Origin of the sequence: Paenibacillus sp. FSL R7-0297 (genome assembly GCF_038009025.1) — a bacterium.
In the GTDB taxonomy this organism is placed as follows: Bacteria; Bacillota; Bacilli; order Paenibacillales; family Paenibacillaceae; genus Paenibacillus_AQ.
Genome location: NZ_JBBPAQ010000001.1, coordinates 6,972,660 through 7,030,330, shown reverse-complemented (window position 1 = coordinate 7,030,330; position 57,671 = coordinate 6,972,660). Strand labels below are relative to the sequence as shown.

The following is a 57,671-nucleotide window of genomic DNA, read 5'->3' as shown; positions in this document are numbered from 1 at the left end:
AGATGCTTTTTGTAGCTGGGTCTCAATGGTATTGCTGTTGATCCCGATTTTTTTGACCGCATAGGCATTCACGTTAAGGCTTGGATAGGTTGCGTCCGGGAGCCGGAAGGAGACCACAGGCAAGTCAACCTTAAGTCCTGCATTCTCCTCAGTAATTAACAACGACATCTTTGTTGTTGTTATGTAGGAAGGAATTTCAGCCAGGTAGTAGACCTTCTTATTCTCACCGGACTGCACTTTGTAATCACGGCTGGCACTATCCAGCGTCAGCTCAAGTGTGGAGCCGCCGGAGGATTCGAGGTACACCCGGTGGCCGGGTGCAGAGAGTGCCTTAGCGCCAAGATTCGTTAAGCCCAGAGCGACTTTGGCATAGGTCTTGTTATTGAAGCGGTAGATTTGCAGACTGTCCGGCTTCAGGGTAATCGGAAGGTTGCTGATGGTGATTTTTTGGCTTATACCCTGCTGAACGTAAGGGGTATAAACGGCCGGAACAGTGAAGCCCCCAAGCTTCTTCTGGTAGTCAGAGCCGCTGAAGTCGAAGCCGAATAGTGAAATCTTGATTCCGCCAGGCTTGGCTGTCTTATTGATGTTCACATAGTAGGTTACAGATAATTGTTCCTTTGGAGCGACCTCCAGCTTAGTTTTATCCTCCGGAATAGGGCTGCCTTTAAGTGTTGCTCCTTCTGGAGTGGTAACCTTGGCGAAGATATTGAACAGCTTATAAGAGCTGCTGCTTGTATTGCTATAAGTCAGTGTATAAGTCAGGCTGTTTCCGCCATTCCCCCTGGCCAGCTGCACATCGGTCAGCTTTACGCTAACTCCAGCCTGAATGGCCACAGAGGACAGTTGAGACAAGGCGTGGGTATGATTTTGCTGCGGCTTATTTACAGTAACGCTGCTGGACGCCGCAGATGCAGATAAACTGAAGTGCTGACTTGCAATAATTGCTCCTAACACCAGAACGGCATAGGCACGGTAATTCTTCATTTCATTCCCTCCCAATATTCATAACCCGTCTATACTTGAAACAATCCTAGAGGATTATTCCTATCTTACGGGAAAGGTTTAACACAAGAATAAAAAAAGAGGGGAAGAACCTGGTATAAATATAAATAGGAGTTAAACTTTTTATAAACTCTTAACGGTATTTCATCTTTTGAGACGAAAAAAGACGAATGACAATTTCTCCATTCTATCAATTTCGGATTATTTCCGCCGCATTCAGTTTTTTTAACATTCACTTAACAGGTATAATCGCGGCGAGAGAAGAGTATGTCTTGAAACATTGCTTAGAATATATGGAGGCCCGTACCTATTTTCCCCGTACATGCACTTCTAGGCACCTACCCACATACATTAAAAGGACCATGAACCCGTAGTTCTCGCTTGCAGATCGGTTTATTGTACCTGTGCGGGAGGTGTCGCCAAGGTGCCTGGAATCATAAGCACGATTGCGCTGCTGATCAAAGAACTGACGCTGCTGGTATCCTACGTAAGGAACAACGCTTTTCTCCAGCCTCTATCGGAGCAGGATGAGAGCAAATACTTAGGGATGATGGCAGAGGGGGACGCCAAGGCACGGAATTTGTTAATTGAGCATAATCTGCGGTTGGTTGCCCATATAGTGAAGAAATTCGACAACACCGGCGAAGACATGGAGGACCTGATCTCCATCGGAACGATTGGACTCATTAAAGCTATCGAAAGCTACCGTCCCAACAAAGGGACAAAGCTGGCCACTTTTGCTGCCCGTTGTATTGAAAACGAAATCCTGATGCATCTCCGGTCGCTGAAAAAAACCCGCAAAGAAGTGTCCCTGCACGATCCGATTGGGACAGACAAGGAAGGCAATGAGATCACGCTGATTGATATCCTCGGCGGGTCTGAGGATGATGATGTCATTAAGGAAGTTGATCTGAAGATTGAGAAGAGCAAGATTTACCGTAACCTCGATATTCTCGATGAACGTGAGAAGGAAGTCGTGGTCGGGCGGTTTGGTTTAGATACTGGCGGGCAAGAACGGACGCAGCGGGAGATTGCGAAGGAGCTGGGGATTTCGCGGAGTTATGTTTCACGGATAGAGAAAAGGGCGCTCATGAAGCTGTATCATGAGTTTTATAAGGCGAAGCGTTGAAAGTTTAAAGATTAAACGAAGGTAATTCACACAGTAGAATGATCTCTAAACGACTTGTCTATGGATAAGTTGCTTTTGTTTAATCACAGACAATAATGCAAAGGGCAAGGAATACTAGACATCTTATTGTGCAGACGAATTTATACGAAGCGTTTCCTGAATATCCTTTTTTCATTAGCCAGCTCAGAAAATAATCAGATGGGGGCGTCCTTAAAAGGGCGCCCTTTTTAATATAGCATACGGACTGGATGGGCTAGTAATAAGAAGGACTTTTGCCCTCGATATCTTATGGATACTGGACACTTCCAGTCAAGCGGTTCGGGCTGCATAGAAATGATAAAAGACTCAGGTAATTGCTCTAACCGTTTGCCGTTCCACAATGGAGTGGGTACAGATTTGGCTCTTCGCAGGTTCCCCCGTTTCAATCATGCTGATCAGCTTCTCGGAAGCGATCATTCCAATGTCAGACAGCGGCTGGCGCACCGTAGTCAATGGCGGATTAACCATCCGGGCTAATCGGAGATCGTCGTATCCCATGATGGAGATATCCTCAGGCACATTCAGTCCATGTTTTGTAACGGTGGAAAGGGCACCGATTGCCATTTCGTCACTGGCAGCGAAGACAGCGGTAATCTCCGGCGTTTTCCGTAATATCGTTTCCATGGCTCTGCTGCCGCTCTCATATAGAAAATCACCATAAACGAGGTAACGGCTCTCAAAGGCAATGCCGTGTGCTTCCAGCGCTTTGCGGTATCCCTCGACTCTTGGAGTTCCGGCGATGGGATCGCCCTTGGTTCCGCTGATCATGGCGATCTTGCGGTGGCCTTTGGTGAGCAGATAATGGACAGCATCATAGGCTGCCTGGTAATCATCGACCTTCACATAAGGGACATTGGCAAAATCGGTTTGGGATGAGATTAGCACCACCGGGATTCTCATGCTTTCCAGCATGTCATAATACTCTTTCTTGAGCACTTCACTGGAGAAAATAATCCCGTCCACCTGTTTCTCGCGCAACAGCTGCAGATACTTCAGCGTACGTTTCCCGTCCTGATCAGTATTGCAGACCATTACACTATAATTGCGGTCATGGACGAATTCGTCGATTCCGTGGAGCAGATCGGAGGAGAAGGCACTCGACACATCAGGAAATAATACGCCGATGGTTTGGGTACGCTTGTTAATCAGTCCGCGGGCGATAGCGTTCGGCTGGTATTTAAGCTCTTTGATGGTCTGGTCGACCTTTTGCTTCGTTTTATCTGAATATCCGCCTAAGTTATGCAGAACCCGTGAGACGGTGGCAATGGACACATTCGCCTTTTGGGCAACATCTTTAATTGTGGGATTCATGTAATCTCCTACCTATCGCTTAGCAGTAAAGTAACATTCTCATTTGTTAGAAATTAAAACTTTAGGAAGTAAACGTTTACTGAAAATATAATTCCTAACAGATATTTTGTCAACCGGAACTAAAAATGGAGAAAGTAAGCATTGACAAGGAAAAATAAACAAGATAATTTTATGGTAAGCGTTTACGTAGTGAGAATTTAAGGTTATGAGCAATACAATACATAACTTAGATTTAAGTAAACGTACAAATTTGCACCAGGGATATTATCGGATGGGGAGGGGAATGTCCTACTAAAGGTATATTTTTGCCCACTTGAGTAAACGTTTACGTTGCGACAGCACCTTTTCCTGAAGCTATGTCTTTATGCAAGCCGCCATCCGTATTTCAGTCTTTATAGCATTGTGTATTCTCAAAAATGTGAGTATGAAGGAGAGGTCTTATGGTCAGGAAACAAGCAGTTCTTTATTTCAGTTTACTGTTATTGCTGGTTCAAACTTGTACAACAGGCTATGCCCGCAGCGGAACGGCTCAGGCGGAGCCAGCGGGTGCAGCGCATTCTAAAATACTAAAAATGGTGCCCTCAAAGGCACGATTCGCCCCGGGTGAAGCCGCAGAGCTGGTTTTGACCCTTGATCAATCTGCCGGTTGGAGTGGCAAGCTGCATCTGCAAATTTATCAGCTGAATACCCTGGTTGCCGAAGGCGACAAGGCGCTGACAGTTTTGCAGGAAGGAAGCAACAAGCTTGCCGTGGCCTGGACGCCCCCTGCTGAGGATTTCCGCGGCTATACGGCCAAAGCATGGATTGAGGGCGATGCGCCTACTGAGTATATGACCGCAGCGATCGATGTTTCGAGCGATTGGACGCGTTTCCCAAGATACGGATACGTAGCTGATTTTCCGCAGGAGACGGTGGAGGAAAGTGATTCCAAGCTCAAAGAATTGTCCCAGGACTACTACATTAATGCCTACCAGTTCTATGATTGGATGTGGCGGCATGATGTTTCGGTCTACTCCAAAACCGACGGGAATGGACAGCCGCTGAAGGATGCGGACGGCAATTTCATTGATGAAGACATAAATGCGGATACACACTACACAGATCTGCTGGGCCGTTCGCTGTATCCCCTGAGCGTTAAGCAGCAGGTAGAGGCTGCGCAGAAATACGGCTCTGCAGCCATGGCTTATCAAATGAATTATGCGGCGCGTGAGAACTATGAGGACTTCGGCGTTAGTCCCGAGTGGGGACTCTATAACAGTGCCCAGCTCGACAAGAGCAATCCACAAAAGGACCAGAACGGATATACCTTCGATGTGAACGGGAAGACGACATCCCTGTTCCTTCAAGACCCGGGCAGCAAGTTCTGGCAGGACTACATCACCAAGCAGTTTGACCGTTCCATTAATACCTTTGGGTTCAATGGCATCCACCTGGATCAATGGGGAGCCAATGACAACAATTTCTTATACGACTATAACGGTAACAAACGGTATTATTCCCTGGATTATGCCCAGCTGATTAATTCGGTCAAGGATTCTTTGCTCGCAAATAATCCAGGGAAGAGCAAGGTTACGTTCAATATGGTGGGAGGCAACGCTGAATACAGCGCTGTTCCAAGTCCGGGTACAAAAACCGATTTCGACTACAGTGAGATTTGGCAGGACCGCAACAATTACCGCGATATTCAAAAGGTCGTGGAAGCTACCCGGGAAAAAGACGGCGGCAAGGCAATGGTGATCGCCGGTTATATGAACTACAAAGAGGCTACAGGTCTGCCGACCAGAGGAACGGAAGCGCAGGATGTTCCGGTAACGCTGGATTACCAGTCCCGGATTGCCAAAGCATACGGCTGGGTGGGTAACTTTGGCCGCAAGGATACAGATGCGGTGACGTTTACGGTAAATGCGCCAGCAGACGGTATGTATACGCTTGCCCTGAATTATGGACAGGGCAATGGCTCCGGTTCTCCGGAAGGCAAGCTGATGGTTAACGGTGAAGTTGCCGCAGCGGCCATTTCCTTCGATGCCAATACGGGGTGGGGCAATCCGACTGCACAGGCCAGGGTGGCAGCAGCGCTGAAGAAGGGCGAGAATTCAGTTAAAGTTACGCTGAATACTAACGACCTTTGGCTTAATCTGGCGGGCCTGGAGGTCCAAGGCCAAGGAATCAATGAACGCTACGAGGCGGTAGATGCCAAGCTGGATACCGTAATCGTGGATCAGTACAGCCATGTGTATTATTTTGATACCGCAGGCGATTACGTGAAGTTCCATGTGAACGTTCCCGCTGAAGGAGATTATCCGCTCGGATTCAGCTATGCTTCAGATTGGCAGGCAGTGAACCGTCACCTGCTCGTTAATGATGCGCCTCAAGGTGAGGTCTCATTCGCAGGTATAGGTACTTGGGATAAATTTTTAGAGCAAAATAATCTGGCAAAGGTTCATCTGAACGCAGGCGACAATACCATAACTCTTAAGGCACCTACAGATGATCTTGGTATCAAGCTCAAGTATATGACTGTCGGCGCGCAGAAATATTATGCACTGTATGCAGATGTACCACAGACCAACAGCATTAAATATAGCGAGAGCAAGACGGACAACTTCGGACAAGCCGGACAGACCGTCACTTACAATGTATATGCAGACCACGCGCTGGATGCAATTACGGTGCTATATCATGGTGACAACGACCCTGTGATGTCGGTACTGGTGGACGGGGAACCGGCTCCGCAGGCGCAGAATATCACGTTCCCTAAAACAGCCGGCGGCTGGGACGGCTCCATGCAGCCCCGTGAATTGTCTGTGCCTGTCAAAGGAGGACTCCATAAGATTACGCTGAAGATGGAATCAAGCGGACAATATACCAATGTGGGGGGGATTATTGCCGGAGGGTACGAATACAGCACTGGCGGCGCTGAAACGACTGGAGGGGTTGCACCTATAACCGGCTATGCCTCTGATTTCAATAATGTCAATGACCGGGTAGCCTTCACTGTGAGCGCGGCTCAGTCAGGCCTCTACGATCTCGGCTGGATTTATCAAAATGATGCCCAGGGGGCAGTGACCGTCAGCCGCAGTGTGTATATTGACAATGGCGCGGGCACTCCTGTAAGCTTTGCACCAACCGCTGGCTCCGGGTGGGGAGTAGCGGCAGTGAACGGCATCCAACTGGCGGAAGGCGCAAACCGCATTGTCATCAAAATGCCGGAGGGGCAGGACAGCGGGATCAAGCTGGATAAGCTGACCGTTACATTGTCCGGTGATTCGAACGCTGTAACCCGCAGCTATGAAGCCGAAAGTACCGAAACGGAGCCTCCTTTTTCGCTCTACAAGGATACCGTGCTGAATTTTGGCGAAGCGGGAGAGCAGGTGAGTTATCGGGTGAACATCCCTCAATCGGGTGAACAGAGTCTGATCTTCACCTATTCCAATGCAGGCGGCCTAACTACCCGTTCGGTCTACATTGACGGCGTGCGGGCCAAGGATGAACAGGGCAAGGATCTGAAGATTGGATTGGATGGTACAGAGAGCAGTGAGAAGTACAGCGGGGACGGATATGTGATTATTCCACACATGGAGGCGGGAACCCATACCGTTACATTGAAGATGGAAGCGGAAGATATTGCCGGAAGCGTCCGGTTGCGCGGTGTAACGGCTGGCTATTTCAACGAGCCGTCCTTGCGCCTGATGGATGCCGGGCTGGCATCGATGGGTGCAACCCATATTGAGCTGGGAACGGCCGAGAAGCAATCAGAAGGCCCGAATATGCTGGCCCATGAATACTATCCGAACCGCAGCAAGAAAATGCTGGAATCCACCAAGGACTCCATGCAGGAATACTATAAATTTAATGCTGCCTATGAAAACCTGCTGTTCGGCAGCAAGGCCGATGCATCCGCTGTAGTGTCCGTCGAAGCGGCTGGCGGCAATTTGGCAACAAGCAAAGACGGAACGGAGAATACGCTCTGGACAACGGTCAGAAAAAATGACGCGAATCCAGGCTTTGAGCGGTATGATGTGCTGCATCTGATCAACCTGCTAAGCAATGACGACAACTGGAGAAATGCAGCCAATGAGCCATTGGTCCTCCATTCTTTGAAAGTGTCATACGACGTCGGCATCACCGAGAACGAAGCGCCGGATCTGAAAGTCTATGCCGCTAGTCCTGACATCGGGCATGGTCTGTCACAAGAGCTGAAGTATACCTGGAACGGTGAACAATTGCAGATTGAACTGCCGTCACTGCAGTATTGGACGATGATTTATATCGACAAGGCACCGAAGACAGCAGCGGTTCAGCCGATCTTCCGTGCTGAAGAGCCCAACCTTCCAAGCCCGGCACCGACTGCAACCGCAGCTCCGACCCCGGCAGCTACTGCAGCCCCCGGAAGGACGGAAAACTCTGCAGGAAAGCCGTCGGCAACGCCCACACCTGAATTGGCGGAACGTGGTGCGCTCGTGTTGCAGGCGAAGGACTTAAGCAGAGCGGTCGACGGGACAATCACAATCGCAATTGATGAGGAGAAATACAACCGGATTTTGATTCCTGTCTTTGTTGCGGAAGGAATGCAGGGAAAGAACCTGCAGCTTCAAGGAAGTGATTTCACACTGGATTTCATCCATGACAATATCCTTCAGCTACTGGATGAGAACAAAGGGAAAGTAGCCGCCGGGTCACAAATTCAAATTACCTTCAATAAGATCGCGCCGAAGGACGCTTATCTTCCGGGTGTGAAGCCTTGGGTTCCTGCAGGAGCGGCCTATGATTTTGAATTCGGAGTAACGGCGGCAAACGAAGGATTATCCAGACTTGGTTCCTTTAGAAGCCCGGTTCAGCTCACCTTAAAGGTTGGTGAACAAGGAGATTTGAGTGAATTGCTGGGAATCTACTCTTTCAATGAGCTATGGAAGAAATGGGAATACATCGGCAGCAAAACAGACAGCGCCAAAGGGGCAGTTACAGCGGCGCTTAGTCACTTCAGCCGTTATACCGTGTTCGCTTACGACAAAACGTATGCTGATGTGCCTGCGGATCATTGGGCATACAAAGCCATCCATACACTGACGGCGAAGCATGTGATCAATGGAATGACAGAGAACACCTTCAATCCATCGTTGAAGGTCACACGCGCACAGTTTGCAGCCTTGTTGGCCAAAGCGCTTCAATTGAAGGGAGACGGTCCTGCTCCATTTACGGATGTAGCTGCGGGCAGCTGGTACGCAGGTGATGTGGCCGCAGCTTATCAGGCGGGCCTGGTTACCGGAAGAGGCGAAAAGCTGTTTGCGCCCAATGAAGCGATAACCCGGCAGGAGATGGCGGTGATGCTGGCTAAAGCATTCGAGAAAGTCGGCGGCCCCGGCTGGACAGAGGAGGCAGCGCCAGCATTCGTGGACCGCAAAGAAATTTCAGCCTGGGCACAGGCAGCTGTTCAGATTGTAAAATCAGCCGGTCTCATGAAAGGATACAGCAATGGGACCTTTGCACCCGGAGATAATGCTACCCGGGCAGAAGCGGCACTATCTATAGTAGATTTAATCCAATAGAACCAGTTATGACTTGTATCTCTTCTGTTTCTGTTTCTTGATAGGATACTAACCGATTAATAAGGGTGATTCTGGTGAATACAGAAGTCATCCGTTGCAGTTCAAGGGTCACTGAGGTGGCCCTTTCTTAAATAATAGGAATTTATATGTTTTGGGTCCCCGCAAAGTAATTGACTAATCCTCGAAGCTAAAGCCCCACTTTGTGGGGTTAATTTAGGTTATGTCACAGAAAGGATGCATTATGAAAAACAGAAAAAACTCGCTGGGTGTAAGGCTTATTCAACTGTTTGCTGCTATAACGATACCGCTTCTTTCCGTGCTGTTTGCAGGGGGATACTATGCCAAGGAAAATGTATTAGCTCAGGTATCCAGATCCTATCAGAATTTGGTCAACTCCAATTTGAAAATGATGGAGAGCAGTCTTGAGGATATTACGATTAATCTGGTGGATATTGTCGATCATGACGTGAATTTTCTCCAATTCAATACTCCGGGGCTGACAGACTCCGATTATTATTTTGCCCGTATGGGAATTATGCAAAGAAATCAAGCCTATCAGGCCTATTATCATAGCGTGGACATGTTTTATCTGTACTCCGGCGTCAACGATACGTTGACATTATCCAATGTATTAGGAACGACGGAGGATTATATGGATGAGGTACGGGCTTGGATCACGAACAGGGTCCACAATGAAGATCATTTAGAACCGCTCCAGTACAAGTGGACAATCGTTAAGATTGCAGGGGATTACTATTTAAACCGGACAGTCGGCAATAATCTGGGCAATCCCTCCTATATCGGTGCGCTTATCCGGATTGACTCCATGCGCTCACCGCTGGGCAATCTAAATCTGCAATCCGGCGGTGATGTTCTTATCGTAGATAATGAAGGGAATATCTTAACCAGTCCTTCGGAAACGATGGGCAGCGACTTCAAGCTGCCGCGTGAGAAGTTGAACCGCAATTCTTCGTTTTCTTTTAAGCATGGGGGCGTGAAATTGTTCGTGGTGTCCAGCCAATCAGCCACCCTGGGAATCAATCTTTCCGTGGTCATCCCCGATTCAGAGCTGCTGCAGGGATTGAATATTTTCCAGATGATTATTAATGTGCTTCCCTTTTTTATTCTGATCACTCTGCTGGTCTACTTATATTATTTCCGCCGTATGGTCATCCGTCCGATTCTGGATTTGCTGGGCGGTATCCACCGCATCAGAAAAGGGTCCATGGAAACCCAGCTTCCTTCTTCTAACCTGCTAGAGTTTCAGGCACTGAATCAGGCGTTCAATACTATGGTTGTAGAAATACAAAATTTGAAAATTGATGTATACGAGGAACGGCTAAATGCGCAAAAAGCAGAGATGAAGCATTTGCAGATGCAAATTAATCCTCACTTCTTTCTGAATACGCTCAATATCATTTTTCAGCTTGCCGACCTCAAGCGTTACGAATTAGTGAAAAAGACCGTGCGTCACCTGGTGCAGTATTTCCGCTTTATGCTTCAGGTCAAGGATAACAGCATTACTTTGGGACAAGAGATAGCGCATCTCAGCAATTATCTTGAAATTCAAAAGATGCGCTACCAGCAGTCCTTTGATTTTCAGATTACCATAGCCGAAGATCTTAGGAGCGCCTTTATACCGTCCTTGATTGTACAGCCCTTTGTAGAGAATGCCATGCTTCATGGCATAAGTTTGAAAGCAGAGAAGTTCTATTTGGAAATTTCGGCCGTCCGCTCTGAAGAAGAGAACGGTACCATGATCATTGAAATCTCGGATAACGGAAAAGGCAGCAGTGCCGAGAAACTGCAGGGTTTAAATTCACCTGATTACACGCCCGGAACTGAGGAAGGGCACATTGGCATCTGGAATGTAAAGCAAAGATTGGCTATGCGTTATGAGGGGAATGCCGGGATTTATTTCAGCGGGAATGAGCCGTCCGGATTCCGTGTACGGCTGATTCTGCCCATTGAATATACAGAAGGAGAACGATAAGCTATGCGGTTATTAATTGTAGATGATGAACAGTTTGCCGTAGAGGGGCTTCTCTACTGCTGCGACTGGAAGGCGTTTGGGATTGAAGAGGTCTTGACGGAAAACAGGGCAGACAGAGCCAGGGATATTGTAAATGATAAAAAAATAGATTTGCTGATTTGCGATATTGAAATGCCTGATGAAGACGGGCTTTCGCTGGTGGGCTGGGTGAGGGAGCACTCTCCCTGGACGGAGTCGATATTTCTGACCTGTCATTCCGAATTTTCCTATGCAAAAAAAGCCGTTAACCTCGGGAGTTTTGATTATCTGCTGAAGCCGGTTGACACGGATGAACTGCTGTCTGCGGTATCGGGCATGATTGCAGCCGTCCGCGAGAAGGAAGAATATGAGTCTTACAATAAAATGTACCATAAGTATTTAAATCTGTGGCAGCAAGAAAAGCCGATGCGGGTGGAACGTTTCTGGCAGGACTTATTGTCCCGCAGCATCCTGACTTTTGGGGATTTTTTTGAACGGGAGCTGGCCGGTGCGGGTGTGGGGCTGCATCCTGGCGATCTGGTGCTTCCCATTCTGATCAGCATTGAGGAGTGGAGTAAACCCTTAAGTCCGCGTGATCAGGAAATCATGGAATATGCCGTGAAGAAAGCGGCGGCGGAATTTTTTACAGAAGCGTACCAAGGGGAGGCAGTGACAGACAAAAACGGGGTTCTGTTCATTTTGCTGTACGCCAAAGGGACGGAGGGCGGACGGGCGGCTGAGAACCTTAGTATTCAGAAGCTCATTGCCACGGGTATACGTTTTATCAAGGCATGCCAGGAGTTGTTCTACAGCATAGCAACCTGCTATGTCGGATCATTCAAACCTCTTCAGGAGCTGCCGGTAATGTGCGAAAGTTTAAAGAGCATGGAACGTGACAATATCTCCCGGACCCAATCCGTGCTCTTATACTTGCCGCAAGACCATATGCTGCGCTCCCCTAATCCGGATGACATCCGGCTCGATGATCTAATCTCTTATATGCTAAACGGAGAGTGTGAGTCCGCTGTCCGTTTTATTCATAACCTGACAGAGCAATTGGAAGCCAATCCTTGCTTTCAGGGAAGAAATCTGGATGCCTTGCATCAGGATACCTTGCAGATTATATACCACTTCCTGCAGGTAAGAGGAATCAACGCAGGAAGCATTGCCCTGTTTACAGACTGGACAAACGCCCGTATACGGGGGCTGCTTCAATACAGGCATTGGGCAGAAGGGATCGTCTCAGCGGTCATGGAAGCGGAATTCGAGCGGCAGGAAAAGGGCGGGGTGATTGAGCGGTCCATCCGGTACATCCAGCAAAATGTAGAGGAAGAGATCTCCAGAGCGAGTGTCGCTGATTATGTGGGTTTGAACCCGGCCTATCTTTCCAGGCTGTTTAAAAAAGAGACGGGCCAAAACCTTATTGATTTCCTTATTTCGGTGAAGATGAACCGCACCCGCGAGCTTCTGGACACAACGGATATGTCGGTCAGCGCGATAGCGCAACAGGTAGGGTACAGTAATTTTTCGCATTTCACCAAAATGTTCCGTAAGCAGTTCGACGTGAATCCCCAGGAATACCGGAAGGTCACAAAACGATTAGACTGAGGTTATAAAAACGGCAGAGCAGCTGCAGGCAACTCCTTATAATGAAGCCATAACCCAATAAGAAGGTGTGGAACTATGGCTTCGGTAAAAGTAGCAATAACTCAACCCGGCATCTCGCGGCCGAATACAAAATGGAGAACCTTATGGAAGTACAGGGCATTAGTTGTTCTGGCATTGCCGGGAATCCTGCTGATGTTAATCAATAACTATCTGCCTATGTTTGGTATTTTTTTGGCCTTCAAGGACCTTAATTATACAGACGGAATATGGGGAAGCAAATGGAACGGACTGGACAACTTTAAGTTTTTGTTTGCTTCAAACGACGCTTGGCTGATCATAAGGAATACACTGTTGTACAACATCAGCTTTTTGCTTATCAATACGATATTGGCAGTGCTGCTGGCACTTCTCCTCAACGAGGTCAAGAATAAATTTGCCTCCAAATTCTTTCAGAGCACAGTGATCCTGCCTAACTTTATTTCTATGGTCATTGTCGGCTACATCGTTTATGGATTTTTAAATCCGGAACTGGGGTTTATCAATAAATTTATTCTGGAGCCCTTCGGTATTGATCCTAGAAACTGGTATGCGGAAGCGCAGCATTGGCCTTATATTCTGACCATTGTCAACACCTGGAAGGGTGTGGGCTACTCGGCCGTCGTTTATCTGGCAGCCATTGTCGGGATAGACTCTGAATATTATGAAGCAGCCGTCATTGATGGGGCCAGCCGCTGGAAGCAAATGACGAAAATTACGATTCCGCTGATTGCTCCGATTATTATCATTATGACCTTGCTGGCGATTGGCCGGATTTTCAATGCCGACTTCGGTCTGTTCTATCAGGCAACCATGGCATCCGGAATGATCAAGGATACTACTGATGTTATTGATACCTATGTATACAGGGCGTTAATGGTTACCGGCGATACGGGACTCGCCTCCTCGGCAGGGCTGCTGCAATCAGTTGTCGGCTTTACACTTGTCATTACCGTCAACCTGATTGTCCGTAAATTCAGCAAAGAAAATGCTTTGTTCTAAAAGGAGAAAACCATGGAGAAAAAACGAACCAATCCCTTTATCATTATTTTCCTGTCTTTGTTTAGCCTGGCCTGCCTGATCCCGTTCTGGCTTGTGTTCATGATATCGGTCGCCGATGAAGACTGGGTAACTGCTAATGGTTACAGCTTCTGGCCCGGAAAATTCAGTCTTATCGCTTATCGGTATTTGTTTGAGGATGCCGAGAAAATATTGCGGGCCTATGGTGTTTCTGCCTCGGTAACGATGATTGGTGTGGTCGTCAGCTTGTTCGTGACTTCCGCAATGGCCTATGCCTTGTCGCGCAAAGAGTTTCCGCTAAGAGGTGCGCTGAGCATTTTCATCTTGATCACGATGTTGTTCTCGGGAGGCTTGCTGCCCTGGTATCTTGTCTACACCCGGTTCCTGCATGTTCAGGATACGTTGATGGCCCTTATCATTCCGGGTCTGATCGGCGGCTTCAACGTTATCATCATGCGGACATTCTTCACGAACAGTATACCGCCTTCACTGATTGATTCTTCCCAAATAGATGGGGCGGGAGAATTCCGTACCTACTTTAGCATTATTTTGCCCCTGTCCCTTCCTGTCATGGCTACGATCGGACTGTTCACCACGGTTTCCTACTGGAACGACTGGTTTACAAGCCTCGTCTTCATCCAGAATGAGAAGCTGTTCTCGCTGCAATACCTATTGACCAAAACCTTAATGAACGCTTCGTTCCTGCAGACGATCGCCAATAAGGCTTATAGTTCAACCGCACAGGTCACAACGCCGCTGGAATCCATTCGGATGGCGATGGCGATGATTGCAATCGGACCGCTGGTGCTGGTATTCCCTTTCCTGCAGAAGTATTTTGTAAAAGGTCTAACCGTAGGTGCTGTGAAAGGCTGATCCCGGCGTAACGCCGGATTAGTATACAAGTAAAGAATTTAAGGTAACAAACAGAAGTATTCCAGGGAGGTCTACTATTTATGAAGTGGTCAAAAAAGAGTTCTGCAGTGCTGGCATCGTTGATGTTGACTTCAGTCGTAGCGGCTGGTTGCGGCGGCGGGAACAATGCAGCGAATTCACCGGCGGGTTCAGCTCAGCCGGACGGGGCTGCCAGCTCGGCGCTGAAGCCTTATGAAGTCGTAATGGTGTTCCCCGATGCGCCGCAAAAAGACAATGAATTGGTTCAGAATACGATGAATGATTATCTGAAGAAGACTTATCCGGACCTTAACATGACTGTTAAGCTGAATCCCATTGACTGGGGGGCCTGGAGCGATAAAACGAACCTGATGATGGCTTCCGGCGACAAAATGGATTTGCTGTTTACGGCGGATTGGCTGGGCTTCCAGCAGCAGGTTACCAAAGGCGGGCTGCTGCCGCTAGATGATCTGCTCGCCAAGTACGGTCCTGATATCGAAGCGGTAGAGAAGGATTATCACGAGCCGGCTAAACGCGACGGCAAGCTGTATGGTATCCATACCCACCAAGAACTGGGCGGCACTCAGGGCGTTTATTTGAACAAAGAACTTGTGGATAAATATAAGTTTGATCTGACTGCACTGAAGTCGGGTAAAGTCGAGGAACTGGAGCCTATGCTCCAAACCATCAAGGAGAACGAACCGGGTATTACGCCTTTAGTGGCACCTAGCTTTCCGCTCGAGGCTTACTATTCATCTACGAATCTGGACTCTATTGTAAGCATCGCTGCCATCAATACCGTAGGAACGGCTGCTGATGATTATACAGTAATCAATTCATTCACTACTCCGCGGTATATGGAGCTGGCCAAGCTGACCAACAAGTGGTACAAGGCAGGATATATCAACAAGGATGCACTGACACCCGGTTTAGATGCCTGGAAGAAAATGCAGGCCGGCAAAGGGTTCGCCTTTGTGGGGGATATGGATATTCTGGCGGATATGGAAATCGGCAAAGCAGCTATTTCGCCGAATGGTTCGATTAAAGCGGGCCGTGAAATGCTGCAGATTCCGCTTAATATTGACCGTTTGCAGACCGGAAAGATGACAGCAACCATGTATGCGATTTCAAAAAGCTCGGAAGATCCAGAACGTGCCATGATGCTGCTTAACCTCTTTTATAAAGACAAGGAATTGCTGACCCTCTTTAATTTCGGAATTGAAGGCAAACATTATGTGCTTAAAGATGGTCAAATTGCCCTGCCGGAAGGCCAAACTACGGATAGCGTCGGCTATTATCATGATAATATGTGGCAACTCGGCAATCAAATGCTTAACTACACCCGGGTGGGAGAAGATCCGAATAAATACCAGAATTATGAGAAATTCAATGAACAGATCTCTTCGAACCCTTCCCGGATCTTTGGATTTGTATTTGATCCGGAGCCTGTAAAGAATGAATTGATCTCCATCGACAATGCCAATAAAACGTTTGTTGACGGGCTGAAGTCCGGTCAATTGGATCCGGAAGAGGTTGTTCCTAAGATGCTGGAGAAACAAAAAGCAGCGGGAGCCGACAAAGTAATCGCTGAAGCGCAAAAACAGCTTGATGCCTGGCTTAAAGCAAACGGCAAGAAATAAGCGGAGCTTCATCACTGATCTCATTGGTTAAGCTAATCTGTCAGATAAAGGGGCATAAACCTTCGGTTATGTCCCCTTTACATTGTAAAAGATCATACATCCGAAGTGGAGTGGAGCATTCACATGGAAAATTCAATGCTGGCCTATATAGATATGTATCCCGATCAAGCCCAGTACAAATCCGGCCAAACGGGCAACCTTATAGTCGAACTGGAGACCCGAGAGGATAAGATGCTGGAGCTCGTTGCCAAGTTCTACAAGTTAGAACAGCAGGTTGCCGAAGAAACAGTTAGAATCAGTACGGAACAAGGATTGAGACAAACGGTGCGCATTCCCTTGTTCACAGAAGATACAGAGTGGGCCGGTTACGGGGTCCAGGCTACCGTTTTTTGCGATAAAGTTGCCGTGTCAACTGCCTATACTTCGTACGATATTGCCGATCATTGGAGCCGGGCGCCCCGGTATGGCTTTTTAAGCGATTTTCGGACGGATGAATCCGGAGATTTCCGTGACGTTGAAAGTATGAACAAATTCCACCTGAATGTCATACAGTTCTATGATTGGATGTATCGCCATGATGATCTTGTTCCCCGTCAGGACGAATTTGTCGATCCGATGGGCCGGACCATGTCCTATAAAGTGATCCGTGAAAAAGTGGCAGCCTTGCACGATAAAGGGATGGCAGCCATGGCTTATGGGGCAGTGTACACGGGTCTTAAGGATTTTTTACAGGCACATCCGGAATGGGGACTTTATGACCGCAAGGGTGAGCCGTTTCAATTAATCGACTTGTTCTATATTATGGACATCACACCCGACTCCCCTTGGACCGATCATATTGTTGAACAGTTCCGTCAGGCCGTAAGGGCCGGATTCGATGGGATTCATATGGATCAATACGGCTTTCCCAAGAAAGCAATGCGCCGGATCGAAGGCAAAGAAGAAGTGGTCGATCTGGCGGAATGTTATCCGCCGCTGATTGACCGGACCCAGGCGGCAGTGAAGGAAATCAAGGCAGAGGCAGGGGTTATCTTCAATAATGTGGGCAACTACCCTATAAGCAAGACTGCTTCTTCGGATCAGGAGGCGCTTTATATTGAAGTGTGGCCGCCTGTCGTCCGGTTGCGTGAGCTGAAGGGACTTATTGATAATGCGCGTTCACTTAGCCCGGACAAGCCGGTTATCCTGTCCGCGTATCTCCCCTCCTTCTACCCGGAAGCCGGGCATGACAAGGAATGGGCCGAGAACGGGGCGCTGCTGACCATGGCCTCCATATTTGCCAGCGGCGGGTATCACCTCTTATTAGGTGAGGACCATGGAATGCTGACCATGCCGTACTATCCCGATTATGCGGTGATGCGGCCTGAATTTGCCGTTGAAGTCAGACGTTACTACGATTTCATTGTGCGGTTTGGTACGCTGATACACGACACGCAGCTGGAAGATGTATCTTATACCTATACAGCAGGAGTTAATACCGAGATTACCTTCGAAGGCAAGGTGCCTTTTGCGCCGAACGGAGATATTAATTCCGTGTGGACCATCATCAAGCGGATGCCGGGCTATCAGATCCTGCAACTCATTAACCTTGCCGGGCTTGAGGATGATTATTGGGAGCATGGCAAGAAACAGCGGCCTGAGCCCCAAACCGGAGTGGTGTGCAATTTGCTGATTGAACAGCCGCTGGAGTGCATTTACACGGCAAGCCCGGATGATCTTAACCAGGAAGTCTGTTTCCTGGATTACGAAATTGTTCCCCATGGGCAAGGACTGGCGGCCAGATTTACTCTCCCTTCCTTAAAAATTTGGTCCATGATCGTAGTAAAATACTGCTTATAGGAGTGAATGATTTGAATAGTACGAAATGGTGGCAGACAGCGGTTATTTACCAGATTTATCCTAGGAGTTTTCAAGACAGCGACGGGGACGGGATTGGCGATCTCCGGGGAATTATCAACCGGCTTGACTATTTGGAGCAGCTTGGAATCACGGCAATCTGGCTTAGTCCTGTATACAATTCACCCAATGACGACAATGGCTATGACATCAGTGACTATCAGGATATTATGGCCGAATTCGGCACGATGGCGGACATGGAGGAATTAATCGAAAGTGCCAAGCTCCGTAACATCCGGATCATCATGGATCTGGTTGTCAACCATACCTCAGATGAACATCCATGGTTCATTGAAGCCCGCAAGGGAAAAGACAATCCGTACCGGGACTATTATATCTGGCGTGACCCTGTAAACGGCGGGGTTCCCAACTCTCTGCGTTCAACATTCAGCGGATCGGCCTGGGAGCTTGACGAAGCGAGCGGCCAGTACTTTCTGCACTTGTTCAGCCGCAGACAGCCGGATCTGAACTGGGAGAACGAGAAGGTCCGTCAAGAGGTATGGGATATGATGAATTTCTGGCTCGATAAAGGCATCGGCGGTTTCCGCATGGACGTGATTGATCTGGTCGGCAAAATACCGGATCAGGAGATCACAGGAAATGGCCCGAAGCTTCATGAATATCTGCAGGATATGAACCGGGAGACGTTCGGTAAGCATGATGTTCTGACCGTAGGAGAGACTTGGGGAGCGACTCCCGAAGTGGCCAAGCTCTATTCCAATCCCGACCGGGGTGAGCTGTCAATGGTATTCCAGTTTGAACATATCGGTCTGGATCAGCAGGACGGGGGAGAAAAGTGGGATTTGAAGCCCCTGAATGTAAGCGAATTGAAGCAGGTGCTGGCGAAATGGCAGACCGAGCTGGGGAACGAAGGCTGGAATAGTCTCTTCTGGAACAATCACGATTTGCCGAGAATTGTATCCCGTTGGGGGGATGACAAGCAATACCGTGTGGAGAGTGCCAAAATGTTCGCCATTCTTCTGCATTTGATGAAGGGCACGCCTTACATTTATCAAGGCGAAGAACTCGGGATGACCAATTATCCGATTCAGGATATCAGCGAAGCACAGGATATTGAGAGCATCAATATGTATCATGAACGGCTTGCAGAAGGGTATGCCAGGGAGGATATTATTCATTCCATCAATACCAAGGGAAGGGATAATGCCCGGACCCCGATTCAGTGGAATGCCAACGCTAACGGAGGATTTACAACCGGTGAGCCGTGGCTGCATGTAAATCCAAATTATACGGAAATTAATATGGAAGCCAATCTGGAAGATCCCGATTCGGTGTTCTACTGCTACCGTAAGCTGATTGAGCTGCGGAAGAACAACCCGATTGTTGTATGGGGCGATTTTGAACTGGTGACAGGCGTGCGTGATCAGGTGTTCATGTACTTCCGCCGCTATGAGGGACAGACCTGGCTGGTTACAGCCAATTTCAGCGGGGAAGAGGTTCCGCTGGAATTGCCGGAGATAGGGCCAGCCGGTGAGTTTATCATTGGCAACTATTCCAGAAATGACGTGGACTTTAAGGAGATACAATTACAGCCGTACGAAGCATTTGCCGTTAAAGTAATCTAGGTCTTACCCCCAGCCGGGGCAACATCGGGTACACCTGATGCTGCCCCGGTTTTTGAGTGCGCCCGGCATGGGCGATAACTTGGCGGTGAAAGTCCGCTACAGGCTTGGCAGTAGGAACTGTTAGCTGAAGGCAAGGGTGTCCACCGCGAGGTGGAATCTGAAGGAAGCCGGAGGCAAACCCTCGGTCTGACGAACAGGAATCACATAGAAGGCATGCTGGGACGGACGAGCTTGCTCAACAAAGCGAAGTCCAATACTGCCCAAATCCCAGGATGTAAATGTGGCAGATGGATGAGGGGAAAGTTATCGCTCTTACCCGGGGAGATCTCACAGACGCCCAGTAGGAAAAAAATCCAAAAGACGGAGTAAAGCTTGCTGTGAGAAGTCAGCAGAGGCCATAGTAACGGAAAGTTTTTTTTTCGGGAAGGGCCGAACAATCGTAAGTCTCGAGTACATACCGGAAGGAGAGTCGGCGCGATGAAAGCAGAATACCGAAAGGGCTGCCTGCAAAGGGATAGCGTGGAACGCGAACAGTATACGGGAGCGCGGAGCGTCGGCATTCGGGAACGTAGAGAAAGAGGCGGTGCAACGGACTTGCTGGAGCAGATTCTGGACAGAGACAATCTGAACAGAGCTTACAAGCAAGTCAAACGCAACCATGGAGCGCCAGGAATCGACGGAATGACCGTAGAAGATGCACTGCCATGGTTGCAGGAACATAGAGATGAGCTGTTGCAAAGCATCCGGGAAGCAAGGTACAAGCCAAGCCCGGTACGTCGCAAGGAAATCCCCAAACCCGATGGAAGCGGAGTGCGGAAGCTGGGAATCCCCACAGTCGTGGACCGAGTAATCCAGCAAGCTATAGCACAGCAGCTGCACCCCTTGTTTGAGCCGCTCTTTTCGGAGGGAAGCTACGGCTACCGCCCAGGGCGGAGTGCGCAGCAAGCCATCCGAAAAGTGAAAGATGATGCGGGACAAGGCTACGGCTATGCGGTAGAAATCGACCTCTCCAAATACTTCGATACGCTGAACCATGAGCTGCTGATGGATCTTTTGCGCAAGCAAATCCAGGACAAGCGTGTAACCGATCTAATTAAGAAATATCTGAAAAGCGGGGTTATGGAGAACGGGGTACACTGCAAAACGGAGGAAGGCTCTCCACAGGGAGGCCCTTTATCTCCACTGCTCGCGAACATCTATCTGAACGAATTCGACCAGGAGATGAGAAACCGGGGAGTGAACGTCATCCGATATGCGGATGACATCGTGGTGCTCGCCAAAAGTAAACGGGCAGCGACGCGTCTTCTGGGGTCCTGCAGAAAGTACCTGGAGGACAAATTGAAACTCCAAATCCATACGCAGAAAAGCAAGGTAGTCAGCGTAGTGGCCCGGAAGCACTTCAAATTCCTTGGATTTGCCTTGGGAAAGAACAGAAGTGGCGTGTATATTCGCGTCCACGGGCAATCCCTCGCAAAAGCAAAGAAGAGGCTAAAGGAACTCACGAGTCGCAGTCAGGGCAGGAATGTTCGAGAAGTCATGGAGAAGGTGAAAATCTACATTCGCGGATGGATCGGTTACTACTATGTAGCCGACATGAAACGGATATTGCAAAGCTGGAGCGAATGGCTGCGAAGACGACTTCGAATGTACATCTGGAAACAATGGAAGAAGCCGAGAACAAAGGTACAAAACCTGCGCAAGCTGGGGATACCGGAGTGGCAGGCTTACCAATGGGGAAACTCTCGTCTGGGGTACTGGCGTATCGCTGGAAGCCCGGTGCTGTCTCGTTCCATAACAAACGAAAAGCTCGCACAGGCAGGATGTTATGACTTTCCTGCGCAGTACGAGCGACTACGTCAATTGCACTTATGCGGTTGAACCGCCGTATACCGAACGGTACGTACGGTGGTGTGAGAGGTCGGCTACTCACAAATGAGTAGCCTCCTACTCGATTAGGTGTGGCTGCTCTCCAATACTTGTACTGCCGGCTTACAGCTTCCGGTTAGAGCTTGAATGATCAAGCTTCCCCTGTTCCCGCACCTCTCTGTAATACTCGGAAGGTGTAACTCCAACGTACTTTTTGAACACTTTGCTGAAATAAAAGGGATCATCTAATCCGGTCAAATAGCCGATTTCGCCGAACGGCAGGTGCGTGGCTTCAATCAGCTCCTTCGCATGGTTGATCCGCACCCGGTTGACATAGCGCATGATACTCTCGCCGGTCAGCTTGGTGAAGATACGGTTCATGTAATCGTAGTTGCAGTCAAATTCCTGCGCGATCCCGCTCCCTGTAATTTTGTCCGTGTAGTGCTCGTGAATGTACTCCAGCAGGGTATGGACTTTGATCAGGGGTTTGGTACTGCTGCCTTCATGCTCTTGAAGTGCTGCAATGAAATGCTCCCGGGATACTTCAATGAGCCATTCCATAAATTTCAGGGCGGTTAGCCCGCGGTTGAAGTATTTTCTTCTATATAACTGAAGCATTTCATTCATTGCCTGAAAGGAGAGAGACAGAACTTTTTTGGACAAAACGTAATGCTTGGGAAAGTGGCAGCTTGAGCTGCCCCCTTCGGCTTGCTGTGTCTCTTCCTCCAGAATGAAGCGCCTGGCCATCGTGAGCATATCTTCCACCTGAACGAAGTTTATATCCGGATGTTCAAAATGAATATAGTAGTAATCGCAGACATGCTTTTTCGTTCCTGCATGCTCCAGATTAGGCTCCAGAATAAGGATATCTCCCTTTTTTAGTATATAGTGCGTTCCATTCTCCGTAAGGTGGAGTTCTCCGCTTTTGATGAAATACAGAACATACTCGTTGGTAGTTCTTGTAAAATGTACCCAGGGCTGCTTATAAGAAACGAATCCCATAAGTTTAATTCTCGGCAGCATCTCGATGTTAACAGCAAACAAATTATTCGCCTCCTTAAGGCTATTGAAAAGTAGCTTTTGTACAAAAAGGGTATGTTTCCGCCATGTTCGTTTATTCTAGCACAAACTATACTTTAGCTGTAATACAAACGATGTGGATAAGGGGCAGGGTGATGCGGTTGGCTAAACTGAAAGTCGGTGTAATTGGTCTTGGTGGAATATCAGACATGCATATTTCGGGACTTTTGGCGAATGAAGAAGCGGTCTTATGGTCGGTTTGTGATTGCAAGGAAGAGGTGCTGGCGAGAAGGGGAGAACAATATAATATCCCGGAAGCACGAAGATACTTAAATTACACAGAAATGCTGGCAGACCCTGAGCTTGAGGCTGTAAGTATCGGGACGCCGAATTATAACCATTTCGAAATTGCCTGTGAGGCAATCAAGCATCAGAAGCCGTTTGCCCTGGAAAAGCCGGTGACACTTGGTGCCCAGGAAGCCGCCGCATTGCGGGATCTGGTAACGGAGGCTCACCTACCGCATATGATCTGTTTCAGTTACCGGTACAAATCGGCAGTAAGATTTGCCAAATGGTTAATCAATCAGGGCAAATTAGGGGAAGTCAAGCATGTTTACGGCCAGTATTTGCAGGGCTGGGGGCTGGACGGGCAGCTTCCGCTGGTCTGGAGATTCCGCAAGGAGCTGTCCGGCTCAGGCGTTCTTGGAGATTTAGGTTCGCATTTGCTCGATCTGCAGCGTTTTCTTGTAGGCAATGTAGAACGGGTGATAGCCGATGCCGACACGATTATCAGGAAGCGCACGCTGCTTGAAGGCGATGGAGAAGGCAAGGGTGAGGTAGATGTGGATGATTTCTGTCATGTGCTGGCCCGGCTTGAGGGGGGCGCATCATCCACGATGGCCATTTCGAGATTCGCCTTCGGCCGGGGCAACTTTCAGCAGCTGGAAATCTTCGGGGACCGCGGGGCGGTTCTGTATAACCTGGAAGAAGAGGATGTCCTATATGTTAAGTTGTCCGAAGATGGCGACGAGGTCTTCAGAAAAGTGGATATTCCCGAAGAATTTCAAGTGGATCAAATGGCCGCTTTTGTGAATCTGGTAAACGGCCAGGGTGACGGATGCGACGCTACTATGGAAGACGGTTACATCAACCAGCATGCCATTGATTCCATTCTAGTCTCACTGACAGAACAACGCTGGATTTCAATATAACAGGGAGGGCATATCATGCCTACAATCAAAATCACAGTCTGGAACGAGTACCGTCACGAAAGACTCAATGAGGAAGTACAGGCGATATATCCCGAGGGTATTCATGCGGCGCTTGCCAGCTACTTGAACACGCAGGAAGATATGGAAGCAAGAACGGCGGTTCTGGATGAACCGGAACACGGATTGACCGCTGAAGTGCTGGAGCAGACGGATGTGCTGCTCTGGTGGGGGCATCTGGCCCATGACGAAGTTAGTGATGAAGTTGTCAAAAAGGTCCGGCAACGGGTGCTGGACGGCATGGGATTGATCGTGCTTCACTCCGGACATAATTCGAAGATATTCCATGCTTTAATGGGGACTAATACCGGCGCCTTGAAATGGCGTGACGACGGCGAGAAGGAGCGGATCTGGGTGATAGAGCCGGGTCATCCGATTGCCCAGGGCCTCGGACAGTATATTGAAATTCCGAAGGAAGAAATGTACGGGGAACGCTTTGAGATTCCGGCGCCGGATGAGCTTATATTCATTTCCTGGTTCGAAGGCGGAGAAGTGTTCCGCAGCGGCTGCTGCTATAAGCGCGGACAAGGCAATATCTTTTACTTTAGACCCGGGCATGAGACTTTCCCGGTCTATCATCAGCCTGAGGTGCTTCAGGTTATCAGTAACAGTGTTCGGTGGGCGGCAAAAAGCGGGCACATCCAAGTCTCTTACGGGCGTGTAGCGCCGCTGGAACTTATTCGCTGATAAAAATCGGCGTAATTCAGAGAAGTTGGCGATGATGAAAAGTCGTTCATGGGAATTATTCGATGAACGGCTTTTTGCTGTTCAATCCAAATGCAGCGGGAATGTGAGAGCAGCGGATATCCTATCCTGCTGTGTTCTCCGCGTCACAGAGGGAAAGGCGAGGGCTGGGCGGAGCGAAACCGCCGTTGCTGGTCAATTGGTTAAACGCCATTCCCGATCTGTACGAATCGGGAACGATCGTAATTGGTTTATTTTTTTTGACATCGTTTCGTGGTGTCCACAACCTCAAGACGTTTGGACGAGTAGGGTGGGCGGGGACTCATCATTGTGGCCAGTATTCAAGATTTGTCGGAAATAACGGCGGCAGGAAGAGCATGATTCGAAATCTGACTGTAGACACGCTTGGCATTAGCGTTAACATTGACCCTGATGCTTTGATTTTTTAGTCAGAAAAAAGGTAATAATTATTAGAGAATTAGAAAATTTTCTTATGACTCTATTGGTTACTTAAGCTATAATTAGGTCTAAAAAAGAAAATGGGGTTAGTAAATGAATCAGTTTAAAGGTGACAAAAATATGCTCACGGAGAAGAAGGAGCGATTTTCTTCCAGTGGTTTTATTTTCGCTGCCATCGGCAGCTCTGTTGGTCTAGGGAATATGTGGAAGTTCCCTTATATTACAGGGGAAAATGGCGGTGCGGCTTTCTTCCTTCTCTTCATCGTCTGTCTGGTACTGATCGGCTTGCCGGTGCTGCTGGCCGAACTGGCCATCGGACGCAGCGGACGCGGAAGCGCGGCGACTTCGTTCATACGTGCCGGAGGCGGGAAAGGCTGGAAGGCAGCCGGAATTCTGCAAGTGGTGGCACCTTTTTTAATCCTCTCCTTTTATATTATTGTTGCAGGCTGGACGCTGAACTATGCGATGATTGCCTTCAATGGACAACTGTTCAGTACTAATGATTACGCAGGTGAATTTGGCTCCTTTATCTCAGGGTATATGCCGATTGTCTGGCAGGGCGTAGCCATCCTGATTACGGCTGGCGTAGTCATCCTTGGGGTTTCGGGCGGGATTGAGAAATTCAACAAAGTATTGATTCCCAGCCTAATCGTTCTCCTCATTGTGTTGATGATTCGCGCGCTAACCTTGCCGGGTGCAGACCAAGGTGTATCCTTCTTCCTCAAACCGGACTTCTCGGTGCTGACGGCGGAATCTGCGCTGGTCGCCTTGGGACATGCCTTCTTCTCATTGTCGCTCGGGATGGGGATTCTACTGACTTACGGTTCTTATGTGGATAAAAATCAGTCGCTGGGTACCGCTGCATTTGCGATTGGCGCCGGAGATTTGCTATATGCGTTTATCGCCGGATTGATTATTTTCCCGACGACGTTTTCGTTTGGCATTGCCCCCGATCAAGGGCCTTCGCTGATTTTTATCGCTCTGCCAGCGGCTTTCTCAGCTATGCCTTTCGGTGCGTTCTTCGGCGGTCTGTTCTTCATCCTGCTGGCGATTGCTGCTTTGACCTCGGCCGTATCCCTGCTAGAAGTACCAGTATCCTTCGCGATGGAGCGCTGGAACTGGAGCCGCCAACGTTCGGTCTGGATCTTGTCTCTGCTCTGTTTCCTGCTCGGTGTTCCTTCAGCGATGTCGCTGGGGATGTTCCCTGGGCTTACGTTTGGTGGCAAAGCCCTGTTTGACTGGATGGATTTCATCACCTCCAACATTATGCTGCCGGTTGGCGGTCTGCTGATTACCATTTTTGCCGGATTTTTCTGGAAAGGGGCAGCGGAAGCAGCTGGACTACAGGCACGCTGGTTCCGCATCTGGTTGTTCATGCTCCGGTATGTTGCGCCTGTTCTGGTGTTCCTGGTGTTGCTCCATACCTCGGGAATTCTCACCTTCTAATTCAACAACCATTCATCTGCAGAATGAATAATCAACGGGGTGCCCCGAGCCATTTCATGGCTTTCTGGACACCCCCTTTTTGAATGAATTGTTTCTTTTCCTTATAAAACTCATGATACAGTATGGATTAGTCAGGTTTTTTCCAGATGCCCTCCACTATGGAGAAATAGAGAATGTTTCTTTAAACAGCTTTCTGAAATATACCTCGCTCATATATGACATTTCTGCAAGCTTTCTAACCGTAATAGAAGAATCCGTATAGTGACTATGAATATAATATTGCTCGCACCGGAGGTTTTCAATTCATTCTGTATCATTGCAAGAATTTCGTGAAACTGTGCAGAGCAATGATATTGATATCCTGCTTTCAAAAGCTTTTCTAAACTCCGAATAATCTTTGGGGATGACCACCTGCTGATGCTGTTGTTGAATATTGTCTGAAAACCCATATAAGAATGAAGGGCCATCCCCTATTCTGGCAGGAATTTATACCAGCATGGTTGTAAAGAGACTAAAAGAAATAGCTCAAAGATATGAAATGATACAGTGGGTGCTTCGTTCTATGATTATAGAGGTGAATATAGCGGTTATTCTCAGAATAATTAAGACATGCTGCAAAAAGGGATAAGAATAGACGAAATAAGGACCGCAATAAATATGTAATGTCGGATGATAGCTATTCGCAAGCCCTTCTAGGATCCATTCCATAGTAAATCCTGTTCACCATAGCTCGTACCTATTTACCCGTACATGCACTTCTAGGCATCTACCCACATACAATAAAGAGACCATGAACCCGTAGTTCTCGACTACAGATCGGTTTCATTGTACATGTGCGGGAGGTGTCGCCAAGTTGCCAGGAATCATAAGCACGATTGCACTGCTGATCAAAGAACTGACGCTGCTGGTATCTTACGTAAGGAACAATGCTTTCCCCCAACCTTTATCGGAGCAGGATGAGAGCAAATACTTAGGGATGATGGCCGAGGGGGACGCCAAAGCACGGAATTTGCTGATCGAACACAACTTGAGACTCGTAGCGCATATAGTAAAAAAATTCGACAACACCGGCGAAGACATGGAGGACCTGATCTCCATCGGCACCATTGGGCTGATTAAGGCGATTGAAAGTTATCGGCCTAATAAGGGCACGAAGCTGGCGACTTTTGCTGCCCGCTGTATTGAAAACGAAATCCTGATGCATCTCCGGTCGCTGAAAAAGACCCGGAAAGACGTGTCTCTGCACGATCCGATTGGGACAGACAAAGAAGGGAACGAGATCACGCTGATCGATATCCTCGGGTCTGAGGCGGATGATGTAATTAAGGAAGTCGACCTTAAAATCGAGAAGAGCAAGATATACCGTAATCTTGATATATTGGATGATCGCGAGAAAGAGGTCGTGGTCGGCCGCTTCGGTCTGGACACCGGCGGTGAAGAGCGGACGCAGCGGGAGATTGCGAAGGACTTAGGGATCTCGCGGAGTTATGTGTCGCGGATAGAGAAGCGGGCGCTCATGAAGCTGTATCATGAGTTTTATAAGGCGAAGCGGTGAGGTTAGAAGTTGCCTGTGGGAATGAGACATTAGATGTCTCGATCCTGCAGGTTATTTGTGATTTCTAAGTTAGGAATTCAAAATTCACTGTATTGTGCTTAAGCTTTAGGCGGATATAAAATGCGCTGTACTGTAGTATACTCGAACTATAAGTACGGGAAAGATCGAGAATATGAATGAACAGGACTTCATCCATGAATGAGACAAAGGCAACGATGTTTGTGTTTGCCGGTAATAATGGGCATCCTGAAAAGAGTAAAGTATCTGCTGGAAAAGAAGCCATAAGAATAGCCAGGGAATGTATCCGGAATAAGTGGGACTTCACCGTGGAAACTACTTTAGCCGGTGGTAACGTTGTAAGGCAGATGAGAGCTGCAAAGGAACAAGGCTTTAAAATTATTATTTTTTATGTAGGTTAGGAGATATTCGGTTAAATATTGAACGTGTTGCTTTGCGCGTGAAAAACGGTGGTCATCATATTGAAACCGAGGATATTGTTAGACGCAATGTAACAAGTATGAATAACCTGTTATCTCACTTAGACCTGATTGATCAATTAATTGTTGTTGATAATAGTAAAGCTGATGGGGAATTTATTCTTGAAGCAGATCAAAGCGGGATAAAATATTATTTAAAGGAATTACCTGAATGGGTCAAAATAATTGATAAACAATTACAGATTAAATACAAAACGTAAAAGAACCAATTAGAATCGGAAACGATCGTGATTGGTTTATTTTTTTGACATCGCATCGTGTCCACAACCTCAAAAAATTCGACAACACCGGCGAAGACATGGAGGATCTGATCTCCATCGGCACGATCGGGCTGATCAAGGCCATCGAGAGCTACCGCCCGAACAAGGGCACGAAGCTGGCGACTTTTGCTGCCCGCTGTATTGAAAACGAAATCCTGATGCACCTACGTTCACTCAAAAAAACTCGCAAGGACGTGTCCCTGTACGATCCGATTGGGACAGACAAGGAAGGCAATGAGATCACGCTTATCGATATTCTTAGTTCCGAGGCAGATGATGTGATTAAAGAGGTGGATCTCAAGATAGAGAAAAGCAAGATTTACCGTAATCTTGATATATTGGATGAACGCGAGAAAGAGGTCGTCGTTGGCCGCTTCGGCCTGGACACTGGCGGGGAGGAGCGGACGCAGCGGGAGATCGCGAAGGATCTGGGAATCTCGCGGAGTTATGTGTCGCGGATGAGTTGCTTTTTATCTTTCAAACTTAATTTTGAATAGGTTTTGTTTTACGAATATATCGTCCTGGAGATACCCCTTCTGACTTCGTAAATTGTTTGGTGAATGAATATATATCCCCGTAACCAAGACTAACGGCTACGTGTTTGATGGGAAGTCCGGATAGCAGCATCATTTTTGCCTGTCTCATTAAATGTTCAGTGTGATATCGCTTAGGGGACATCCCCGTAGTATCTTTAAAAAATTTCCGGAAGTTCTCGTAGCCCATATTCACGGCAGATGCCACTTCCTGAATATCAAAGTGAATATCATTGGAAACACTAATCAGCTCGCAGGCTTTTGTTATTTTACTTTCATTTTCATTGCTATGAGCATTATGAATGCTACTGTGTAATCTGATAATCAAATCCTGAGACTTCATTAGCAGGGAGGGAAGACTTTCATCTGTTGCACTTTTCAAGGCTTTCAGCAAGGAAACAAAATCAAAGAAAAAATCATTCGTATACTGTGTCGATTGAACTTCCTTATCGGAATTAATAATTCCAAGTGTCTTTAAGTATGAATAGACAGGATACCCGACACTGATATAGAACTCGATCCAATTCCCATCTGGTTCAATTGCAGTAGAGTGCAAACGTTCAGGTAGACGTTGAACAAGATCACCTGCTTGCATAGGAGTAACGGTACCGTCCGTAGAAATAAACGTTCCACTGCCTTGCAAGACTACAAAACAGCTGTAATATCCTATCTTAAAATCATATTGAGAACGCTCCGCTGATCTTTTCCGCATAAAGCCGCAAGATAAAATACCTTGATTAAAATCTTTGCCGATACATCGGTAGATTACATCATTTTCATTAATGTCTTCAAAATTCATGTATTCACACTCCTACCAAAATGGATAAATGAAATACCATACTCAACATTTAATATAAGGTATTTTCCTTATATTATAAGGTTATCTACATTGAAAGATCAACCAATTAGAACAATGGATGGGAGTGTTATTTAAGCCAATGAAGCTAAGCAGAGATTGGGAAAATCAATATGTTACTCAAAAAAACCGTTATCCCATGCATGAGCCCTACGGAGTATACGAAACCGTTGAACAGGCTTTAAGCGGAGACCGGAGAAAGTCTAAATACGTAAATAGCCTGAATGGAATGTGGAAGTTTAAATGGTTTGGGTCTCCCGATGAAGTAACGGATGAATTCTATAGTCCTGAACATGATGTTTCCCATTGGGATAATATTTCGGTTCCTTCCCATTGGGAACTTTCGGGGTATGGAAAACCTGTATACACCAATATGTTGTATCCCTTTGTTCAAAAAGGGGAGGGTTCTCATCACGAAATTCAACTCAAGAATAATGAATACATTTTGAATCCGCCTCATGTGCCGGATAGTAACCTTACCGGTTGTTACGTCCGAACGTTTGAAGTTGACGAACATTTTAACGAAAGGGATATATTTATCGATTTTGGAGGTGTAGAATCGTGTTTTTATCTTTGGTTAAACGGCAAAATGGTTGGTTATTCTCAGGACAGTAAGCTTAACGCTTCTTTTGATATCACGGATTACATTCAAAAGGGACAAAACCGTATAGCGGTTCAGGTGATGCGGTTTGGAGCCGGGACCTATCTGGAGGATCAGGATTACTGGCATCTCTCGGGGATCTACCGAGATGTTCTCATTTATGCAAAACCACGTATGCGCATTCATGATTATAAGATCGAAACCCTCTTTTCAGGGAATTACAACAATGCCGAATTAAAAGTGACGGTTGCACCTAATAATCAAGTGAATGGTTATGGTGAGGCCCATGTGCGGTTGTCCCTGTATGATAGCGATCAGCAATTGGTTACTGAGTTTGAAACGCCAAAGTTTGCGGATTGTGATTTCTACCTGCAAGAAAAATATGTAGCAAAGGTTACGAAAAGCATTTCAAATCCTCAATTGTGGAGCGATGAGAGCCCTTACCTCTATAAATTGGTGTTAGAAATGATTGATTGTTCTGGAAATGTAATTGATATTGAGAGCGCGAATGTCGGCTTCCGTGAAGTGAAGATCGATCGAAAAGGGGTCCTGAGAATTAATGGGAAGCGTCTCATTATACGGGGAACCAATCTTCACGCCTTTTGTCCTGAATCAGGACGAGTCGTAACAACAGAATATATGCGTGAGCAAATCAAGGTCATGAAATTGCTGAATATCAATGCGGTAAGAACAAGTCACTATCCCCATGCAATCGAATGGTATGACCTGTGTGATGAACTGGGCATTTACTTGGTGGATGAAGCCAATATTGAAACACACGGTCTTGGCGGCCAGTTAAGCGCATCCCCCGAATGGACACATGCGTATATGGAACGGGCTACACGGATGGTTCTTAGAGATAAAAATCATCCATCCATTATTCTCTGGTCTCTGGGTAATGAATCCGGTTATGGAGCGAATCATGCTGCGATGTACGGCTGGATTAAGGAGTATGACAAAACAAGGTACGTTCAGTATGAGTCTCTGAATCCTCCGGCAAACATCTCCGATATTCTGGCGCCTATGTATCCTCAGAAAGATTGGATCCTGGATGTCATGGCTGAAAGCGAAGATTTACGTCCTTTTATTATGTGTGAATATGCGTACGCGAAAAGTAACAGTAACGGAAACTTTAAGGAATTTTGGGATCTCATTCATAAATTCCCGCGGTTTCAAGGAGGATTTATTTGGGATTTTCAGGATAAAGCGCTTGTTAAGCAGGATAAAGACAGAAATAAAAAGTATGTCTATGGCGGGGCATTCCAGGAAGAAGTCACTGATCCTGCACCTGATATGTGCCTGAATGGTATTGTTTTCCCTGATCTAACTCTCAAACCGGCTGCGAATGAAATAAAAAATGTACAATCCCCTATCCAAATGGATTACATGCCTGGGAATGATGGCTATCGAATTTATAATCATTACACGCATCGGGATTTAAGCCATTTGAATATGGTTTGGGAGCTGGTTTGCGATGGAAATGTGATTGAAAGCGGTAGTTTGCCTAAATATCACACAGCACCCGGATCCGTTGATAAGCTTCAAGCGCCATACGATTCGTCTAAAGTCTCCGGGGAAGCTTTTCTTAATTTCTATGCTTATTTGGACGAGGACACCTTTTATTCTAAGAAGGGAACCTGTATTTATGCCTGCCAGATAGAGATTAGAGATTCTGTGAATAAAGTGCATACCGGAGATATAGAAAAGGATAGCTTGAAGTATGATGAAACGACAAACGAAATTCATATCTATAATGAAAATACAACGGTTCTTTTCTCGAAAGAAACCGCAGAGTTCATTTCTGTAAAATACAATAACAAGAATTATTTCACGGGAGGAACAAATAACTTCTATCGCCCTCCAACAGGAATTGATTCAGGTATTCATCTCGAAACGTCCAATTATGCAGATGAATGGAAAGCTCTCGGGCTCCATTCCAATGAGAAAGAAATCAAGAATATTCGGGTATTTGCAGCACCCGCTGCTGTTATCATTCAAGTTCATTGTATATATCATGGATGCATTGAAACAAAAACCAATTATACCGTCGGCGGCAAAGGTATAGAAATCACAAATACAGTTGTGAACAATGCCAAGGTCGACACCCTCCCGAGAATTGGGCTAAGCTTTAAGTTCTCTGATGCTTGGAAGAAGATGAAATGGTATGGTCGTGGGCCATGGGAAAACTACGCGGATCGTAAATCTGCCGCATTCGTTGGAGTATATGAGAGCACTGTAGAACAGCAGCACGTACCCTATATCTTACCGGTAGAATGCGGTGGTAAGGAGGATGTCCGGTATTTATATTTGTCATCCAAAGAACAAGAAGTAAAAGTATCGGCAGCGGGACATTTCCATTTTGATATTCATGGGCACAGTATTGAGCAATATGACAACGCCGCCTATGAAGACGAGCTGGGAAATTCAGATTCTGTTTATCTTAATATTGATTATAAACATGCAGGTCTTGGCGGAGATACCGGCTGGACCAAAAATATTCACGATCCATATAAAATTAAGAAAGGTATTTATGTTTATACGGTAACTATAGAAATCATTTCTTAAGAAATCGTAAAAGAATACAAGTGGTTATCAGTTAGAACAAAGTGCATTTGCGGCAGAATTATCTGATGATTCCTACTGACTATATTATGGATTGTGATACAATATTTGAAATGGGGTTTTTGCTTGTTAATTTTGATATTCAAAGGAGAATTATAATGAAGCGCCTTGGCTGGAGCATTTTTATTTATTCCGCGCTGTTCGTGGTTGTCTTATTCCTGGCACTCAATGACTATTCACCAATCCTGATAGTAGGGGTAACTGTGGTAGCTGGCCTTATTGCTTTTATAACCCAATTCTATTATCCTGCAATTTTGGAAAAACGTGTGGACCGCATAGAGTCCTTTTTACGCAGCCAGAAAAACAAGCCTGCCGTTTATATTTATTATGTTCTTGCGAACAGACTTGAGGATGAATCAAGAACGATTATGGAGCAGCTGATGAGCAAATATAAGCGGGTAACGGTACAGGCGACGTACAAGGCGGCGTATGGACTTTACCGCAAGGATATGGCTGCTGTTCAGGAAGCCGTGCCGTATATCCGCTATTCAGATTACCGGGCATATTACGAAACGGTTCTGCTGCTCCAGGACGGGAAGAGCGTTCAGGCGCGGGAACATCTTGAGTCAATCAGGAAGCAATGGATGAGATCAGCGCTGCTCGCGGAAATTGAACTCAAAGCAGGCAACAGCGAAACCGCTATCAAGTATGCCAGGGAAGCAGTAGACGCTTCGAGAGGCGTCCAACGTTATGTGTTACATAAGGAATACGAAAGAACGTTACCGCAAGCTGTTGAAGCCTTGAGTTATTAAATGCATACATTTATTGAGATCAAACCCAACTGGAAGTTACTATACAGATGCAAATGGTGATGGAAAAGCGAAAACGCATACTGTGTGTAGGAAATGCTTTAAAGCTTAATCGGACGGAAGTCTTCGGAAATCACAAATTAAATATAAAAAGAAAAAGAAAAAGTAAATCAATTCGATTTGGGATAAATCGTAATTGGTTTATTTTTTGAAGAGCAAGATCTATCGTAATTCCATTGGTATCGCTCGGAATTAGAAATATTTGTAATCTTCTGATTCAAACACAAAAGACCCGCAAGAAGGTCACTTTTTTCAAAGTATCTTTCTTGCGGGTCACAGATCAAAGGGCTATGCTTCTTTTAATTCACAGTCTCCAGTAATCTGGATACCATGGTTGCAAACTCTGCTCGGGTAATATCTTTTTCAGGCTTAAAGGTGCTGTCGGCGTATCCGGTAATAATCTTATTGGAGGCGAGGGCATCAATAGAAGCATAATACCATACATTTCTGTTAACATCTGCGAAGGATGTATTTCCGGTTCCTGTCAGCTTAAAGGCTCTAGTGATTAGTGCTGCTAATTCACCACGGCTAATCTTCTTGTCCGGACGGAAGCTTCCATCGCTGTATCCGTTCATCAAGCCTGATCCGGCCGCTGCACCAATGAACTTATTCGCCCAGTGAGCCCCAGATACATCTGTAAAGCTACTTGCTTGCCCTTCAAGTCCCATGTACGTTGCAATGACCTTGATGGCTTCAGCACGGGTTAACCCTGAATTTGGACGGAAGGTTCCATCGGAATAACCTGTTAGTAGTCCCTTAGCAATAAGCGCGTCAATGCTTGCTTTTGCCCAATGATTCGTTGTATCTGTAAAACTGACCACTTCCGGCTTAGGGGTTGGTGTTGCTGTTTCTGCAGGTGCTGTAGGAGCCGGTGTTGGTGTGGGCGTTGCTGTTACCGGGGGAGTTACGGTACCTCCTCCAGGACCTGGATTACTTGGTTCATTATCTACTGGATCAGGATTAGTAGGGTTTGAAACGTATTTAAGTGCTGGAGCAAATGCGGTAAGCAGTCTGGCTTGACTTTGTTGCTCAAGAGCATAGCCCATACCTAATACTTTTGCATCGTCCCATGCTCTGCCAACAAGCTGGATAGAGATAGAATATCCGCTGTCGTTCGTTCCTACAGGAACCACTACCGTAGGGAGACCCACGTTAGACGTTAATACCCCTGTGTTGCGGTCCGAACTTAATTGAGAGGCTGATGCATCATTGTTATATACGTCACTAATGAAACCTGCATAAACAATAGCATCAACGCCATTCTCATCCATCCAGCCTTTGATAACTTCCTTATAGTCAGTTCTATACTTGATGTAATCTTGTACAGCCTGTTCCGTCATCCGCGTAGGCGCAGTATATGATCTCTGATTATAGATAAGCACCTTATCTGAAGCGAGTACACTTGCTCCATCCGCGTAAGGGAAGGCCTTATGAAGCTCGATATAGCGCGCCCAGCCTTCCGTAGATCCGTTAATGCCTTGAGGACGGGTAGGGGCTGCTGGCATTTTTGACATTTCAACCATTTCCGCTCCCGCAGCTTGCAGCTCAGAGAACTTATTCTTTACTGCCACTCCGGTATCATCATCTGCGTAGCTGGAGACAAAGGATTCGGGGATGTATCCGATTTTCTTTCCTTTCAATGCGCCGGCATCCAGCGACTCCTTCCAGTTCTCCGGACGTTTATGATCTGCATCAGCAGTTACGGTGAAAATATCCTGCGGGTCCGTACCCGTTGTAGCATTCAGCATAATAGCCAGGTCCGTTACGGTTTTGGCAATGGGTCCCGCATAATCCTGTCCCCAAGTGAGCGGGAGCACACCTGTCGTACTCGCCATGCCGTCTGTACCACGGAAGCTTTTTAGACTGGCGCCTGTTGTAGGTGCATAGAGAGATACCCCGGTCTGCGATCCCATAGCTGCCGCTGCGAAATCAGCTGCAACCGATACTGCCGATCCGCCGCTTGAGCCAAAGGATGTTTTGGATGGATATAGCGCATTCCATGTTTGCATCCAGCCGCTTTCACTAAAGCTTCCGCTATTAGCAAACTCCGAAGTATTTGTCTTACCAATAATTACAGCTCCAGCTTCTCTTAGCTTAGCGACCTGGAATGCATCAGAATCAGGCTTCCAGCCTTCAAGCGCCTTACTGCCGCCTGTAGTAGGCATATCCTTGGTATCATAAATATCTTTTATCGCAATTGGAATACCCAGCAAATCACCTTGAGCGCCTTGTGCACGGGCATCGTCAGCAGCTTTGGCTTGGGCTAGCGCAGTTTCAGATACATGCAGGAAGGCATGGAATCCTAATTGACCCTCATCGTACGCCTTGATTCTATCTAAATATGCTTGAGCAATTTGTACAGAAGTCGTTTTACCGTTCGTCATATCCTGCTGCATTTCTGCAATTGATTTATTCGTGACATCATAGGGGGATGAAGTTAAGAATGTTTTGGCAGCAGGAGCATCTGGAATAACCAGGCTATCTCCAGTATCAAGCCCCTCTATAGCAGAGATATCCCAGTTACTGATTGTACGGATTTGTGCATTGGTTAATCCAGATACATCCAGCTGACGATTGAGTCCATCCAGAATAGTAACCAGATTGTTCAGCCCTTCTTCGCCAGCTTCACCGACTTGTACAAAATGTACCAGGGATTTTGACTGACCTGGCTCGATATTTAAGGTGTTAATGAAACCGTAGAAATTCGCCTCATTTCCGGACCTGGCTAATGGTGTGGTAAATGGATTCTGCTGCTGATTGCCTAGTCCGGTTAATCCATTCTCAAATGGATATGGAGATCCGACTGCAACGCCTAGGGGTTTATTGTTTTTGGCACTGCTGTCGACAACAATCCATGAATCGTCTGCAGTCACCTCCAGATCATCGGAGTAAGTTGCCTTGACTACTGAAGCATTTGCCGCTGTTCCATACCCTAAAGAGCCGCCGAAAGATACATCAACCTTTACTGCCATATCATTCTTATTAGTAAATGTATCAAAGAATCTCGTTCTATTATTTATTGTATCAATATACACATCACGAGTGACTGTTACATTTCCTAGATTTACAGATTGAGTTGAAGTGAATCTATTAACACCATCGTATTTCAGGTCAAACCCGCGCATCATTTGTCCATTCATCAGGGAAGCAGAAGGCGATGACACTTTAACAAAGATATTACCGAAGCCTTGTACTTGTGTAGTCCCAACGGTACGTAAGCTTCCTGTGTCTAAGCTAGGCGCAAAGACATCATGAATCTCCCATACTGTGCCGCTTGCTGAAGTAACCCGGGTTAAAGCATCAGCGGTCTGAAACGGAATGACACTCGAAGCGATAACAGATAACGCAATGGACGTAGCTATAAATTGCTTTTTACTCCAATTATTTTTTGCTGGTGAATATTCGGAGCGGGGGGAACCAGAATGATTTCTTTTAGTTTTACTTAGACGTTTTAGCTTATTCATTTCAGTAATCTCCTCTTCCTGTATGTATATTTATTAATATTTGTTAGGAAATATAACACCGTTATTCCTATCAGTCAATAAATATTAAAAATTTAATATATTTTCAGAGTTTTGATATAGAATAAACACTATATTTATTAAAATTTGTGATATATATGGTAACTATCAGATACATTAACTAACATTATGTGATATGTATGGTTCTGGATACCGATGCACCTCCGTTCGCTGTAAAAAACCCGGAAGGACTTGTCTCTGCATGATCCTATTGGGACAGACAAGGAAGGGAACGAGAGTACGTTGATTAATACTCTCGGCTCAGAGGCAGACGATGTGATAAAGGAAGTGGATCTGAAGATTGAGAAGAGCAAGATCTACCGAAATCTCTATATTCTGGACGAGAGAGAAGGGAGTCGTGGTAGGGCAGTTTGGTTTGGATACATGCGGGGGAAGAGCGGACGCAACGGTAGATTGCGAAGGATCTGGGGATATCGAGGAGTTATGTGTCGCGGATAGAGAAAAGCGGTGAGCAGATGATCTAAAGCTCAGACAATACAATATTTGAAATGGGATTTTTTTTGCTTGTTAATTATGATATTCAAAGGAGAATTGCTGTTCGTGGTTGTCTTATTCCTGGCACTCAATGACTATTCACCAATCCTGATAGTAGGGGTAACTGTGGTAGCTGGCCTTATTGCTTTTATAACTTTACTAAGCAACTTGTCTACGGATGAGTTGCTTTTATTATTTTATAGAACACAAAGCGAAATAAATAACCACTTACTCTCGGAAATCCCAAGCCTAAGTGGTTAATTGTGCTTGTGTACCTAAGAGCAGCAACCTTAAATTGCTTTGTTCAATGCCCCTTGATACTCATTCATTAAATTGTCGATAATCTGCTGTACGGACAAAATCTCTTTAATCTCATGAACTCTGGACCCGGCAAAAACCAATCCGTTCTTAACATCTCCTCTAAGGGAAGTGAGCAAGGATTCCATTGTACAGAAGCGATGTGAACAAACCTTTAGACAATCATAGCATTTGACTATCTTTAATCTGGCATCATTACTGATCCGGTCCGTAAAATCATTCCGAATCGCTCTGCCTTCTAGACCCACAGTAGATTTGATCAGGACGGTATCTCCTTGCTGAGCATCTACATACTTTTGCTTGAAGGCTAAGGGAGCATCACATTCATGGCTAGCCACAAAACGGGTACCCATTTGAACACCAGCTGCGCCAAGCCGAAGGGCTTTTGCGATATCGTTCCCTGTCAGAATTCCACCCGCAGCAATAACCGGAATCGAAACGGCCTCTAAGACTTCAGGAAGGATATCAAACATGGATCTGTCTGTACCTAAATGTCCCCCGGCTTCGAACCCTTCCACAACGACTGCGGAGGCACCAAGTCTTTCGGAGATTCGGGCTAATTTGGCAGATGAAACAATAGTTACCACAGGAGTATCATATTCTCTACCCCAAGCATAAATATCTCTGGAAATTCCCGCTCCGGAAATAATGAAGTCAACCTTTTCCTCCAAAGCAACCTTCATTTTTTCGGCAAAGTCCTTCACTGCGAAGAGTACATTCACACCGATATAGCCAATCCCTTTAGAGAGTTCTCTTGTTTGGCGAATATGCATTCTCAGCTCTTCAGTAGTGATCCCTGTACCAGAGATGGTGCCGATCCCGCCTGCATTGGCTACAGCGGCGGCTAATCCACTTAAGGATATGCCCACGCCCATTCCACCTTGAATAACAGGAACTCTCGACTTAATATGTCCGAATTGGATTGTTGGAAGTTTCAATTACACACCTCTTTCGCAAGTTGTTGACAATATAAGACTCCTCTTGAGGAATAAGATATATCGTAACACAGTTAAGTCTTTCCCGGATGTGACTGTAAACATGCTCAAACTATGTTAAATGTCATGTCTTTCAACTGTTTTCTTTAAGATGTTGATATCAAGTGGGAGAGTGACATCATACATAATCCCATACCAGTAGGTAAGCAATAATAATTTGGACTTAGGAGAATCGTCATAGATCATGCGCAAGAAAAGGACATGCCTCTAAATGGTACAGATGATATGATGGAACTAAACCTGCATTGAAATGAATAAAGATAGGGCTGAGAAACGGAGTAGATCCTCAAGATGAGAAAAATGCTGATGGGCCTGATTATAGTGGGCCTCGGATGTTTTGCTATATTATTCGGCCTAGTGAAGGCCTCTGATCATAAAGCCCAGAACCCCGCTCCCGCCCGGCATGGTGTTCTAGATTTGAGTGCATGGGATTTTCAGGGAGAACAGGTGGTTTCGCTGGATGGACAGTGGGAATTTTATTGGGATCAGCTGCTCAGGCCGGGGGGAGCACCTTCTGTTTCCCCTGGATATATGCAGGTACCCGGTTTTTGGAAGCATGCGAATGAAAACGGGGACGTAAACAGCCAAGGAGCCGTTACCTACCGTCTAAAGATTAAGCTTGAGCCTTCGGCAACGATGTATGGGCTTAGAATATCTAACATCCGCATGGCCAGCGAGATCTATGTGAACGGGAACAGGGTGGGCGGCAGCGGTAAGCCCGCGGAATCCGAAAGCCTGTATACGTATGAGAATAAACCGTTTAATGCTTTTTTTACGGTACAGGGAGATACGGCGGAGATCATCATCCATGCAGCGAATTATGAGAATTCGCAGGGCGGGATTCCTTATAGCCTTTATTTCGGGAGCGCCGGGGGAATTCTTAAGCTGAATACCCATACAACCATTCTTAATTTAATTCTGATTGTATCGCTCCTTATGCTCGGGTGCTATCAGCTTAGTGTGTTTATTATACGGAGAGAGGAAAGAGGACTTCTTTATTTCGGACTCAGCTGCATCATTATCGCCTGGTCTTTTGCCAGCAACGGTGACCGGATTCTGGTTGAGTATGTGAATCTGCCGCATGAGATTTATTATAAGATTCAAGCTGTATCGCTGTATCTCTCTCTGATCACGATGGTCATGTTTATTAAGACTATGTGTAAAAGCATGATTCCTGAGTGGTTAATTAATAGTGTTGTCGGTGTGACGGCATTGTATATCGGCTTTGTGCTGCTCACGCCGTTTCAATGGTATTCGCGTTTCAATGCGGCATTCAGCTATCTGCAGCTATTCATCTATATCATCATTCTGGGATTGATGCTTCATTCATACCTGAAGGGCAGGTATGGAGAATTCAGCAAACGGACACTGCTCCTCTTTATATTGGCCTTAGCCGGATATGTAATAGGGCTGTTCGATTACGGGTTGTATCTGAGCAGCCTGACGCCCAGTTACACCCTAGGATACTGCTCTATACTGATTTTTTGTTTTCTGGCCTCCTTCCTCCTGTCTTACCGGTATTCGGAAGCGTATAAGACGATAGAAGGAATGGCTGTAATGCTACAGCAGGCGGATAAGCAGAAAGACGAGTTCCTGCTGCATACCTCTCACGAATTCCAGACTCCGCTTCACGGAATTATTAATTTATCCCAATCCATGCTGGAGACAGGAGCCGGAGCAGAAGCAGGAGAACTCAGCGCAAGTCATATCCAGAATCTGTCCCTGATCAGAGATACCTCCAGAAGGCTCTCGGGACTGGTTCATGACATTCTGGATCTGGAGAAAATCAAACGCAACGAGCTAAAGGTTCAACTAACCGGTGTGGATGTCCGTGTGTCCGTCTCCCTCGTGTTCGATTTATTCCAGGGTTTGATCACAGGTAAAAAAATCAGATTTGTTAATGCCGTACCGGAGCATCTGCCCCTCGTCTATGCGGATGAGAACCGGCTCAGGCAAATCCTCCACAATCTGGTCGGCAATGCGGTGAAATTTACTCATGAGGGTATGATTACGATTCATGCCCAGGTGATAGAGGGTCAGGTCAAAGTTGTGGTGGAGGATACCGGAGTGGGGATGAGCTTATCTGACTGGGAGGATATATTCCAGCCCTTTGAGCAAGCACATTCTCCCGAGGAGTACGGGGGAACAGGACTGGGGTTGTTTATCTGCAGGAAGCTGCTGCATTTGATGGATGGAACCATTAAGGTAGAATGGTCAGAGCCGGAGCAGGGGACGGGCATCGCTTTTACACTTCCGGTTGCCGAAGCAGTCCGGAATTCACTCCCGGATTACGAAGCAGCCAAGGAATCTGTCTCCATAAGCGAAGCATGGGGCATGGCGGAATTACCAGGCAGGGACAAGAGCACCTTCACGCTGCTGGCCGTTGACGATGAACCATCCAATCTTCAGGTCCTGTCCCGGGTTTTTGCCAATGAGCCTTATCAGGTCATCTGGGCGACCAACGGGCTGGAGGCCTTGGAAATGTTGAAGAAACGCTCTGATATCGACCTGGTTCTGCTCGATGTAATGATGCCTAAGATGTCGGGGGTTGAAGTCTGCACAGAGATCCGCGAGCAATATACCCTATTTGAGCTGCCTATTGTATTGCTGACGGCGCGTTACGGCAATAGCGATATTGCTGCCGGCTTCAAGGCAGGGGCGAATGATTATATCATCAAGCCGTTTGATGCTGCAGAGGTCAGGGCCAGAACGGAAACGCTCCTGAAGCTTAAGAAGTCAGTGGAAGACGCCTTGAAGGCAGAGGTGGATTTTCTCCAGTCGCAGATCAAACCGCATTTCTTGTTCAACTCGTTGAACTCGATTATTGCCTTATGCCGGACAGACGGCGCGCGTGCGGAGAAGCTGATTATGCATTTAAGCTATTACTTAAGAAGAAGCTTTGACCCGAAGCCTGACAGCTTTGTCCGGATTGAGGACGAATTACAGCTGGTCGATGCTTACGTGCAGATCGAGGAAGCCCGGTTTGAGGAGAGGCTTACGGTTGTATATGATGTGGACCCGCTGGTGCTGAAGAGAAAGATTTTGCCGCTGACAATACAGCCCTTGGTTGAGAACGCTATCCGGCATGGGGTAACGAAGAAAATGGAGGGAGGAACGGTCAGAATCTCCATTTCCCTGGACAAGGATACGGTTTATGTGGAAGTGTGGGATAACGGGGGCGGTATCAGTGAGACGGGGCTCCAAGCCTTATGGACGAGCGAGAGTGCTTCTTCCGAAAGACGGGGAGTTGGACTCGTGAATATTCAGCGAAGACTGAAGCATTTCTATGGAGAAGCATTACAGGTATCCAGTGAAGAAGGAGAATGGACAAGCGTTCGGTTTCATTTCGAAATTCAGCATTAGCGTAAGCTTTTAGAAGAGGGAAGGATCATTCATGAGAGTTGCAATTGTTGACGATGAACGGCTGGCGGTCCAGCGGCTTGTACAAATCCTGGAGTGCCCTGACGATGTCGAAGTGGTTGGGGCGTTTACCAAATATACAGACCAATTACATGACTTCACCTGTTTAAGACCTGATGCAGTCTTTCTGGATATTGATATGCCCGGAATGAACGGGCTGGAATTCGCTGCTCCACTCCGCATATAGAATGTTTCGGACATTTTCATGTTCACCATTCAAGTGGAACCGGGCCTGTAGACTTTCCGACCGCTAAGGCGGAGGAGCTGCTGGCTTTTCTGCTCATTCACAGGGATGATACGAATGTGTCCAAATGGGTCATTTATGAGAGCTTATGGCCGGAGCATGATCCCCATAAGGCAGAGCAGAATTTACATACGACTGTATTCCGGATGAAAAAAACTTTGCTGGAAAGCGGACTCTCCATCAAGAAAAGCGGGCGGTTCAACGCCGACTTCCTGCTGCAAGGCTGTTTTCATATTTCCCAATATAACGTACGGTATTTTAAAATAGTGCAAGTGCAGAAAATCACAAAAGGAAGTTTCATTTCGCTGAGTTAACCTTAAACAAGGGTAGCCCGGACTCTGCAAAATATTGCAAGCCCGGCTACCCTTTTGTCGTATACTCAGCCCTTGGGTTCCCGCTTCTCCTTGTGATCCGGTGCAATACCGGGAGCCGACACCTCCGGATCATCACCCATCAGAGCACCCACAATTTCGTCCAGCTTGCCGGCGGTCCCTTTTTCATCGTTCAGGCTAGAATCGGCTTCAGGTATAGGGTGAACGCCCGGGCTGCGTCCGTCAAGCGGAGCCTCCTTATTGTCCTTCATCTGTCCATCTCCTTTTTGTATGCAGCGTCTGTGTTAGAATGCGTCAATAAAAGTCGTTCTATGTAACGATAACCGCCGCCCGGCGGGGTGAACCACCAAATCCTGCTTTTCCCGATTCACATCCTCCCGTTAAAAGCTTGTCACCTTCTTGGATTTATGAATATCTTCCGTACCGCTGTCTAAGGCAGTCTTATAATAAGAGCATTTATAATCGATGACTTCCATCGTTTTCTTCAGCTCCTCCATCTGTGCTTCTACGGAGGCTTTCCGCTCCAGGAACATGTCATATCTCTGCTGCAGGGTGGAATCTCCCTCAGAGCACCACTCAATGAAATGTTTGATTTCCTTAATCGGCATCCCTGATGATTTCAAACATTCAATTATTTTTAGAGCTTCCATATCCGCTTCCTTGAATACACGTCTTCCGCTGGAGGTCCTTTCGATAAAGGGCATCAGACCTTCCTTGTCATAGTAACGCAGAGTATGGGGTGTCATATTAAAATGTTCTGCAGCCTCAGTTATAGAGTATGTCTTCATCACGAATCTCCAGTCTCAATTATATTTTGTGCTTGACTTAGAGTTAACTTTAAGTAATATCATATGGTTTGTAAAGTTGGGCTTATGGATTCTACTATGAACAAGAAGAGAGGTTACACCATGATACAAGTTAATGCACGCGCTACATTCAGCCAGGAAGGCCCGTTCAAGCTAACGACCATTGAGCGCCGGGAGCTTCAGCCGCAGGATGTTCTGATTGAAATTAAATTCGCCGGGATCTGCCACTCGGACATTCATACCGCCCGCGGGGAGTGGGGTCCAGTCAAGTATCCGCTCGTTCCGGGCCATGAGATTGCCGGGATTGTCAGCCAGGTCGGTTCCGGAGTTACAAAGTATTCCGTTGGTGACCGGGTGGGAGTAGGTTGTATGGTTGACTCCTGTGGAGAGTGCAGTAGTTGCCATAAAGGCGAGGAGCAATATTGCCTGCATGGAAATACGGGTACCTATGGAGCTACCGACCGGTATGGTCACTATACACAGGGCGGGTATTCCACCCATATTGTGGTGACCGAAGACTTCGTGGTCCGGATTCCAGATGCTATTCCACTAGACGCCGCTGCCCCGCTGTTATGTGCCGGAATCACAACATATTCACCGCTTCGTCATTGGGGAGCCGCTCCAGGCAAAAATGTAGCTGTAGTGGGTCTTGGCGGACTTGGACACATGGCTGTGAAGATCGCTCATGCCATGGGGGCTGAGGTTACGGTTCTGTCACAGTCACTGAAGAAGAAGGAAGACGGTTTGCAACTAGGGGCGGATCATTATTATGCGACTAGCGATGCGGAGACATTCAAGCGGCTTGCCGGTTCGTTCGACCTGATCATAAATACGGTAAGCGCGCAGATTAATATCGATGCTTATCTATCTCTCCTGGCGCTGGATGGTACCTTAGTCAATGTCGGTGCGCCTGCTGATCCGCTGGCTGTTAATGCATTCTCGCTGATCGGCCACCGCCGTTCATTTGCCGGATCGATGATTGGCGGAATCCGTGAGACGCAGGAGATGCTTGATTTCTGCGCTGAACATAACATTGCCTCTGAGATCGAGGTTATCTCTGCCGACCAGATTGATGAAGCCTGGGAACGAGTACTCGCTTCTGATGTCCGTTACCGGTTTGTCATTGATATCAGTACGATGGGTAAGGAATAAGGGACGTCCTGTTTAATGATAGGTATCGTTTCTGCTTTAATTAATATGGCGGCTGCATCCTTGCTGAGCAAGGGGCGGCCGCTTTTTTTGCGAGTTTAAGCAGCAGTATTCGTTCATACTAACTGTCATAATATTTACCTATAGTGATCTTACCACCTTCCAAAAGGTCAAATCCATTGATTTAGCTGGTGCGACCAACCTATTCTATGATGATAAGGGAAACCTTTATTATTTCTTTGATAACACTTTGTTTATCAACTGAATCCAAATAACGGAATGAACCAATTGCAGCGTTAAAAGGGGGTGTCCCATAAGCCATGAAATGGCTGGGACACCCCCTTCTTTTGGAGTTGGATAGACACTTGAGCTCGGTGAGGACGCTCCGTGAACACATTCCCTTCATGTGGCTGGCGGGACGACAACGCCCGGATTTCCGCACGCTTAGCCGCTTTCGTTCTCAGCGGATGAAGGACGTCCTTGAAAGCGTATTTACCGCCGTGCTTCAGTTTCTGGCTGACGAAAAATACGTTTCCCTGGAGCATTACTTTGTGGACGGCACCAAGATCGAGGCCAACGCGAATCTGTCAATTTCGGCACCACTGTCCCATTGAATACAACAACGGTCCGTTCGCGCAGCGTTCTCACGGGCTCCATCGTCTATCTGACTTCAATTTGTTGTCTCACAATGTCTTGGTCATAAACACACTGTAAGGATCTTCAATGTAATCCGCAAACGGGCTGCAGGTCTCAAATCCGAATCGCTCGTATAATTTCCGGGCCGCCTCGAAGCCTTCCGTCGATCCGGTTTCCAGACTCAGCCGCGCATAGCCCTGCGCTCTAGCTTCCTTAAGGATGTGGGCAAGCATTGCAGAGGCGACACCCTTTCTGAGGTGCCTGGCAGAAGTCCGCATGGATTTGATTTCACCATGATGGTCCCCAAGGTCTTTAAGCGCCCCGCAACCTAACAATTCGCTGTGTTCCCAGACACTCCAGAAGGTGATTTCCGGTGTCCGTAATTTGTCCAAATCCAGTGCATGTACACTTTCCGGCGGGGATTGCTCAAACATGCTCTGTAAATGCTCGCTGATCAATGCTATGATTTCAGTTCCAGTCAAATTATCGATTCTAATCTCCATGTTATTCACTCCTGAATGTAAGATGACGATTCATTCTGCATTTGTTTTTTGTGCCAAAAACGCCATAATGAAATAACGATATTCATTAGTATATATAGATTCATTATTGTTGTAAATACAACATTATTGGACGGACAGGTGATGAAGTGAAAGAGATACTTCGTGAGGTTGGAATGATTGCGAGGGCACTGGATTCTATAAGTAATATAGAATTCAAGGAATTAAATCTTACTAAGGGGCAGTATTTATATCTCATCCGTATCTATGAGAACCCGGGAATTATTCAGGAGAAGCTGTCCGAAATGATCAAGGTAGACCGGACAACTGCCGCACGTGCAGTGCAGAAGCTTGAAGTCCAAGGCTTCATTGAGAAGAAGGATGATGAATCAAACAAAAAAATAAACAGGCTGTTTACAACTGAAAAGGGTGAACAGGCTTACTCTTTTCTGAAGAGAGAAGGGGATCATACGGACAGGGTAGCCTTAGCCGGATTCTCCGGACAAGAATCAGAACTATTGTATCAGCTTCTGCAGAGAGTCCGGAAAAATATTGAGGTCGAATGGGAGTATGTGAAGAAGGGGAATAAAAGAGAGTACTAATTTATCCGCCCGAGGGGAATTGTAGAGATGAGAACTCTCAAATTCTAATCAGGATGAGGACAGAATTCATGAAGCAAACTTCCAGTAAAACCGGAGAAGACAAGAAGCTTAAATGGTGGCAGCTTAGTTTATTGGGCATAGCAGGGACTATAGGAACCGGATACTTTTTGGGCTCGGGACTGGCCATCTCCATTGGCGGTCCTGCTGTGCTGCTGGCCTACATTTTAGCGGCTGGCGGAACCTACGTTGTATTTGATGCGCTGGCAAGGATGACGGCGGAACATCCGGAGCAGGGCTCCTTCCGGTCCTATGCCAAGAAAGCCTTCGGCGGCTGGGCAGGGTTCGGAAGCGGCTGGGTATATTGGTTCTCGGAGCTGCTGATTATGGGAAGCCAACTCACAGCGTTATCCATCTTTTCGCGTTTTTGGTTTCCGGCCGTACCGATGTGGGTTTTTGCTGCCGGGTTTGCCGCAGTGAGCCTGTTGATTGTGTTTTTTGGGAATAAGGGATTTGACCGGGTTGAAAATATACTGGCTGTCATCAAAGTGGCGGCGATTCTAATGTTTCTTGTGATTGCTGCTGCGCTTCTGGCAGGCTGGATCGGCGGCGGGAAGTTCACACCGAAGGTACCCCTTGGGTATAAGGCATTGTTTCCGTCAGGGGGCATCGGACTTTGGTCTGCCTTTATTTTTGCTTTTTATGCTTACGGCGGCATTGAGGTGCTGGGGATTATGTCCTACAGGCTCAAGAAGCCTGAGGAGGCTCCAAAAGCGGGGAAGGTCATGCTGCTCGGTCTGGCTGGGGTGTATGTCCTGTCGATTGGACTTGCGGTGATCATGGTGCCGTTAAGCGCCTTCAACCCGAAAGAAAGTCCTTTTGTTCTCGCACTCCGCAGTGATCATCTGGCCTTTGTGCCGCATTTGTTTAACGGGGTGCTGATCATTGCCGGATTCTCTACGATGACAGCCTCGCTGTATGCCATTACCTCGATGATGATCACTCTTGCGCAGGAAGGCGATGCACCGAAGTTATTCTCGAAGAAATGGAAGGATAAATATCCGTTCTATGCCCTATGTCTGATTGCTGCCGGTCTGATAGGCGCTATCATGATGTCATTGTGGCTGCCGGGAAAAGTATATGAATACATTACCACGGCTGCGGGCCTCATGATCCTGTATAACTGGTCCTTTATCTTGCTCTCAGCCGGCCGGCTGCTTAAGCCCAGTTTTCTCAGCGGTGTGAAACGCTGGACAGGCCTGGTGCTGATTGCGGCTGCTGTAGCAGGGACACTGTTTCATACGCTCAGCCGCCCGGGCTTCTACATCAGTCTGCTGATTGTTTCACTGATTGCGCTGAGTGACTGGATGGTTCAACACTTTCGCGGCAAAAAAGGCGGTACCCGTGAATCCCATTCTCTGCAGGGCGGTCCTGAGTTCCAGATCACAGGGATCAGGCTGCGCAAAAACAAGATTTAATAATAAACGGTAAAGATGGATAAAGGACAGCCACCAAGAAGGCCCGCGAAAGCTCGCGGGCCTTCTATATATGTGGAGTGTGCTTTAAACTTAGGTGTATTAAATAATGCCGTAGGAACCACAATAAGCAGGATGTGATTACAAAGAAGGTGGTTCGCCATGAAAGGTTCAAAAGGAGCATTAATTGCACTTGCTTCCATTCCGTTAATCATGACACTTGGCAATTCCATGCTGTTGCCTATTCTGCCGCAGATCTCCAAAAAGCTTGGTATCACTGCTTTTCAGGTCAGTATGATCATCACGGTGTATGGCCTGATTGCGATCTTGATGATTCCGGTTGCCGGTTACTTATCGGATCGCTATGGGCGAAAAATCGTTATCTTACCCAGTCTTTTCCTTGCAGCCATAGGCGGAGCTATTTGTGTTGCCGCTGCCTGGTTCTTAACCGGAGTCACTGCTTACTGGGTCATCCTCGGAGGGCGTTTAGTCCAGGGGGTTGGAGCCGCAGGAGCCTTTCCGATCGTCCTTCCCTTTGTAGGCGATCTGTTCAAAGATGAGAAAGAGGTTAGTAAAGGATTGGGAATCATTGAGACCTCCAACACCTTCGGTAAAGTATTAAGTCCAATCCTTGGTGCTTATCTCGGGACATTGCTATGGTATGCACCCTTCATCGCGATTCCAGTCCTGTGTATGATTTCCTTTGCGCTTGTTGTATTTCTGGTGAAGAAACCCAAGTCGGAGGAGAAGGCCGAAAAGAAAAGCATTGGGCAATTCTTAACCGGCATCAAAGAAATCCTGCATGAAAGGGGCCGCTGGCTGTATGCCATATTTGCGATAGGCGGAATCTGTATGTTCGCAACCTTCGGCGTGCTATTCTATTTATCGGAGACGCTGGAGTCGGAGTATAACCTGCATGGGGCCTCCAAGGGGTTTGTACTGGCCATCCCCCTTGCACTTCTGTGTCTGGCCTCCTACGGAAGCGGCAAAATCATCGGCAAAAATAAGCTGTTAATGAAATGGATCGGTTTCGGAGGTATGGCGGTGCTTACTACAGCCATGCTGATCACAGGCTTTAGCCAGAATATATATTTCATGGTAGGCTTCTTAAGTTTAAGCGGAGTTGGGATTGGTGTGGTTCTGCCCTGCATGGATGCGCTGATTACGGAGGGAATAGACAAAGAGAACCGTGGAACAATCACTTCCTTATACAGCAGCATGAGGTTTATCGGGGTTGCGCTGGGCCCGCCGGTCGTGTCCCTTCTAATGAACCGGGGGCATTGGGTCTTATTTGGCACTATGGCAGCCGTAGGGGCAGCTGGCGGACTGTTGTCCTTTTTCGCTGTTACTCCAAGCAAAGGGGAGGCTGGAGGCGAGAACAATTTGAAGCAAACCAGCATGAAGCTTAAAAAAGGAAATCCGATGCGCCAGCGTGTCCGTTAGAGCGGTTGATATCAAATTTTATCAAATTTCTCCTGTACAAACTTCTCCAGCACCCTGAAATCCTCGGTAACACGCTTGAAGGGTAAAGCTCCCAGCACCTTATCCCGGTAGTCCTTATGGGCTGCAGCGGACAGACGGGAATCGAGGATACTGAGCACACCCAGGTCCGTTTCACTGCGGATCAGACGCCCGGTGCCCTGTCTCAACCGGAGCAGCATGTCCGGGACGAATACGTCTTTCAAGGGGTCCCCGGCCAAGGAGGCCTTATATTCATAGACCGGATCGGCAGGAACCGGGAAGGGGAGCCTGACCACAATTAACTGCGATAAATCGGAGCCTGCGATATTTACGCCCTCCCAGAATACCCCCGTACTCAGCAAAACGCCTTTACTGGCCCGGAATTCAGCGATTATCCCGTCCTGGGACGAGCCTTCCCTCTGCACATGCAGCGCCCAATTAAGCTTCTCGGCGCTTAGCTTCTTATGAATGTACTTCATATCCTCTTTTGCCGAAAAAAGCACCAGTGTCCGCCCGTCCGTCAAATTACAGAGTCTCAGCATCTCCTTGTACGCTGCTTCCAGATAGGCTTCCCGGTTGTTGTGGTTATAGTAGGGAACGTTCCTGGCAATGTACATCAGGGTGTGGTTATCGTAATCAAATGGTGAAGCCTGGCGCTCCATATAATCTCCCCGGTATCCGAGAGACTCTGTCAGATAAGCGTATTGTTCCTCCAGCGTATCTCCGGACTGGCACAGGGTTGCTGACGTTAAGATGACAGAGGTCTTCCCGTTAAACAAGCTGTGTTTCAGGAACTGGCTTATACCTTTGGGACAGATACTGACCGTGCTCTCCCCCCGCGTATGGCTTGCCCAGATCAGATAGTTGTCCTCCGCTCCGGCGAGTACAGCAAAGAGGTCGATAAGTCCGTTTATGGCTTCAAAAGCATTGTCAATCTCCCGCTCACGCCGGGAAGTGAAGACGGACAGGCTGAGACTGAACTCTTTCAATACCTGAATTCCCCGCTGCAGCGGGACTCCTGTAATCTCCGATACTTTGATCCGGTCATTGTCCTGCTTGGCTGTGTGCAGCAGATCCGCCTCTACCTGTCTGAAAATATCTCCGGCGCATCTTTTTATGAATTTATACTGTGCCATTAGCCCCTTATCTGCGGATTGCCTGAAAAGAATCTGTAGGGCGTCCTCCAGTATGCGGCAGGTTCCCCGGAAGGTGAATTCGAGCGTTCTTGCATCTCTGACCTTTGCTTCGAGATTATGCGCTTCATCTATTATGATCAGCGCCGGCCGTTCCGTAATTAAGCCCTTGGTTCCTTCCTTCTTCTTAATCAGGTCACGGATAAGCAGGTCCTGATTAACGATAATGAAATCCATGTCGCCGGGGCCGGCATTAATTTTGGCCCTCATCTCGTAGAACGAACAGGTGCTACGGTAATGGCATTGCTCAAATTTGCAATCATTCACACAAACACCGGACCACACCGCGTCGCTAACACCGCCCTCAATATCTGCCCGCTCATCGATCCCGTAATTCACAATACGTTCGGCAAGCGCAGACAGGGGGGAAGCGGCAGCATCCGGCTTGTATAGTTCAGCAGCCCTATACCGGCAGGCATATTGCCCCATCCCTTTCCCTACTACGGAGCGGACCGAAGTGAACCCGAGCCGGCTGCCGATGAACCGCAGATCTTTATGGATCTGTTCGGAGAGCTGGATGGAGGAGGTGGCAATAACGACCGGCTGCCGGGAGATCTGGTTAATGAGCAGGCCGGGTATAAGGTAGGCGAAAGACTTGCCGATGCCGACTCCGGCCTCAATCATCGCATTGCGGCTATGTACATAAGCATCCGCGATATCCAGAGACATATCCTGCTGGCCGAGCCTCTCTGTGAGGCCGATCCGGGGAAACCGGTCATACATCCGGAAGATGGCATTGACCAGAGCGGGTTCGATGTCCTTTTTCAGCTCCCGCTTCTGTAATTTATAGAGATCATTTAACCAGCTGATAACGACCGCCCCTTTTCTATAATCAATGATGTGCCTGTCCCGTATCTATTTGGGTGAGGTTGTTATTATCATAGATGAAGCGCTAACAGTCAAGGGTTAGAATGTAATTTAATGGATTTTGGACACCTTTAACCTTTTCAGATACACTACAAGAAGTAGATGTTTTGCACACTTGAAGGGCGATTATATTTCGGGTATTAACATATAATGGGACAAGAATCTAAGTCTGCGGACTTATACAGAACAGGAGAGATACAATGAGTGAGCGTCTGCCCTGTCAGACTCCGGGCTGTGAGGCGACCATTCTTCCTGCAACGGCGCATAAAACAGGTGGAATCTGCATGCCTTGTCATCAGAGGAAGCTTACGCTTGCGGAGAAGGCATATATTGAGCAAAACCGCAAAGAGGTTAATTTGTATGCCGGTGTAGGGGATTTGGTTGAAATTCTTAAAATCATGCACCAGCCGCGGAAATACAACCCTCTTATCCAAGAAGTACCCTATCCCAAGACCGCGAAGGAGCTCTATCATCAGCTGACGGAAAGCGGACGGGAGCGTCTGGTGGCTTACGCGGTTACCTTAATGGAGGAAGAGGATTTTGACCAGGCGGAAACCATTCTATTGTCGCTTACCTGTTATACAGACACCCGGATTGGGCGGGGGCTTGAGGTGTTTTTTCGCAAAGGCAAGTATTATCCTGCAATTCTCTATAAGGACGCAGGAGCCGTTATACGTGATCAGCTCATGGATCAAGTGGAACGCGATCCGGTAAATCGTAATCACTTGCTGCTGGCGCTGGCCTGGATTGGCGATGAAGAGGTGGCCCGGCTGTTTGCGAAATGGAGGCAGTCGCCGCCGGAGTGGGCCTCAGAGTTATACCAGTCTCCGGAAGCCTATGCTCACGAAGCGGGCTGGGAATTAGATGCCGGAGGCAGAAAGAGGCTGTTGTTTCACCCGGAAAGTTACCTTTTTAAAGTGTGCGGGGAAGACAATAAGGGAGTATCCCGGGATCTTTCAGCGGTGAAGACTTTACAGACAGGAGCCTATTCCTGCCCATGGTGCAGAAGTAAGTTGACAGTTATTTTTGATTACGACTTGCACAATTCATTAGTCCAGTTTATGGAGCTCTCCGGCCGATATTTGAGAATTGCCGCCTGTTTGCACTGTAATTGTTACGGCACCGTGTTTATGAAAGTGGATCTGGATGGCGGCTATGCATGGAGCGAATATAATACTGTTCCTGACTACTTGCCTGATAACGAAAGCGAGTTGGAAGAACCGGCATGGCATTGTATGCAGCTGTCGGAACAGCCGGCAGGCAGCTATGAAAATGCACATTGGATGCTTGAGGCGCCGGCATCACAAATCGGGGGACATCCGACCTGGATTCAGGATGCGGAATATCCCGCATGCCCATGCTGCTCGGAGACCATGGAATTTATCGCGCAGATGGATATGGAACAAGCAGAGGACAGCGAGGGAATCTATTATGCATTTCTGTGCAGGGATTGCCTGATCACAGCTGTGAATTATCAGCAGACATAGGCCTGCTTTTGTCACAGATAAGTTCCAGACAACATGTTACCATGGATGGAAAATAAACTGGCCGCGGGAGCTGCTATATGAGTTGTTTTTCCGTTCATCACAAGATGCATTATTCGCTGTATTCCTTTGCCGAACACAGTCCGGATCCGATTTACATTCTAGGCACTGATAAAAAGGTGAGTTACGCCAATTCAAACTTCGTCGAGCTATACGGCTGGACAATGGAGGAGCTGAACCAGTACGATTTCCCGCATGTCCCTATGGTGCTTAGGAACGAGCTTGCACAGATGTATGTTTTCATTGACCAGGGGCAGCGGCTGTTTGCCCTCGACACCTTTCGGATTAAACGGAACGGTGAGCTGATCAGTGTCAAAATAACCATCTCTCCTGTAAAAGATCTGGAAGGGCGCATTACGGCTTATGTATGTGTGCTGCGGGATGTAACGGAGATCAAATTCTCAGAGCTGAAATATTATAAACTTTTTAATGAAGCGAATGATCCTATCTTCATTTATGAACAGGATGAGGGGGGCAAACCCTCGAAGTTCCTGGATGTGAATGAAGCAGCCTGCCGGATGCTGGGCTATACACGCCGCGAACTGCTGGACAAGACTCCTTATTCCATCGCTGCGGAGGTGCTGGTGCCTGAGGTGGACAAGACGTTTGGGTGTATTCTTAGCGGAGAAGGGATGTTCGTCGAATGGGTTCAGGTAACGAAAGACGGCAAGGAGATCCCGGTGGAGATCAGTGCAAAGCCGTTTAAGCTGAATGGCCGGGAAATGGTAATTTCGATTACCCGTGACATGACAGAGCGAAAGAAAACCGAAGAGTTCCTGAGGTATAACGAGAGCTTGTCCATGATAGGTGAGTTGTCAGCAGGCATTGCACATGAAATCCGCAATCCGCTGACCAGTATCCGGGGGTTCGTCCAACTGCTCTATTCCCAGTCTAAGATGAATAAGGAGCTGCACGAGATAATTTTATCTGAAGTGGACAGGATTAATTCTATTATCAGCGAACTGCTGCTCCTGGGCAAGGAGATGCCGTCAGAAATGTCAGACTGTAATCTGGTCCAGCTGTTAAGCCAAGTAGTCGTACTGCTGAATGCCCAGGCGCATTTGACAGACAACGAAATTATTATGCACACGGACCTCGACAGACTGCTTCTTAGATGTGCGGGCAACAAGCTGAAGCAGGTCTTTATCAATATGCTGAAAAATGCGATAGAAGCAAGTCCGCACGGAGCAGAAATTACCGTAGAGCTGAGCCGTGAGGGGAATATAGGAGTTATTCGCATCACGGATAATGGGCCAGGCATACCGGCAGAGCTTATTAGCCAGATCGGTTCGCCGTTCTTTACGACCAAACCGGGAGGCAATGGGCTTGGTGTTATGATTAGCAAGAAAATCATACATAATCACAAGGGGACTCTCCAATTCTTGACGAACCTGCCGGCAGGGACGATAGTTGAGATTATTCTGCCTGTGCTTTAATGATTAGAGTGTACATACATAGCATCCCCTAAGAGCAGGAGGTCAGGAAATAGACCTCACTGCTCTTTTGATTTTACTGACACCTTTGGTGATTCCAAACTGACGGAGATTCTCTAGATCTTTGAGCCGGAAGTTACACCGGGATTAACCCGGCTGACATGTTCAAGTATTCCGACGTTGACGATCCGGTCAAAGATCTGGCTCCTCCAAAGATATATTCAAAAAAAGTCCCTTCTTTTCTGGAAATATAGATTGATTAGACAAAACGCCGGGAAACATACATGTGACCGGCGACAAAGGCTGGGGAAAGTCGAGTTTCGTTATTTGAAATTAGGGGTATATAAGCTATATTTTCGAAATATAAACGTCAGCAAGCCACAAGTCGGAAAGTGAGGGTCCTCATGGATTTCCCAGTCAACATCCTTCTCGTAGACGATCACCCCGAAAACTTGCTTGCCATTGAGGCCCTCCTAAGCGGAGAACCCTACCATCTATTTCGGGCATATTCCGGGGTAGAGGCTTTACGCTGTTTATTGGAAGAAGAATTTGCCGTCATCGTCATGGATGTGCAAATGCCGGGAATGGACGGGCTGGAGACGGCACGCCTCATCCGGACCCGGGAGAAAAACAATTACGTGCCTATCATCTTTGTGACTGCGACCAGCAATGCAATGGAGGATATCTTCGCAGGCCATTCAGTCGGAGCTATGGACTATATGACGAAGCCCTTCGTCCCGCAGCTGTTCAAATCCAAAATCGAAGGGTATGTCAGCATGTATGAAGCTAACAAAACCCTGCAGATCCAAAGCGACATGCTCAAGCAACAAGCGAAGCAGATGGAGAAAACGAATCAGGAGCTCAGAGAGGCCAAGGAAGCGGCGGAAATCGCATCCCGTGCGAAATCAGAATTTCTGGCCATGATGAGCCATGAAATTCGGACTCCGCTGAATGGAATCATAGGCATGTCTGATCTGCTGCTCACCTCCGATTTGCCGGAAGAATATGCTGAGATGGCGGGAATTATCCACACGAGCAGCAATGCACTGCTTTCGGTCATCAATCCTATTCTCGATTATTCCAAAATTGAATCCGGAAAGATGGAAGTGGAAGAGGCGCCGTTCTCCCTTCAGGACTGCCTGACTGAAACGATTGATTTGTTCACAGCCAAAACCAGGGAACGGAATCTGGAGATGGCTGTGACCGTAGATCCTTCGATTCCGACTTATATAATGGGAGATATGACCCGCCTCCGTCAGGTATTGAATAATCTGGTGGGTAATGCAGTGAAATTCACCCATGAAGGCAGTATATACATAAGGGTTAACAAGCTGTCCGAAGAGGCGAATACGCTTACGCTTGAATTTATAATTAAAGATACGGGGATCGGAATTCCCCCGGATAAGATAAACGAACTGTTCCAGCCCTTCTCCCAGTTAGATGCCTCTACAACACGCAGGTTCGGAGGCACGGGGCTGGGATTATCGATCAGCAAATCTTTAGTTGAATTAATGGGCGGCAGCATCCGGGTAGAACCGTCGATTGAACCTGGCGCCACCTTTGTTTTTACAATTGCAGTCAAACAATTCCAAGTAAATAATGCATAAGGGGCAGGGTTGATACTATGAGCGATCAAAACCACAGCAAAGAGATAAGCGGGGATCAGATTGATGCCGGCGAATTGCTCAACGCCTTAATGGCGATGAAGAAAGGAAACTTCTCCCACAGAATGCCCTATGACCGCACGGGAATAGCCGGTAAGGTAGCGGATACCTTCAACGAGATCATGGATATTCAGGAGAGTCTGGTGAATGAAGTCCAGACAGTAGCCAGAGTGGTCGGTAAAGAAGGTAATCTGTCGCGAAGATTCGTTCAGAAGAATCTGGGCGGCTCCTGGGAGACCATTACCGATTCGCTGAACGGGATGGTTATCGACTTAATTCAGCCGACCAGCGAGATGGTCCGGGTGATTAACGCCGTAGCCAAAGGCGATCTATCCCAGAAGGTGGAGTTGGAGATTGAAGGACGGCCGCTCACTGGTGAATTCCAGCGGACGGCAAGCAATATTAACATGATGGTGAATCAGCTCAGCACATTTGCCTCCGAGGTCACCCGGGTAGCACGCGAGGTCGGCACGGAAGGGATTCTGGGCGGCCAGGCAGATGTCAAAGGGGTATCGGGAACCTGGAAAGACTTAACTGACAGCGTAAATTACATGGCGACTAACCTCACGGATCAGGTACGTAATATTGCGGCGGTAACGACTGCTGTGGCGAACGGTGATCTGTCAAAGCAAATTACAGTAAATGCACGGGGAGAAATCCTTGAGCTCAAAAATACGATCAACACCATGGTGGATCAGCTCTCCATGTTCTCTTCCGAGGTTACTCGTGTAGCGCGAGAGGTTGGCACGGAGGGTAAGCTTGGCGGGCAGGCAGACGTGAAGGATGTATCGGGTACATGGCGGGATCTAACCGAAAGCGTAAACT

At 47.3% G+C, this 57,671-nt stretch carries 40 protein-coding genes and 2 pseudogenes (2 of these 42 cut by a window edge); 31 read left to right on the top strand and 11 right to left on the bottom strand.

All coding sequences use genetic code 11. From position 1 onward, the window contains the following. A protein-coding gene (locus MKZ24_RS30395) for a hypothetical protein (protein ID WP_340789533.1) crosses the window boundary here: on the bottom strand, window positions 1-987 show its 5' end (the start). The gene continues 1,575 nt to the left of window position 1, outside the view; only the first 987 of its 2,562 coding nucleotides appear in the window; its start codon is at window positions 985-987; its stop codon lies beyond the left edge, outside the window. 442 nt (window positions 988-1,429) lie between these two features. Between MKZ24_RS30395 and sigK (MKZ24_RS30390) the strand changes: the two genes are divergently transcribed. Continuing rightward, window positions 1,430-2,134 (top strand): RNA polymerase sporulation sigma factor SigK, encoded by a 705-nt coding sequence (gene sigK / locus MKZ24_RS30390; protein ID WP_340789531.1) that lies wholly within the window; start codon window positions 1,430-1,432, stop codon window positions 2,132-2,134. Window positions 2,135-2,479: 345 nt separating this feature from the next. Here the strand turns inward: sigK (MKZ24_RS30390) and MKZ24_RS30385 are convergent, their stop codons facing one another. Further along, on the bottom strand, window positions 2,480-3,484 hold the full coding sequence (locus MKZ24_RS30385; RefSeq protein ID WP_042233502.1) for a LacI family DNA-binding transcriptional regulator: 1,005 nt from the start codon (window positions 3,482-3,484) through the stop codon (window positions 2,480-2,482). A gap of 440 nt (window positions 3,485-3,924) precedes the next feature. On the opposite strand from MKZ24_RS30385, the gene MKZ24_RS30380 reads away from it, so the two are divergent. The 9 genes from MKZ24_RS30380 to ltrA all read left to right on the top strand — a co-directional run bounded on the left by MKZ24_RS30380 (window position 3,925) and on the right by ltrA (window position 21,596). After that, complete coding sequence (locus MKZ24_RS30380; RefSeq protein WP_340789528.1) at window positions 3,925-9,030, top strand: glycoside hydrolase family 66 protein; 5,106 nt, start codon at window positions 3,925-3,927, stop codon at window positions 9,028-9,030. Window positions 9,031-9,271: 241 nt separating this feature from the next. Continuing rightward, complete coding sequence (locus MKZ24_RS30375; RefSeq protein ID WP_042233506.1) at window positions 9,272-11,023, top strand: sensor histidine kinase; 1,752 nt, start codon at window positions 9,272-9,274, stop codon at window positions 11,021-11,023. 3 nt (window positions 11,024-11,026) lie between these two features. Next, entirely contained in the window at window positions 11,027-12,649 is a 1,623-nt protein-coding gene (locus MKZ24_RS30370) for a helix-turn-helix domain-containing protein (protein ID WP_042233508.1), read from the top strand. 75 nt (window positions 12,650-12,724) lie between these two features. Next, complete coding sequence (locus MKZ24_RS30365; protein ID WP_042233510.1) at window positions 12,725-13,687, top strand: ABC transporter permease; 963 nt, start codon at window positions 12,725-12,727, stop codon at window positions 13,685-13,687. A 12-nt stretch (window positions 13,688-13,699) separates the two neighbouring features. After that, window positions 13,700-14,578, top strand: coding sequence for a carbohydrate ABC transporter permease (locus tag MKZ24_RS30360; protein WP_340789524.1), 879 nt, complete (start codon window positions 13,700-13,702; stop codon window positions 14,576-14,578). 80 nt (window positions 14,579-14,658) lie between these two features. Further along, the gene (locus MKZ24_RS30355; RefSeq protein WP_340789522.1) at window positions 14,659-16,236 is read left to right on the top strand and encodes an ABC transporter substrate-binding protein; all 1,578 of its coding nucleotides are present in this window, start codon (window positions 14,659-14,661) and stop codon (window positions 16,234-16,236) included. A gap of 123 nt (window positions 16,237-16,359) precedes the next feature. Beyond that, a complete protein-coding gene (locus tag MKZ24_RS30350; protein WP_052416074.1) occupies window positions 16,360-18,075 on the top strand; it encodes a glycoside hydrolase family 66 protein in 1,716 nt (571 codons plus the stop codon). A gap of 11 nt (window positions 18,076-18,086) precedes the next feature. Continuing rightward, a complete protein-coding gene (locus MKZ24_RS30345; RefSeq protein ID WP_042233515.1) occupies window positions 18,087-19,718 on the top strand; it encodes a glycoside hydrolase family 13 protein in 1,632 nt (543 codons plus the stop codon). Window positions 19,719-20,195: 477 nt separating this feature from the next. Further along, window positions 20,196-21,596 (top strand): group II intron reverse transcriptase/maturase, encoded by a 1,401-nt coding sequence (ltrA, locus tag MKZ24_RS30340; protein ID WP_042233517.1) that lies wholly within the window; start codon window positions 20,196-20,198, stop codon window positions 21,594-21,596. 111 nt (window positions 21,597-21,707) lie between these two features. Here ltrA and MKZ24_RS30335 read toward each other — a convergent pair whose 3' ends face one another. Further along, window positions 21,708-22,628, bottom strand: a complete 921-nt coding sequence (locus MKZ24_RS30335; RefSeq protein WP_042233518.1) for an AraC family transcriptional regulator — start codon at window positions 22,626-22,628, stop codon at window positions 21,708-21,710. 131 nt (window positions 22,629-22,759) lie between these two features. Here MKZ24_RS30335 and MKZ24_RS30330 point away from each other — a divergent pair, with 131 nt between their 5' ends. From MKZ24_RS30330 to MKZ24_RS30320, 3 genes are all read left to right on the top strand, one after another. Further along, on the top strand, window positions 22,760-23,815 hold the full coding sequence (locus tag MKZ24_RS30330; protein WP_231637798.1) for a Gfo/Idh/MocA family protein: 1,056 nt from the start codon (window positions 22,760-22,762) through the stop codon (window positions 23,813-23,815). 15 nt (window positions 23,816-23,830) lie between these two features. Beyond that, window positions 23,831-24,559, top strand: a complete 729-nt coding sequence (locus MKZ24_RS30325) for a ThuA domain-containing protein (RefSeq protein WP_340789516.1) — start codon at window positions 23,831-23,833, stop codon at window positions 24,557-24,559. A gap of 549 nt (window positions 24,560-25,108) precedes the next feature. Beyond that, window positions 25,109-26,461, top strand: a complete 1,353-nt coding sequence (locus tag MKZ24_RS30320) for a sodium-dependent transporter (protein WP_340789514.1) — start codon at window positions 25,109-25,111, stop codon at window positions 26,459-26,461. Between the two features lie 156 nt (window positions 26,462-26,617). On the opposite strand, the gene MKZ24_RS33195 is transcribed toward MKZ24_RS30320, so the two are convergent. Next, a complete protein-coding gene (locus MKZ24_RS33195) occupies window positions 26,618-26,734 on the bottom strand; it encodes a helix-turn-helix transcriptional regulator (protein WP_445253830.1) in 117 nt (38 codons plus the stop codon). Between the two features lie 580 nt (window positions 26,735-27,314). On the opposite strand from MKZ24_RS33195, the gene sigK (MKZ24_RS30315) reads away from it, so the two are divergent. The 4 genes from sigK (MKZ24_RS30315) to sigK (MKZ24_RS30300) all read left to right on the top strand — a co-directional run bounded on the left by sigK (MKZ24_RS30315) (window position 27,315) and on the right by sigK (MKZ24_RS30300) (window position 29,270). Continuing rightward, entirely contained in the window at window positions 27,315-28,016 is a 702-nt protein-coding gene (gene sigK, locus MKZ24_RS30315; RefSeq protein WP_042233525.1) for an RNA polymerase sporulation sigma factor SigK, read from the top strand. A gap of 194 nt (window positions 28,017-28,210) precedes the next feature. Continuing rightward, complete coding sequence (locus tag MKZ24_RS30310; RefSeq protein ID WP_340789511.1) at window positions 28,211-28,435, top strand: hypothetical protein; 225 nt, start codon at window positions 28,211-28,213, stop codon at window positions 28,433-28,435. A gap of 38 nt (window positions 28,436-28,473) precedes the next feature. Then, window positions 28,474-28,713: a hypothetical protein gene (locus tag MKZ24_RS30305; RefSeq protein WP_340789510.1), complete on the top strand. Its 240-nt coding sequence runs from the start codon at window positions 28,474-28,476 to the stop codon at window positions 28,711-28,713. A gap of 8 nt (window positions 28,714-28,721) precedes the next feature. Beyond that, the gene (gene sigK / locus MKZ24_RS30300) at window positions 28,722-29,270 is read left to right on the top strand and encodes an RNA polymerase sporulation sigma factor SigK (RefSeq protein WP_445323730.1); all 549 of its coding nucleotides are present in this window, start codon (window positions 28,722-28,724) and stop codon (window positions 29,268-29,270) included. Here sigK (MKZ24_RS30300) and MKZ24_RS30295 read toward each other — a convergent pair. Next, on the bottom strand, window positions 29,257-30,105 hold the full coding sequence (locus tag MKZ24_RS30295; RefSeq protein ID WP_340789508.1) for a helix-turn-helix domain-containing protein: 849 nt from the start codon (window positions 30,103-30,105) through the stop codon (window positions 29,257-29,259). The two genes, sigK (MKZ24_RS30300) and MKZ24_RS30295, sit on opposite strands and share 14 nt — an antisense overlap. A 139-nt stretch (window positions 30,106-30,244) precedes the next feature. On the opposite strand from MKZ24_RS30295, the gene MKZ24_RS30290 reads away from it, so the two are divergent. Together MKZ24_RS30290 and MKZ24_RS30285 are read left to right on the top strand one after the other, a co-directional pair. After that, the gene (locus MKZ24_RS30290; protein ID WP_340789506.1) at window positions 30,245-33,328 is read left to right on the top strand and encodes a glycoside hydrolase family 2 TIM barrel-domain containing protein; all 3,084 of its coding nucleotides are present in this window, start codon (window positions 30,245-30,247) and stop codon (window positions 33,326-33,328) included. A gap of 155 nt (window positions 33,329-33,483) precedes the next feature. Beyond that, window positions 33,484-34,137: a hypothetical protein gene (locus MKZ24_RS30285; protein ID WP_340789504.1), complete on the top strand. Its 654-nt coding sequence runs from the start codon at window positions 33,484-33,486 to the stop codon at window positions 34,135-34,137. Window positions 34,138-34,493: 356 nt separating this feature from the next. Here MKZ24_RS30285 and MKZ24_RS30280 read toward each other — a convergent pair whose 3' ends face one another. Continuing rightward, on the bottom strand, window positions 34,494-37,658 hold the full coding sequence (locus MKZ24_RS30280; RefSeq protein ID WP_340789502.1) for an amidase family protein: 3,165 nt from the start codon (window positions 37,656-37,658) through the stop codon (window positions 34,494-34,496). 207 nt (window positions 37,659-37,865) lie between these two features. Here MKZ24_RS30280 and MKZ24_RS30275 point away from each other — a divergent pair. Next, window positions 37,866-38,125 (top strand): annotated as a pseudogene (locus tag MKZ24_RS30275) (RNA polymerase subunit sigma-70); the annotation flags it as partial. Window positions 38,126-38,500: 375 nt separating this feature from the next. On the opposite strand, the gene MKZ24_RS30270 reads toward MKZ24_RS30275, so the two are convergent. Continuing rightward, complete coding sequence (locus tag MKZ24_RS30270) at window positions 38,501-39,466, bottom strand: NAD(P)H-dependent flavin oxidoreductase (RefSeq protein ID WP_340789500.1); 966 nt, start codon at window positions 39,464-39,466, stop codon at window positions 38,501-38,503. A gap of 348 nt (window positions 39,467-39,814) precedes the next feature. On the opposite strand from MKZ24_RS30270, the gene MKZ24_RS30265 reads away from it, so the two are divergent. Together MKZ24_RS30265 and MKZ24_RS30260 are read left to right on the top strand one after the other, a co-directional pair. After that, on the top strand, window positions 39,815-42,886 hold the full coding sequence (locus MKZ24_RS30265) for a hybrid sensor histidine kinase/response regulator (protein WP_340789499.1): 3,072 nt from the start codon (window positions 39,815-39,817) through the stop codon (window positions 42,884-42,886). 31 nt (window positions 42,887-42,917) lie between these two features. Next, window positions 42,918-43,130: a LytR/AlgR family response regulator transcription factor gene (locus MKZ24_RS30260; protein ID WP_340789497.1), complete on the top strand. Its 213-nt coding sequence runs from the start codon at window positions 42,918-42,920 to the stop codon at window positions 43,128-43,130. 436 nt (window positions 43,131-43,566) lie between these two features. Here the strand turns inward: MKZ24_RS30260 and MKZ24_RS30255 are convergent, their stop codons facing one another. Together MKZ24_RS30255 and MKZ24_RS30250 are read right to left on the bottom strand one after the other, a co-directional pair. Continuing rightward, window positions 43,567-43,770, bottom strand: a complete 204-nt coding sequence (locus tag MKZ24_RS30255) for a hypothetical protein (RefSeq protein WP_042233612.1) — start codon at window positions 43,768-43,770, stop codon at window positions 43,567-43,569. A 129-nt stretch (window positions 43,771-43,899) separates the two neighbouring features. Next, window positions 43,900-44,307, bottom strand: a complete 408-nt coding sequence (locus MKZ24_RS30250; protein WP_340789494.1) for a MerR family transcriptional regulator — start codon at window positions 44,305-44,307, stop codon at window positions 43,900-43,902. A gap of 120 nt (window positions 44,308-44,427) precedes the next feature. On the opposite strand from MKZ24_RS30250, the gene MKZ24_RS30245 reads away from it, so the two are divergent. Next, window positions 44,428-45,477 carry an NAD(P)-dependent alcohol dehydrogenase gene (locus tag MKZ24_RS30245; protein WP_042233616.1) on the top strand — a complete coding sequence of 350 codons (1,050 nt, stop codon included), beginning with the start codon at window positions 44,428-44,430 and terminating at the stop codon, window positions 45,475-45,477. 374 nt (window positions 45,478-45,851) lie between these two features. Then, window positions 45,852-46,058 (top strand): annotated as a pseudogene (locus MKZ24_RS30240) (transposase); the annotation flags it as partial. A gap of 99 nt (window positions 46,059-46,157) precedes the next feature. Here MKZ24_RS30240 and MKZ24_RS30235 read toward each other — a convergent pair. Further along, window positions 46,158-46,613 (bottom strand): GNAT family N-acetyltransferase, encoded by a 456-nt coding sequence (locus MKZ24_RS30235; protein WP_042233618.1) that lies wholly within the window; start codon window positions 46,611-46,613, stop codon window positions 46,158-46,160. A 146-nt stretch (window positions 46,614-46,759) separates the two neighbouring features. Here MKZ24_RS30235 and MKZ24_RS30230 point away from each other — a divergent pair, with 146 nt between their 5' ends. The 3 genes from MKZ24_RS30230 to MKZ24_RS30220 all read left to right on the top strand — a co-directional run bounded on the left by MKZ24_RS30230 (window position 46,760) and on the right by MKZ24_RS30220 (window position 50,127). Beyond that, window positions 46,760-47,212: a MarR family winged helix-turn-helix transcriptional regulator gene (locus MKZ24_RS30230; protein WP_042233619.1), complete on the top strand. Its 453-nt coding sequence runs from the start codon at window positions 46,760-46,762 to the stop codon at window positions 47,210-47,212. Window positions 47,213-47,280: 68 nt separating this feature from the next. Further along, complete coding sequence (locus MKZ24_RS30225; RefSeq protein WP_081956413.1) at window positions 47,281-48,687, top strand: amino acid permease; 1,407 nt, start codon at window positions 47,281-47,283, stop codon at window positions 48,685-48,687. A gap of 159 nt (window positions 48,688-48,846) precedes the next feature. Then, window positions 48,847-50,127: an MFS transporter gene (locus MKZ24_RS30220; protein WP_042233621.1), complete on the top strand. Its 1,281-nt coding sequence runs from the start codon at window positions 48,847-48,849 to the stop codon at window positions 50,125-50,127. An 11-nt stretch (window positions 50,128-50,138) separates the two neighbouring features. On the opposite strand, the gene MKZ24_RS30215 is transcribed toward MKZ24_RS30220, so the two are convergent. Continuing rightward, entirely contained in the window at window positions 50,139-52,007 is a 1,869-nt protein-coding gene (locus tag MKZ24_RS30215; protein ID WP_231637799.1) for an ATP-dependent DNA helicase, read from the bottom strand. Between the two features lie 398 nt (window positions 52,008-52,405). Between MKZ24_RS30215 and MKZ24_RS30210 the strand changes: the two genes are divergently transcribed. From MKZ24_RS30210 to MKZ24_RS30195, 4 genes are all read left to right on the top strand, one after another. Beyond that, window positions 52,406-53,692: a hypothetical protein gene (locus tag MKZ24_RS30210; protein ID WP_042233625.1), complete on the top strand. Its 1,287-nt coding sequence runs from the start codon at window positions 52,406-52,408 to the stop codon at window positions 53,690-53,692. Window positions 53,693-53,769: 77 nt separating this feature from the next. Beyond that, entirely contained in the window at window positions 53,770-55,185 is a 1,416-nt protein-coding gene (locus MKZ24_RS30205) for a PAS domain S-box protein (protein ID WP_340789490.1), read from the top strand. A gap of 401 nt (window positions 55,186-55,586) precedes the next feature. Beyond that, window positions 55,587-56,789, top strand: a complete 1,203-nt coding sequence (locus tag MKZ24_RS30200) for an ATP-binding protein (protein WP_340789488.1) — start codon at window positions 55,587-55,589, stop codon at window positions 56,787-56,789. A 17-nt stretch (window positions 56,790-56,806) separates the two neighbouring features. Next, window positions 56,807-57,671 carry the start of a HAMP domain-containing protein gene (locus tag MKZ24_RS30195; RefSeq protein WP_340789487.1) on the top strand. It continues 4,850 nt past the right edge of the window, so the window shows 865 of its 5,715 coding nt (coding positions 1-865); the start codon lies at window positions 56,807-56,809; its stop codon lies beyond the right edge, outside the window.

Bases quoted from the DNA above. Each gene is read 5' to 3' on its own strand.
- MKZ24_RS30255 (WP_042233612.1), bottom strand. From the start codon at position 43,770: ATGAAGGACAATAAGGAGGCTCCGCTTGACGGACGCAGCCCGGGCGTT.
- MKZ24_RS30235 (WP_042233618.1), bottom strand. From the start codon at position 46,613: ATGGAGATTAGAATCGATAATTTGACTGGAACTGAAATCATAGCATTG.
- MKZ24_RS30245 (WP_042233616.1), top strand. From the start codon at position 44,428: ATGATACAAGTTAATGCACGCGCTACATTCAGCCAGGAAGGCCCGTTC.
- MKZ24_RS30360 (WP_340789524.1), top strand. From the start codon at position 13,700: ATGGAGAAAAAACGAACCAATCCCTTTATCATTATTTTCCTGTCTTTG.
- MKZ24_RS30310 (WP_340789511.1), top strand. From the start codon at position 28,211: ATGAATGAGACAAAGGCAACGATGTTTGTGTTTGCCGGTAATAATGGG.
- MKZ24_RS30330 (WP_231637798.1), top strand. From the start codon at position 22,760: ATGCGGTTGGCTAAACTGAAAGTCGGTGTAATTGGTCTTGGTGGAATA.
- MKZ24_RS30250 (WP_340789494.1), bottom strand. From the start codon at position 44,307: ATGAAGACATACTCTATAACTGAGGCTGCAGAACATTTTAATATGACA.
- MKZ24_RS30365 (WP_042233510.1), top strand. From the start codon at position 12,725: ATGGCTTCGGTAAAAGTAGCAATAACTCAACCCGGCATCTCGCGGCCG.
- MKZ24_RS30260 (WP_340789497.1), top strand. From the start codon at position 42,918: ATGAGAGTTGCAATTGTTGACGATGAACGGCTGGCGGTCCAGCGGCTT.
- MKZ24_RS30370 (WP_042233508.1), top strand. From the start codon at position 11,027: ATGCGGTTATTAATTGTAGATGATGAACAGTTTGCCGTAGAGGGGCTT.
- MKZ24_RS30200 (WP_340789488.1), top strand. From the start codon at position 55,587: ATGGATTTCCCAGTCAACATCCTTCTCGTAGACGATCACCCCGAAAAC.
- MKZ24_RS30385 (WP_042233502.1), bottom strand. From the start codon at position 3,484: ATGAATCCCACAATTAAAGATGTTGCCCAAAAGGCGAATGTGTCCATT.
- MKZ24_RS30205 (WP_340789490.1), top strand. From the start codon at position 53,770: ATGAGTTGTTTTTCCGTTCATCACAAGATGCATTATTCGCTGTATTCC.
- MKZ24_RS30220 (WP_042233621.1), top strand. From the start codon at position 48,847: ATGAAAGGTTCAAAAGGAGCATTAATTGCACTTGCTTCCATTCCGTTA.
- MKZ24_RS30375 (WP_042233506.1), top strand. From the start codon at position 9,272: ATGAAAAACAGAAAAAACTCGCTGGGTGTAAGGCTTATTCAACTGTTT.
- ltrA (WP_042233517.1), top strand. From the start codon at position 20,196: ATGAAAGCAGAATACCGAAAGGGCTGCCTGCAAAGGGATAGCGTGGAA.
- MKZ24_RS30350 (WP_052416074.1), top strand. From the start codon at position 16,360: ATGGAAAATTCAATGCTGGCCTATATAGATATGTATCCCGATCAAGCC.
- MKZ24_RS30265 (WP_340789499.1), top strand. From the start codon at position 39,815: ATGAGAAAAATGCTGATGGGCCTGATTATAGTGGGCCTCGGATGTTTT.
- MKZ24_RS30290 (WP_340789506.1), top strand. From the start codon at position 30,245: ATGAAGCTAAGCAGAGATTGGGAAAATCAATATGTTACTCAAAAAAAC.
- MKZ24_RS30210 (WP_042233625.1), top strand. From the start codon at position 52,406: ATGAGTGAGCGTCTGCCCTGTCAGACTCCGGGCTGTGAGGCGACCATT.
- MKZ24_RS30325 (WP_340789516.1), top strand. From the start codon at position 23,831: ATGCCTACAATCAAAATCACAGTCTGGAACGAGTACCGTCACGAAAGA.
- MKZ24_RS30320 (WP_340789514.1), top strand. From the start codon at position 25,109: ATGAATCAGTTTAAAGGTGACAAAAATATGCTCACGGAGAAGAAGGAG.
- MKZ24_RS30295 (WP_340789508.1), bottom strand. From the start codon at position 30,105: ATGAATTTTGAAGACATTAATGAAAATGATGTAATCTACCGATGTATC.
- MKZ24_RS30280 (WP_340789502.1), bottom strand. From the start codon at position 37,658: ATGAATAAGCTAAAACGTCTAAGTAAAACTAAAAGAAATCATTCTGGT.
- MKZ24_RS30215 (WP_231637799.1), bottom strand. From the start codon at position 52,007: ATGTCTCTGGATATCGCGGATGCTTATGTACATAGCCGCAATGCGATG.
- MKZ24_RS30380 (WP_340789528.1), top strand. From the start codon at position 3,925: ATGGTCAGGAAACAAGCAGTTCTTTATTTCAGTTTACTGTTATTGCTG.
- MKZ24_RS30285 (WP_340789504.1), top strand. From the start codon at position 33,484: ATGAAGCGCCTTGGCTGGAGCATTTTTATTTATTCCGCGCTGTTCGTG.
- MKZ24_RS30355 (WP_340789522.1), top strand. From the start codon at position 14,659: ATGAAGTGGTCAAAAAAGAGTTCTGCAGTGCTGGCATCGTTGATGTTG.
- MKZ24_RS30225 (WP_081956413.1), top strand. From the start codon at position 47,281: ATGAAGCAAACTTCCAGTAAAACCGGAGAAGACAAGAAGCTTAAATGG.